The sequence below is a fragment of the Actinokineospora inagensis DSM 44258 genome (assembly GCF_000482865.1).
In the GTDB taxonomy this organism is placed as follows: Bacteria; Actinomycetota; Actinomycetes; order Mycobacteriales; family Pseudonocardiaceae; genus Actinokineospora; species Actinokineospora inagensis.
In genome coordinates, this window is the sequence record NZ_AXWW01000048.1 from 1 (window position 1) to 57,671 (window position 57,671).

Here is a 57,671-nt window from a genome sequence, read left to right on the forward strand (position 1 = left end):
TCAGTAGCGGAAGGCTCTGGGGTGGTCGGTCCACCAGGCGATCAGGGACTCGTTGTCCCGGCCGTTCTTCTTCGCCAGTCGTAGGCGCTGTTCCAGGTCGGCGGTGAGTTCCTTGATGAACTGGAAGGTCTGCTCCATGGTGAGTGCGGTCTCCTCGATCGCGGTCAGTTTGTGGCGGTGTTCGGCGACCGCGTCGGGGTGGTCGCGGTAGAGGATCGCGCCGTCGAGGTCGACGCACACGGCGGCGGTCTTGTCGGCCAGGGTGACGATCCGGTAGGAGGCCGCGTTGTCGGTCAGCACGTCCGGGACCATGCGGATGGTGACGTTGTCCTTGTCCGCGGCGCGGAGCAGGCTGCGGAACTGTCCGATGGTGGTCTGCAGGTCGCGGGCGGAGCGGATGAACGCGACCTCGCCGATCAGGTGCGTGTAGGTCGGTGTCGTCTTGCGGCGCCTGCTGTAGCGGAACTCGTGTCGTCGACTCGCCCGGGTCCGCAACTCCGGCGGAAGGTCCATCGGGGAGAACGTGACCACCTCGTGCGCCTCGGCCTCCAGCACCTGCCACGCCACCCGGTCGACCGGAAGCCGCCCGTACCCGAACAGGGACCCGGCGATCCACTGGTACTGCTCGACCTGTCCCTTGAGCACCACCACCGCCGCGACGTCGTGATCGGCGGTGACTCCACACAACCCGAGCAGCCGAACCACGTCCTCGTCGGCCATCCGCTGATCCCCCCTCAACCACCGCGACAACTTGTCCGCACTGACCCCCAGATCAGACGCCAACCACGCATGGGTATACCCAGCCTCGTCCGCCAGATCCTGCAGAAGCACCGCGAACACCCGCCTACCGATCGAGAACTTCCGTTGAGACGCCATAATCCTTCCTGCTTTGCCGATCGCGATATGACTAACGTGAGCTTGACCCAGAACCGGTGGGGGCGCGGTGGGTCCTCTAGATCTACCTGTATATCCGCTGGGTTTAGTAGGTCTCCGTGGCTTGCCAACGCAGCCAGTGCAGGACGCGGTCGCCGCTGCGGTCGCCGGTGATTCCGTGCAACAGGGTCGGGTCCAGTGGGGCGATGGCCATGATCGGTGTGCCGTCGGCGAGTTCGGCGTAGGCGTGGGCCTGGGGGTTGTCGTCGCAGTGGTGCAGGATCAGTGATGCGGAGGTGAGGGTGTCAAGCCAGACCAGCAGTGCGGCGCAGCTTGTCGGCTGGTCGGTGCTCGGCATGCAGACTTCAACCCGTCCGTGGCCGCTGCCGCCCGCGCGAACACTCACGTTGGCGAGTGGAAGGGCGGGATGGCGGGCCACGTGCGTGCGCAGGGCGGAAATCGCTTCGTCGAGCGAGGCCCAGGCGATCGTGTTGGTGGCGTCCAGCGTGGACGTCATGCTGTGTTTCCTCCATTGGTCGAGATCCTGAGGTAAGCGGTCGTGTCCCAGACTTTGCTCGCCACTGGCGATGTTCGGAACGCCGGACCGTGGGATGTCAAGGGGAGGAATAGGGGACGATGAGCAGGATCGCTCGCGAGCTCGCTAGAGCACACGGTGTGCGACGATGTCTCCCGGTGAGAAGGGAGTCGGCCCGTGTCAGTGCACAATGATCGGCTGCGAGCACTACGGGAGCGGACCGAGTCCGCAGTCACGCCCGGCGAGCACTTGAGCCGGGCCGAGTTGGCCGACCTTGTCAATGCCTGGGTGTACAAGCATCGAGGTCGGGACGTCGAGTTGACCGCCAACTACATCGGCAAACTGGAACGGGGGTTGATCAAGTGGCCGCAGCGGGACTACCGAGAAGGGCTTCGGGCTGTTCTCGGTGCGGGAACCGACGCGGAGTTGGGGTTTACCCGCAACCAGTTGACCACGGCTAACGTCGAAGACGTGAACCGCTCAGAATTCCTTCGCACCTCAGTGGGCGTGGTGGCAGGCGCGTTGGTCACGCCGTTGACCTGGCCGCCGCTGAACTCACGACCGATCCCAGTTCCAGTCGCGGTGGGGCCTGGGGACATCGAAGCTGTGCGGATCGCCGCAAGGCTGTTCGGTGCGTGGGACCACACCTACGGCGGTGGTGTGGTCCGACAGGCTGTGGCTGCCCAACTCCAGCACTCGGCGGGCCTGCTCAACGCACGGTGCGATCCAAGCCTGCGAGAAGAATTGTTCGGCGCGGTCGGGTATCTCGGGCACACCTCGGCCTTCATGGCGTTCGACGCGTATGCCCACGACGATGCCCGGAACATGTTCCGATTCGCGTTGGCGTGCGCTGAGGAGGCAGACAACTGGCACCTGCGCGCCAAGGTGTTGTCCAGCATGGCCCGACAAGAGATCTGGTGCGACAATCCGGACAGCGGTCTCACGTTGATCGAGTTGGCGATGGTTCGATCCGATCGGCTCACCGCGACCGAACGAGCCATGTTGTTGACGGCCAGGGCAAGGGCATTGGCCAAACTGGGGAGGGTGTCAGACACCGTGCGGACCATTGGGTTGGCCGATGAGCAGTTCAGTCAGGCAGAACCCGCCAATGACCCAGCGTGGATGGCCTACTACGACGCCGCCCAACATTACGGAGACACCGGGCACGCCCTGTTCGACCTCGCTGTTCACGGTCGGTTCGGCAACGAAGCGGCCAGCAGACTGGATGCGGCGGTACGCGGGCACACCGAGCCCTACGCACGGTCTCGGGCAATCTCCGGCATCAAACTCGCCTCACTGACCATGCGCATCGGTGACCCTGACCAAGCCGCGCAGATCGGCGCCCGTGCGCTGGCCGAAGCGGACACCATCACCTCACGACGAGCCTCCGACGACCTTCGAGAACTCAGCGGCTTCGCGCAGAGACACGGGCGGCGAGAAGACGTTCAGGAACTCCGCAGCGCGATCCACCACCGGCTGAAGATCGCGCCCCGATGAACGACCTACGAGTCGCCCGCGAGGCACTTGATCGAGCTTGCGCTCAGGCGGGTGTGGCCTCGGCAGGCGCAGTCGCGCTTCGAGTCAGCGAGAATACGATCTTTCGGCTCCATGCCCACCTAGTCGCACGTGTCTCCCGGCCAGGTCATGTGAAATCCGCCCGGCACGAGGTCGCCGCCGCCAGGTGGATGCACAAGACCGGCATCTCGGCAGTCCGCCTGGCAGGCCCGGCCGAGCAGCCCTTCGTTGTCGACGATCGGGCAGTCACGTTCTGGCATGAACTCCCGTCACACCGACACGGCACCCCAGCGGAGATGGCCGAAGCCCTGTCGCGGTTGCACCGCGCGCCACCACCCTGTGGTGGCGCTCTCGGACACATCGAACCGTTCGTCCGAGTTCGGTCACGCATCGACCGCGGGTTGACCCTCACTGCGTCCGACCGCGCTTGGTTGCATTCCCACCTGGCTGAACTGAACCAACAGTGGTCCGACAGGCCGTCAGGTGCCCAGGAGTGTGTGGTGCACGGCGACGCCTGGTCAGGCAACATCGTCGTCACAGCCACCGGCCAGGTCGTCTTCCTCGACCTCGAGCGCACCGCCATCGGCCCACCGGAATGGGACCTGGTGCACACTGCCATCAAACACCACTCCTTCGGCCTCGTCTCCCGCCCGGACTACACCGCCTTCTGCAACGCCTACGGGGCAGACGTCACTGACTGGGTCGGATACCCCCTGTTCCGCGACATCCGCGAACTCCGCATGACCACCATGGCTGCCCAGTTGGCAGCAGAGGACCCCCGCCTCGCCCACCAGGCAGCACACCGCATCGAATGTCTGCGTGGCCTACACGGTCCCCGACCATGGCCAGGGTGGTCAGCCCTGCCGTAACAGAACCCCCACCTACACAGACACAGACACAGCGAACCCGACCAACAACCCACCATGAGACCCAACTTGACTCCACCACAACGGGCAGTTGGTGTCGGCGGGTCCCGAGGCGCGCGGCGCAGGCTGGTGGGCTTCGTCGATATGGGGTGGAGTCTTTTTTTTTGGGGGGGGGCGGTGTGTTGGGTGTGGCGCTTCGTCGATGAGGGGGTGGGTGGGGTTAGAGGTGTTTGAGTGCTTCTCGGCGGGAGAGGGGGGAGAGGGTGGGGTGGTTGTCTACAAAGGACTTTACCCATCCGGGTTCTACTCGCGCGTACTGCCGCAGTGCCCATCCAATGGCTTTTCGGAGGAAGAAGTCCTTGTCCTCCGCATTGGCCTCAATCGCATAAGTCAACAGTTCAAGGTCGGTTTCCGCCTTCGCGCCCAGTTGGCAGATTACTGATACTCGTCGCTTCCACAGGTCTGGGTCGGCGGCCCAGGTGCGGATTTGTGGGGTCATGAAGTCGGCGTCGGCGAGCAGCAGTGGGCCGATGTGGCGGTTGGCGATTTCGTCGACGAAGTCCCACCAAGCTCCTGAGACCACGTAAGAACTGTACGTCGGCAGCAGGCCAACGCCCCGCCAGCCGGCGTGTTTCTTCAGTCCCAATAGGTCCAGTGCGACGTACCGTTCCTCGCGGTACTTGGCTTCCCACCACAACCGGCCGGTGACGTCGAGCCATTCGGAGCGGGTTTCGAGGGCCGGGAGCCCGCGCACGAGTGCGGCGCGCGCGGGCTTGGGGACTCCTCGGAACGGCATGTCCGACTTCATGTACCGCTGCATCTCCGGTGCCCGTTCAGGGTCACCGGCTGAGGCCAGGGCGGCGCGTACCACTGCGGCGATGTCCACAGTGGCACGGTAGCTCAGTCGCCGAGGGGGTTGAGGAGGTCGGCCTTTCCTTCGAAGGCGAACAGCAGGAGGTCGGTCATCCGGAAGGTGGTGGTGTCCGGGCCGAGGGTGGGGCGCCACCACGGTTCGCGGACGATGGAGGTGCGGGAGCCTTCCATGGCGCGGTGGAAGACCTCGGCGACGATGCGGCCGCCGACGGGGCCGAGGCGGCCGCCGGTCAACTCCGCCTCGCGGAGGATGTAGAACCACAGTGGGGTGTTGGCGACGACGGCGTCCCGTGTGGACTCCGGGAGCACCGCTGCGCCGTTGCCCTCGACGATCTGCGTGGCGGTGAGCGGGGTGACGCCGAGGAACCGCGCCATTTGTTGCCCGGTGGCGAGTTCGACCATGCTGGCCCGGGTGAGGTTGCGGAAGGCCAGGTTCCGGTTGATCTCCGGGAACGCGCCGCCGCGACCGGCGAAGGTGCCTGCCGGAAGATCGGCCAAGGGGTCGACCAGCAGCGAGTCGATCCGCTTCGCGGTGTTGCCGCCGCCGGTGGGTGGGGCGAGGTCGGGTCGTCCGGCCTCGGTGAAGTCGTAGAGGCGGCGGAAGTCGGCGATCCAGTTCGTCGGGAGGCGGTCGACGGTGCCGGAGTTCGGGTTGTCCAGGTCGTCGATCGTGCCGCCGGTGAAGTTGCCGCTGGTGCCGGTGAAGGTGAACAGCAACAACAGCGACGCGACCGGACCGGGGCCGCCGGAGTTGAACACCCGGTTCCACTGGTACGCGTCGCGGACCATGCTGTGGCCCAGGCGGTACGCGGCGATGGAGAACTCGATCGGCATGGTCGGGCGGGTGTCGTGCGCGTGCGGGTCGAAGAACCGCCTGCCATTGGTGAACACGTCGGCGACGATCGACGGGTCGACCACCCGCGGTAGGAAATCGGTGCGCAGCAGCCACTGGTAATGGCGCACCACCAGGTCCCTGGCCGCCTCGAACAGCCTGCGGTCGTGGATGCCGGTCAGCGCGAGGTGCTCCACCACCCGGTTGTGGAAGCGGATGAACGCCAGGTGGGTCTGCGCGACCACCAGGTTCTCGTCGTTGCGGGCGTCCGGGATCAGCGGGGCGCGCCGGTCCGCTGGAGTGCCCGAGCCGCCGCCGACCCGGGGCAGGTCGAACCCGGTCAGCTCCACCCGCACCCGGTCGTCCGGGAAGGTGGACGCCGATGTGCTGCCGACCTTCAACCGGACCTGGTCGTCGGCGTAGAACCGGCGGTCCTGCGGGTCGTGCGGGCCGCGGCCGTAGAGCGAGTCCAGGTCCAGCGCGGGTGACCGGCTCTGCACGAGGTCGTCGACGGTGACGTCCGAGCCCAGTTGGGTGGCGGTGCGGTCGATGGTCAGGTCGTGGTCGACGAACTGGCCGAGGTAGGTGTACCCGGCCGGGACGTCCCCGTCCGGCTGCGGCCTCGCCTCGGTGATGGCGGTGGCCAGCGCCACCCGCAGCGCCTCGTCGGTGCGCGGGCCGCGCGGACCGAGCCGGGAGAAGCGGAACCGGCGCAGCTCCTCCTCCGCCGAGGCGGGCCGGACCACCGGCTCGCCGTCGCCACCCGACTGGATGATGCCCTCGCCGACCACGAAGAAACTGTCACGAGCATGGCGTGCTGCCATTGGTGAACCCCCACGGATCGTTGCGGCGCCCGGGAAAAGGACGCCCTGGAATGAGGGACGCGTGTAGTTCGCCGTTTCCCGTTCTCTCCCCAGAGAACCGGCGGAATCCCCCTGGACCCAGGCTACCGGAATTCGCGGAGCGGCCGTCGGCGGAATTCCGGAACCCGGGGTGTGGCCTACGACTCGGCCCGGCCCGTAGGTTCCGGCGGTGGCGGTTTTTCGCGCGGGAAACGGATCAGTGGTGATCGGTAAATGGTCAGCCTGCGGTTTCCGTGCGACCGGTGGGCGGTTTCCGGCGGGCCAGTGCCAACCCCGTGTCGACCAGGTCGGTGCGGTCCAAGGTGGACAGATCGGCCAGGTCGACCCAGGCGGCCATGTCGGTGGAGCCGTTCTCCTCGAAGCGCAGCTCCCCGCCGATGACGGTGGCCGCGTAGACGATCCGCAGGCCGTGCCAGTCGGTCGCGTTGCCCGCCTTGGCCAGCGCGCGGCGCAGGCCGGTGCGGGTGAAGTGGCGGCGCACCGAGTCGATGCCGAGCAGGGCGTCGATCCGCACCGCGTACCCGGTTTCCTCGGTGACCTCGCGGACGGCGGCGTCCTGCGGGTGCTCGCCGTGGTCGATGCCGCCGCCGGGCAGGGTCCACTTCTTGCCCTCCCGGCCCACCCACCGGGCCAACAGGATCTTGTCCGACTCGACGCACACGGCGTAGGCCGCCACCCGCAGGGACCGCTTCACAGCACGTGAACCTACCGAAGTCGTCAGCGGCCTGGGGCACTGTGCGGTAGGGGCGGACGCCGTGGTCAGACTGCTGCGGGGACTCAACTAGCGGCTCGACCCAGGGGGTTGGCCGGGTCTCGACCTGCCCATACCCAACCAACCCCCCCTGGGTCGGCCCACTAGGCTGGTCTCCCGTGTCGCACACGCCGATGATCGCCCCCAGCATCCTGTCCGCCGACTTCGCCCGGCTGGCCGACGAACTCGCCGCCATCGAGGGCTCCGACTGGGTGCACGTCGACGTGATGGACGGGCACTTCGTGCCGAACCTCACCCTGGGCCTCCCGATCGTCGAAGCCCTGCTCAAGGCGACCGACATCCCGATGGACTGCCACCTGATGATCTCCGACCCGGATCGCTGGGCGGTCGGCTACGCGGAGGCGGGCGCGCACAACGTCACCGTGCACGCCGAGGCCGCGGGTGACCCCACCCGCATCGCCCGCGACCTGCGCGCCGCCGGGGCCAAGGCCGGTCTGTCGATCAAACCCGGCACCCCGCTCGACCCGTGGCTCGACGTCCTCCGCGAGTACGACACCCTCCTGATCATGTCCGTCGAACCCGGCTTCGGCGGCCAGAGCTTCATCCCGGACGTCCTCGACAAGGTCCGCACCGCCCGCCGCCTCGTCGACACCGGCCACCTCACCGTCCTGGTCGAGATCGACGGCGGCATCAACCCCGACACGATCACCCAGGCCGCCGAAGCAGGCGTCGACTGCTTCGTCGCAGGCTCCGCCGTCTACGGCGCCGCCGACCCCTCCCGCGCCATCACCGCCCTCCGCGACCAGGCCCGCACCGCCAACCCCCGCTTCACCCCCGCCTGACCGCACCCCACGTGGCTGCACTCCACGTGGCCGCACCCCACCTGGCTGCACCTCGCCCGGCCGCATCCCACTTTGATCACACTCAACCTGACTGCACCCCGCCTGGCTGACGCCCCGCACGTCCGCCCAAGGCCGGCGCCTTCCCCGCGAACGCCCCTGCCACCCACCTGCCCGCGCGCTTCGTGCCCCCACGCCCGGCGAGTTCGCCCGATCCAGCTCACCCGATCAAGCGGTTGACCTCCGCCCGGCACGTGGTCCAGACAGGAGCCCGCCCACCCGGGGCTCGGGGGCCCATTCCTGACGGTAGCGCGACCGCCGACCTGTCAAGAGGGCACAAGCGCGACCTGTGGACAACCGCTGCCCTTGTGGACAGCGGCTGGCCCGGACGACCGCTGGCTTGGGCAATCGTCTGGACAGCGGCTGGCCTGGACGATCGCCGGCCTGAACAGCGGCCAGCCTGGGCAACGGCGACCTGGACGACCGCCAGTCTGGGCGGCCGTCGGGTGGAAGCGGATCCGGCCGGATGACTGGCGGCCAAGGTGACGTGGTGTGGACGGACGCCGCCGGAGCGGACCGGTGGGCACCCCGCAACGCGCCGACAGCCGTCGGCTACCAGTGGATCCCAGCGTCCCCCGCCTGACCGACCGGCAGTATTCGGCCCGGTGCGGTCACCCCGCGGTCGGCTGGGAGACTGGCCGGGTGGAGGACAGCCTGGCCGCGGCGATGCGGTCCGCGGTGGTGTTGGCTGAGCGGGCGCGGGGGACGACCAGCCCCAATCCGCCGGTTGGTTGTGTCGTTCTCGACTCCTCCGGCACCCCCGTCGGTGCAGGCGCGACCCAGCCCCCTGGTGGTCCGCACGCCGAAGTGGTGGCCCTGCGACAAGCGGGCGAGCGGGCGCGCGGTGGCACTGCCGTCGTCACCCTTGAGCCCTGTGCCCACCACGGCCGTACCCCGCCCTGCACCGACGCGTTGATCGCCGCAGGGGTGAAAAGAGTCGTCTACGCCGTCGCCGACCCCAACCCCGTCGCGTCCGGTGGTGCCCGCACCCTGCAAGGCGCCGGGATACAAACCGAAGGCGGCCTGCTCGCCGACGAGGTCACCAAAGGTCCCCTGCGGGCCTGGCTGCACTACGTCCGCCACGCCCGCCCGCACGTGACTTGGAAGTACGCGGCAACCCTGGACGGGCGGGTCGCCGCCGCTGACGGGACCAGCCGGTGGATCAGTTCCGAGGTCTCCCGCGCCGAGGTGCACGAACTCCGCGGGCAGGTCGACGCGATCATCATCGGTACCGGGACCGTTCGGGTGGACGACCCCGCGTTGACCGCTCGTGCCGCCGATGGAACACCTGGGGCCCGGCAGCCGTTGCGGGTTGTCGTGGGCTCAGGTGATCTCCCCGAAACCGCCAGGGTGCTCGACGGCAGCGCCGAGACCGTCCGGGTGCGCAGTCACGACCCGGCCGAGGTGCTGGCCGTGTTGCGCGACCGGGGGGTCGTCGACGTCCTGTTGGAGGGTGGGCCGACGGTGGCGGGGGCGTTCGCGGGGGCCGGGCTGGTCGACCGGGTGCTGGCCTACGTCGCGCCGACCCTGTTGGGGGCCGGGCCTGTGGCGTTGGGCGCATCCGGCGTGTCGACCATCACCGGCGCGCACCGCTACACCGTCGAAGAGGCCACCATGAGTGGACCGGACGTGCGGATCTCCGCGGTCCGGGCGCGGAACTGAGGAGGAACACCGGTGTTCACCGGGATCGTCGAGGAGCGTGGCGCGGTCGTGGCCGTCGCGCAGTTGCCGGACGCGGCGCGGGTCACCATCGCCGGGCCGCTGGTCACCAGCGACGCCCGCCAGGGTGACTCGATCGCGGTCAACGGCGTGTGCCTGACCGTGGTGGAGTTGGCCGACGGCGCGTTCACCGCGGACGTCATGCGCGAGACGCTGGTCCGCAGCAGCCTGGACGGCGTCGCCGCCGGGGACGCGGTCAACCTGGAGCGTGCCGCCGCGGTCGGGCAGCGCCTCGGTGGGCACATCGTCCAAGGGCACGTGGACGGCACCGGCGAACTGGTCTCCCGCGACCCGTCCGAGCACTGGGACGTGGTCCGGATCAGCCTCCCCGCGAACCTGGCGCGGTACGTGGTGGAGAAGGGCTCGATCACCGTGGACGGCGTGTCGCTGACCGTGGTCGACGTCGGTGCGGACTGGTTCACCGTGAGCCTGATCCCGGAGACGCTGCGCGCCACCACGCTGGGCCTGCGGCAGGTCGGCGACCGGGTGAACCTCGAGGTCGACGTGGTCGCGAAGTACGTGGAGAAGCTGGCCGCGCCGCACCTGGCCGGCCTGCCGACCGGGGGAGGGACCGCCGGTGAGTGACGTCGACTTCACCGCCATCGAACGCGCCATCGCCGACATCGCCGAGGGCAAGGCGGTCGTGGTGGTGGACGACGAGGACCGGGAGAACGAGGGCGACCTCATCTTCGCGGCCGAGAAGTGCACGCCGGAGCTGCTGGCGTTCATGGTCCGCTACACCTCCGGCTACATCTGCGTGCCGCTGACCGCCGCCGACTGCGAGCGGCTGGACCTGCCGCCGATGTTCCACACGAACCAGGACGCCCGCGGCACCGCGTACACGGTCACCGTCGACGCCGCCGAGGGCGTGTCCACCGGCATCTCCGCCGCCGACCGGGCGCACACGATCCGGCTGCTGGCCGACGAGAACGCCACCGCCAAGGACTTCAACCGGCCCGGTCACGTGGTGCCGCTGCGCGCCAAGGAGGGCGGGGTGCTGCGCCGCCCCGGGCACACCGAGGCCGCCATCGACCTGGCCAGGATGGCCGGGCTGCGGCCTGCCGGGGTCCTCTGCGAGATCGTGTCGCAGAAGGACGACGGCGAGATGGCCCGCTACGACGAGCTGGTCGTCTTCGCCGCCGAGCACGACCTGACGATCATCACCATCGCCGACCTGATCGCCTACCGGCGGCGCACCGAGAAGCAGGTCGACCGGGTCGCCGAGGCGCGCATCCCGACCGCGCACGGCGCGTTCCGGGCGGTCGGCTACGACAGCCTGCTCGACGGCATCGAGCACGTCGCGCTGGTCTACGGCGACCTCGGTGACGGCGAGAACGTGCTGGTCCGGGTGCACTCCGAGTGCCTCACCGGCGACGTGTTCGGCTCGCTGCGCTGCGACTGCGGTCCGCAGTTGGACGCCGCGCTGGAGGCCGTCGCCGCCGAGGGCCGCGGCGTGGTGCTCTACATGCGCGGGCACGAGGGCCGCGGCATCGGCCTCATGCACAAGCTGCAGGCCTACCAACTGCAGGACGACGGCGCCGACACGGTCGACGCGAACCTCGCCCTCGGCGTCCCCGCCGACGCCCGCGACTACGGCACCGGCGCGCAGATCCTGGTCGACCTGGGGGTCAAGTCGATGCGGCTGCTCACCAACAACCCGGCCAAGCGGGTCGGCCTGGAGGGCTACGGGCTGGCCGTGGTCGACCGGGTGCCGCTGTCGGTGTGGCCGAACCCGGAGAACCTGCGGTACCTGCGCACCAAGCGCGACCGGATGGGCCACGAGCTGGGCAACCTGGAGCAGTACGAGATCGGCACCGTGACGGCGGCGGGGGAGGACGCGTGAGCGGCGAGGGCAGGCCCGCGGCGGGGGTGCCGCGGTGCGAGGGCGTCCGGTTGGGTATCGCGGCGACCCGCTGGCACGGTGAGATCGCCGACCAACTGCTCAAGCGCGCGCTGGTCGCCGCCGAGGAGGCGGGCATCGAGGAGCCGACCGTGGTCCGGGTGCCCGGCGCGGTCGAGTTGCCGGTGGTGTGCCAGGAACTGGCCCGCCACCACGACGCGGTCGTCGCGCTGGGTGTGGTCGTCCGCGGCGGCACCCCGCACTTCGAGTACGTGTGCGACGCGGTGACCGCGGGTCTGACCAGGGTCGCGCTGGACGAGTCGACCCCGGTCGGGAACGGCGTGCTGACCGTCAACACCGAGGACCAGGCACTCGACCGGGCCGGGCTGCCCGGTTCGGCCGAGGACAAGGGCTACGAGGCGTGCGCAGCGGCCCTGGAGACCGCGCTGGTCATCCGCGGCCTGCGCCAGCCGTGGACCGAGCGGGGCTTCCAGTGACCGCGCCGGAGCTCGTGGCCCGGCCGCGCAAGGTGCGGTTCGTGACGGTGCCGGTCGCGGTGGTGTTCGTCGGCGTGTTCGTCGTCGTCGCCATCCTGCTCCGCTCCAGCGGCACCGGCGTGTTCTTCCAGGCGTCCGACCAGCTCGCGATGGTGGGCATCGGGGTGCTGCTCGCCCTCGGCGTGCTGTGGCTGACCTGGCCGAAGGTCACCGCCGACGCCACCGGCGTCACCGTGCGCAACCTGCTCGGCGGCACCCGCTACCCGTGGACCGGGGTGCGGGCCATCAGCTTCGCCGACGGCGCCGCCTGGGCCAGGCTGGAGCTGCCGGACGACGAGTACGTCCCGATCATGGCCGTGCAGGCGGTCGACGGCGACCGGGCCGTCGCCGCCATCCGGCACCTCCGCAGGCTGCACCGCGACGCGCTCGGCGAGTAGCACCGATGGTACGACCCGTGGTAGCATCGCCGGTGTGAAACTGAGTGTGAGCCTGCCCGAGGCGGACGTCCAGTTCATCGACGAGTACCTGACCCGGTTCGACACGGAGAGCCGCTCGTCGGTGATCCAGTTGGCCATCGGCCTGCTGCGCGAGAACGCCCTGCGCGAGGAGTACGCGGCCGCCTTCGCCGAGTGGGACGGCGGCCCCGACGCCGAGCTGTGGGAGTCCACCGTGGTCGACGCCGAACGCCTGCTGGGAGAACCGGCCCATGCGACGCGGTGACATCCACCTGGTGGACCTCGACCCCACCCGCGGCTCGGAGGCCAACAAGGTCCGCCCCGCCGTGATCGTCAGCAACGACGCCGCCAACCAGGCCGCCCAGCGCTTCGGCCGGGGCGTGGTCACCGTCGTCCCGATCACCTCGAACACCGCCCGGGTGTTCCCCTTCCAGGTCTTGCTCCCCGGCGCCGACTGCGGCCTGCTCGCCGACTCGAAGGCCCAGGCCGAACAGGTCCGCTCCATCGCCGCCTCCCGCCTCCACCGCAGACTCGGCCGCGTCCCGGGCCCCCTGCTCAAGGCCCTCGACGACGCGCTGCGAATCCACTTAGGTCTCTGACCGGCGGATGCCCCGCGCGCCGCTGGTGGGTGGCTTGGTCGCCCGTGCGCTCCGCGTCGCCGCACGGCCTGGCCGCGCGATCGGCAGGAAGATGACCGACCAGCCACCACCCCGGTGGTCGGCAGCGCGATTCCCGCCATCCGCCCGTTGCGGTCACTCGGCTTGGTGCGCTCCGCATGGTCGGCCGCGCGACCTGGCAGTGCTGGGCGCTCTCGGCTGACACACGAGTGGACTGTCCGCGCGTTGGTTGTGGCTGTGCGCCTCGACCGCGACCGCTCGCGCGCCGTCCTGACAGGTCGTCCTCGGCTCGTCGCTGTGCTCGTCGCTGTGCTGGTCGTTCGGCGGTCGAGGGTGTGTGGTGTCCACTTGGGGTGTGGTCGGGTGGATCTTGCTGTGCATCGCCGGTGAATCGGGGGCTGAACCTGAGCGTGCGCTGTGAATGACCCGGACCGGTGAACCCGTCACCGGGCGGTCACGTAGGCCCCGGTGTATCCCTGAACTGACACCGAGGAGGCTCAGCGTGACCGTTGTCGACCCCACCACAGTCGACCAGGCGCCCACCCAGCAGGTTGGGGGTGCGGCGGCGAGCAGGCGGCAGGTCCTGTGCGGCTTGATGGTCGCGCTCGTGGCCCCGGGCGTGCTCGCGGCCTGTAGTTCCGGCGGCTCCGGTGGCACCACCACGACCACCACCCCAGCGGCAGGCACCACCGGTGGTGCCACCGGCGGTGCCACCACCGGCGGCTCGAGCGGTGCCAGTGGCGCCCTGAGCACCGTGTCGGCCATCCCGGACGGCGGGGGAGTGCTGGTGGCGAACCCGTCCGGCGGGCAGATCCTGCTCGTCCGCTCGGGCACCACCGTCAAGGCGTTCGACCCGTCCTGCCCGCACCAGGGCGCGACCGTCGACCCGCCGCAGGGTGGGGTGATCACCTGCCCCCGGCACAACAGCACCTTCAACGCGAGCACCGGTGCCCGAACCGGCGGCCCCAGCCCGTCCGGGCTGAAGACGATCAACGTCGCCGTGCAGGGTGACAACGTCGTGCTGGCCTGAACCCCGGCGCACCCCTGGTGACCCGCTGTCCACAGTGGACGCTAGGGGTGCGCCGGACGGTCTCCGGCGGCAGGGCCGTTCGGGTTATGGATTCACCGGATCGGCGGTGGTTGAGTCAAGGTCAACCATCGGCCGACCCGGGAGGCCACCCATGCCAACCACCCGACTGCTCGCGAGCGTCCTGCTCGCCGCGGGCCTGGTCACCATCCCCCAGTTCAGCCCGACCGCCGCGGCCGACGACCGGCCGACCGCCGTCGTGTCCCTCGGTGACAGCGCGATCTCCGGTGAGGGCGCGGGCGACTACGAGGCGGGCACCCGCGGCGAGAACGGCGACTGGTGCCACCGTTCCGCCAACGCCCTGATCCACCAGACCACCGTCGCCCAGCGCACCGTCAACCTCGCCTGCTCCGGCGCCGACTCGGCCGACGTGTCCCTCGCCGACACCACCCACTACGGCGAGGGCTCCCAGGCGCGGCGGCTGATCGACGTCGCCCGGTCCAACCGGGTGCTGGCCGTCGTCCTCCAGGTCGGCGCGAACGACGACCCCGCCTTCGCCGACACCCTGCTCGGCTGTATCAAGCGGTGGATCAACCCGTTCGGCCCCGGCTGCGCGCAGGACCTCCGCACCCAGTGGCCTGCTCGGCTCGCCGCGATGGCGCCGAAGGTCGAGAAGGCCGTCGCCGACATCAAAACCGCCATGCGCCAGGCCGGGTACGCCGACGGCGACTACCGGTTCGTCATCACCTCGTACGCCTCGCCGATCACCGAGAAGATGGACGCGATCAAGCACGGCCCGCAGGGCTGCCCGCTCCGCCTCGACGACGCCGCCTACGGCCGCACCGAGGCCGTCCCGCAGTTCGCCGACGCCTTCCGCGCCATCGCCGCGCGCACCGGACTGTCCTACTTGGACTTCTCGCGAGCCACCGAGGCGCATGAGGCGTGCAGCGGCGGCGACAGCACCGCCACCGAGTGGCAGAACCGCGTCGTCGTCGACCCGTACGCCTGGGTCTACGGCGGCCTCGACTCGGTCGGCATCCACATGGCCCAGCAGTCCTTCCACCCCAACGCCCGCGGTCACGCCCAACTCGGCCGCTGCCTCACCGAGTTCCTCGGCACCCAAGCGCAGGCCGCCCGCTGCCTGACAGGCTCGGATGGCGCCCTCCATGCCGTAGCCTGACCTGCGAAGACCGCCCGCCGAGTGGTGCCGGGTGCGGTGACTGTCGGTCCCCCGCCGTAGTGTTGTCGTCGTGGCCGACCCGTCCACCTACCGACCCTCACCCGGCACCATCCCGGACGCCCCAGGCGTGTACAAGTTCCGGGATCCGACCCGCCGGGTGATCTACGTCGGCAAGGCGAAAAGCCTGCGCGGCAGGCTCAACTCGTACTTCGCCGACGTCGCCTCGCTGCACCCGCGCACCCGGCAGATGGTGACCACCGCCGCGAGCGTGGAGTGGACCGTCGTGTCCACCGAGGTCGAGGCGCTGCAACTGGAGTACAACTGGATCAAGGAGTTCGACCCGCGGTTCAACGTCCGCTACCGCGACGACAAGTCGTACCCGGTGCTGGCGGCGACCCTCGGCGAGGAGTTCCCCCGGCTGCACGTCTACCGCGGCCCGCGCCGCAAGGGCGTGCGCTACTTCGGCCCGTACGCGCACGCCTGGGCGATCCGGGAGACGCTGGACCTGCTGCTGCGCGTGTTCCCGGCCCGCACCTGCTCCACGGGCGTGTTCCGGCGGCACGGCCAGATCGGCCGCCCCTGCCTGCTCGGCTACATCGACAAGTGCTCCGCGCCGTGCGTGAGCCGGGTCAGCGCGGACGAGCACCGCGCCATCGTCGAGGACTTCTGCGACTTCCTCTCCGGCAAGACCGACGCCATGGTCAAGCGGCTGGAGAAGGAGATGGCCGTCGCCGCCGAGGAGTTGGAGTTCGAGCGGGCGGCCCGGCTGCGCGACGACATCGGGGCGCTGCGCCGCGCGCTGGAGAAGCAGGCCGTGGTGCTCGGCGACGGCACCGACGCCGACGTGGTCGCCTTCGCGTTCGACGAGCTGGAGGCCGCGGTCCAGGTCTTCCACGTTCGCGGCGGCCGGGTCCGCGGCCAGCGCGGCTGGGTGATCGACCGGCTCGACGACGGCGACGAGCAGTCCCCGGTGGCGAACCTGGTCGACCGGTTCCTCAGCCAGTTCTACGGCGACCAGGCCGACTTCCAGCAGGCGGGCGGTGAGGAGACCAGCCCGGTCCCGCGCGAGGTGCTGGTCCCGGAGCTGCCCGAGGACGCCGACGCGGTCGCCGACTGGCTCTCCGGCCTGCGTGGCGCCAAGGTCGCCCTGCGGGTCCCGCAGCGCGGCGACAAGCGGGCGCTGATGGAGACCGTCGAGCGCAACGCGAAAGAGGCGTTCACCCAGCACAAGCTGCGCCGCGCGGGTGACCTCACCGCCCGCTCGGCCGCGCTGCAGGAGCTGCAGGACGCCCTGGGCCTGGACTCCGCGCCGCTGCGCATCGAGTGCGTCGACATCAGCCACAACCAGGGCAGCGACGTGGTCGCCTCGCTGGTGGTGTTCGAGGACGGCCTGGCCCGCAAGTCCGAGTACCGCCGCTTCGCCATCCGCGAGGCCGCCACCGAGGGCGACGTCGCCTCCATCGCCGAGGTGGTCCGCCGCCGGTTCAGCAAGGTCGCCCCCACCCAGGACCGACTCGACCAGCGCCGCGCGGACGACCCCACGGCTGTTCAGGGCAGTGCGGATCAGGTCGGCCGACCAGGCGAGCCGTCCGGTCCGGTCGCGGTGCCCGAGCCCCGGCCCGGGATCGACCCGGAGACCGGCAGGCCGCGCCGGTTCGCCTACCCGCCCAACCTGCTGGTGGTCGACGGCGCGGGCCCGCAGGCCAACGCCGCCGCCGACGTCCTCGCCGACCTCGGGGTCACCGATGTCGCCGTGATCGGCCTGGCCAAGCGGCTGGAGGAGGTGTGGCTGCCCGCCGACCCGGAGCCCGCCATCCTGCCGCGCACCAGCGAGGCGCTCTACCTGCTGCAGCGGGTCCGCGACGAGGCGCACCGGTTCGCCATCACCTACCACCGGCAGAAGCGGTCGAAGAAGCTCACCGCGTCCGCGCTGGACGACATCCCCGGCCTGGGGCAGGGCCGCAAATCGGTGCTGATCAAGCACTTCGGCTCGCTCAAGCGGCTGCGGGACGCCAGCATCGACGAGATCAGCGGGGTCCCCGGCATCGGGGTGGCCACCGCGAAGGCAGTGCACAGCGCGCTGGCGGACGAGCCCGCCGCGCCGAAGGCAGGGGAACAGCAGCAGTGAGCAGCGAAACGGGCGGCCCCGGCATCGAGGTCGCCGTCGTCACCGGTCTGTCCGGGGCGGGCCGCAGTACCGCGGCCAAGTGCCTGGAGGACCTCGGCTGGTTCGTCGTGGACAACCTGCCGCCGGAGTTGATCTCCACCATGGTCGAGCTCGGCGCCCAGGCGCGCGGCGTGATCACCAAGGTCGCCGTGGTGATGGACGTGCGCTCGCGCGCCTTCACCGAGGACCTGTCGGCCATCATCAAGGACCTCGACGCGCGCGGCTACCGGCCGAGGGTGCTGTTCCTGGAGGCCACCACCGACGTGCTGGTCCGCCGGTTCGAGCAGGTCCGCCGCGGCCACCCGATGCAGGGCGAGGGCAGGCTCATCGACGGCATCGCCGCCGAGCGCGAATTGCTGCGCCCGCTGCGCGAGGAGGCCGACCTCATCCTGGACACCTCCACGCTGTCGGTGCACCAGTTGCGCGCCAAGATCGAGGACGCGTTCGGCTCGGACGCCTCCGCCACCACCCGGGTCACCGTGCTGTCCTTCGGCTACAAGTACGGCCTGCCGATGGACGCCGACCTGGTGATGGACGTCCGCTTCCTGCCCAACCCGTTCTGGATACCCGAGCTCAAGGACCAGACCGGCCGCGACGCCGACGTCCGCAACTACGTGCTGAGCCAGGAGGGCGCCGACGAGTTCCTGGACCGCTACCACGAGCTCCTGCGCCTCATCGGCGCCGGTTACCGCCGCGAGGGCAAGCGCTACCTGACCCTCGCCGTCGGCTGCACCGGCGGCAAGCACCGCAGCGTCGCCATCTCCGAGGAGCTCGCCCGCAGGCTGGCCGACGAGGACGGCATGGCGGTCAAGGTCGTGCACCGCGACCTGGGGCGCGAGTGACCGCACCAGAACCAGGACCGGTCCACCCAACCGAACCCACCCCCGCCGCCGGTGCGCGGCAGGCGGGGGCGGTGCCGCCGCTGCGCGCGGTCGCCCTCGGTGGTGGGCGGGGCCTGCACGTCACGCTCAGCGCGCTGCGGTTGATCACGCCGGACGTCACCGCCGTGGTCACCGTCGCCGACGACGGGGGTTCGTCCGGCAGGCTGCGCCGCGAGCTCGGGCTGCTGCCGCCCGGTGATCTGCGCAAGGCGCTGGTCGCGCTGGCGGCCGAGGACGGGCCGTGGCGCACCGTGTTCGAGCACCGGTTCGGCGGCACCGGTGCGCTGGCCGGGCACGCCGTCGGCAACCTGGTGCTGGCCGGCCTGCTGGAGGTCGTGGGCGACCCGGTCGAGGTGCTGGCCGAGGCGGCGAGGCTGCTCGGCGTGACCGGTCGGGTGCTGCCCATGTCGACCGACCCGCTGGACATCGAGGCCGAGGTCACCGGGCTGGAGGAGGACCCGGCGACGGTCCGGCGGATACGGGGCCAGGTCGCGGTCGCCACCACCCCCGGTCGGGTCCGGCGCATCCGGCTGCACCACGCCGACCGGGTGGGGGAGACGCCCAAGGCGTGCCCGCAGGCGGTCGACGCGGTGCTCGGCGCGGACGTCGTGCTGCTCGGACCGGGGTCCTGGTTCACCAGCGTGCTGCCGCACCTGCTGGTCCCGGAGCTGCACGAGGCGCTTGTCCGGACCACCGCTGCCCGGGTCGTCGTGCTCAACCTCGTCCCCCAACCGGGGGAAACCGCGGGATTCTCGCCGGAGCGCCACCTGGACGTACTCTGCGAGCACGCGCCCCGGCTGCGGGTCGACGCGGTCATCGCCGACGCCGACTCGGTCGCCACCCCGGACCGGCTCCGACGTGCGGCCGCGGCGCTCGGCGCGGACACCTGGCTGGCCTCGGTGGCGGCGGGCCCGACCCCGGACCGGCACGACCCGGCGGCCCTGGCGGACAGCCTGCGCCGGGCGGTCGCCGCGGTGAGGGCGCGCTGAACCCGCCCCGCGGTCGTGGTGGGATGTACCGGCGCCCGTACCCGGGCCAGGAGAGGAGGACCCTGTGGCGATGACCCCCGCGGTGAAGGACGAGCTGAGCAGGCTCGCGGTGTCCAAGACGTGCTGCCGCCGGGCCGAGGTGTCCTCGCTGCTGCGCTTCGCCGGGGGCCTGCACATCGTCGCGGGCCGGGTCGTGGTCGAGGCCGAACTGGACACCGGGTCCGCCGCCCGCAGGCTGCGCAAGGAGATCCACGAGCTCTACGGCCACCACGCCGACGTGCACGTCATCACCTCCGGCGGCCTGCGCAAGGGCACCCGCTACGTGGTGCGCGTGGTCAAGGACGGCGACGGCCTCGCCCGGCAGACCGGCCTGCTCGACCCGCGCGGCCGCCCCGTCCGCGGCCTGCCCGCCCCCGTCGTCTCCGGCGGTGTCTGCGACGCCGAGGCCGCCTGGCGCGGCGCGTTCCTGGCGCACGGCTCGCTCACCGAGCCCGGCCGCTCGTCCGCCCTGGAGATCACCTGCCCCGGCCCCGAGGCCGCCCTGGCGATCGTCGGCGCCGCCCGCCGGATGGGCATCGCCGCCAAGTCCCGCGAGGTCCGCGGCGCCGACCGCGTGGTCGTCCGCGACGGCGACGCCATCGGCGCCCTGCTCACCCGCCTCGGCGCCCACTCCAGCGTGCTCGCCTGGGAAGAACGCCGGATGCGCCGCGAGGTCCGCGCCACCGCCAACCGCCTGGCCAACTTCGACGACGCCAACCTCCGCCGCTCCGCCCGCGCCGCCGTCGCCGCCGCCGCCCGCGTCCAGCGCGCCATGGAGATCCTCGGCCCCGAAGCCCCCGATCACCTGACCGCCGCGGGCGAACTGAGGCTCAAGAACAAACAGGCCTCCCTCGAAGAACTCGGCCAACTCTCCGACCCCCCGATGACCAAGGACGCCGTCGCGGGCCGCATCCGCCGACTCCTGGCCATGGCCGACAAGAGAGCCAAAGACCTCGGCCTCCCCGACACCGAGTCCGCCGTCACCCCCGACATGCTCGAAGCCGACGCCTGACCCCGACCGCCCACACCGGACAACCCACCAACGAGTGTTGTGATCTGGGTCTCGCCCGGTATCTGCGCCCACACCCCGCCCCTCCTGACTACCGGGAGCGCGGGTGCCGCTTGGGGGAGGGGCACCCGTAGGGGGAGTGAAGTGGGGTCCGCCCGGCGTGGGGGCTGGCGGACTCCACTTCGCTGTCTCCAGGAGGTGTTCGCTGCTTCCGCCCTGCCCGCCGACCAACCCCGGCGTGCGACGAGACCCCGCGAAACTGCCCTTGACCTCACCGGACCTGGTCCCGGGCGGCCCCCACCCTTCCCGGGGGGCGTCCCCGAGGCCAGTCTACCGGCGGCGCAAGATCGATAGGGGTGTGTGCCGTTGCCTGTGGACAACTCGGTGGCCTGTGGGCGGTCCGGATGTACCGGTGGGCGGTCCGGACGTTGTTGAGGGCGGCTCCGTGGGGGCGTCGTGATCGTGTTCCTGGCTGAGTCACCAGGGTGTTGTGTTGTCGGGGTGTCGAGTTGACGGTGGTCGGGTAGCGGAGCGTCGAGCCGGTAGTGGGCCGGGTTGGCGCAGGGGGCAGATTGGTGGAGGGCCGAATCGGCAGGGCGTCGGGCTGGCGGGGGCGGATTGGCAGGGCGTCGGTTGGCAGGTCGTCAAGTTGGCAGCGGGCCGGGTTGGCAGGACGTCGGGTTGGCGGGCCGGGTTGGCGGGGCGGTCGGGTTGGCAGTGGGCCGGGTCGGCGGGGCGTCGGGTTGGCGGGGGCCGGGCTGGCGGGGCGGTCGGGTTGGCAGGGCGTCGAGTTGGCGCAGTGTCGAGTCGCCGGAGGAGCGAGTCGCCAGTGGGGTGGGTTGGCGGTGGGGCACGTCGCCAGTGGGGTGGATTGGGCCGTGGGGCGGGTTGGGGAGGGCCGGCGGAGCTTCGGGTTGGGAGTGGACAAGCCGACAGATGGGCAGCTTGATCCGTGGGTGGGTTTGCGGAGGGTTTGCACAGTGCTGAGTCGCCCAAGGGGTGGGTCGGCAGCGGGGTGAGTTGGCAGCGGGGCAGGTTGACCGGGTGGGCAGCGGGGGAGTTCGTGGGGGCGGGTACGGGTGGGGGTCCGACTGCGTGGTCGTCGAACAGTTGTCCCGGTGACCCCGGGTCTGATTCGATAAAGAGAGACCGCTGACCTCTTGACCTGCGCGCGGTGGCGTGAACGCTAGGGTTCCGGGGAAAGGGCGGGTGCAGCGCCGGGCCAGGACGGTTCGGCTCAATACTGTCGCAGACGAGGAGACCCAGGTGACGGTTCGCGTAGGTGTCAACGGTTTCGGTCGGATCGGTCGCAACTTCTGGCGTGCCGTGCAGGCCAGTGACCACGACATCGAGATCGTGGCCTTCAACGACCTCGGTGACGTGGCGACCATGGCCCACCTGCTGAAGTACGACAGCATCCTGGGCCGGTTGCCGCAGGACGTGTCGGTGACCGCCGAGGGGATCAAGGTCGGCGACACCACCATCAAGGCGCTGGCCGAGCGCGACCCGGGCAAGCTGCCCTGGAAGGACCTCGGCGTCGACGTCGTGGTCGAGTCGACCGGGTTCTTCACCAACGCGGCCGACGCGCGCAAGCACGTGGACGAGGGTGGCGCGAAGAAGGTCATCATCTCCGCCCCGGCCAAGGGTGAGGACCTGACCGTGGTGCTCGGCGCGAACGAGGACAAGTACGACGGGTCGCAGACCGTCATCTCGAACGCCTCCTGCACCACCAACTGCCTGGCGCCGCTGGCGAAGGTGCTGCACGACTCGTTCACCATCGAGCGCGGTCTGATGACCACCATCCACGCGTACACCCAGGACCAGAACCTGCAGGACGCCCCGCACAAGGACCTGCGTCGGGCGCGGGCGGCCGCGTTGAACATCGTGCCGACGTCGACCGGTGCGGCGAAGGCGATCGGGCTGGTGCTGCCGGAGCTCAACGGCAAGTTGGACGGTTACGCGCTGCGCGTCCCGGTGCCGACCGGCTCGGCCACCGACCTGACCGTGAACCTGGGGCGCGATGTGACCCTGGACGAGGTCAACGCCGCCTACCAGGCCGCCGCGGAGGGCGCGCTCAAGGGCATCCTGCGCTACAACACCGACCCGATCGTGTCGGCGGACATCGTGACCGACCCGGCGTCGTGCATCTACGACTCGCCGCTGACCAAGGTCAACGGCAACCAGGTCAAGGTCGTCGGCTGGTACGACAACGAGTGGGGCTACTCCAACCGCCTCGCCGACCTGACCGCGCTCGTCGCCTCGAAGCTCTGAGGACCCGGTTTTGAAGACTCTCGACGACCTGCTCGCCGAGGGCGTTGCCGGTCGGCGCGTGCTGGTGCGCGCCGACCTGAACGTCCCGCTGGACGGCGACAAGATCACCGACGACGGCCGGGTGCGCGCGTCGCTGCCGACCATCTCCCGGCTCGCCGACGCGGGGGCCCGGGTCGTGGTGGCCGCCCACCTCGGTCGCCCCAAGGGCGCCCCGGAGGCCAAGTACTCGCTGGCGCCGGTCGCCGCCCGGCTGGGTGAGCTGCTGGGCCGCCCGGTGGCACTGGCCACCGACGTCGTCGGCCCGTCCGCTCGGTCCACTGTGGACGCACTGGTCGACGGTGGCGTCGCGCTGCTGGAGAACGTGCGCTTCGACCCGAGGGAAACCAGCAAGGACGCCGGTGAGCGGGCCGTGCTGGCCGACGAGTTCGCCGCGCTGGCCGACGCGTTCGTGTCCGACGGTTTCGGTGTCGTGCACCGCAAGCAGGCCTCGGTCTACGACGTGGCGGGCAAGCTCCCCGCGTACGCCGGTGGCCTGGTCCTCGCCGAGGTCGACGTGCTCAAGCGGCTCACCGGTGACCCGGCCCGGCCGTACGTGGTCGTGCTCGGCGGGTCCAAGGTGTCGGACAAGCTCGCCGTCATCGAGTCGCTGCTGCCGAAGGTGGACCGGATCCTCGTCGGCGGCGGCATGTGCTTCACCTTCCTCGCCGCCGAGGGACTGGGGGTCGGTGACTCGCTGCTGGAAGCCGACATGATCGACACCTGCAAGCGGCTGCTGGCCGAGCACCCGGACAAGATCGTGCTGCCCGCGGACATCGTCATCGCCGACGACTTCTCCGCCGAGGCGAACACGCACACCGTGCTCGCCGCCAACATCCGCGAGGGCTGGAAGGGCCTGGACGTCGGCCCGATCACCGTGGAGCGCTACGCGGAGGTCGTCGCGGACGCGGGCACCGTGTTCTGGAACGGCCCGATGGGCGTGTTCGAGTTGGCACCGTTCGCCGAGGGCACCCGTGGTGTGGCTCAGGCGATCGTCGACTCGTCGGCGTTCTCCGTGGTCGGCGGCGGCGACTCGGCGGCCGCGGTGCGGCTGTTGGGCCTGCCCGAGGACGGGTTCTCGCACATCTCCACCGGCGGCGGCGCGTCGCTGGAGTACCTGGAGGGCAAGGACCTTCCTGGCGTCTCCGTCTTGGAGGGCTGATGGCCAGGCAGGTATTGATCGCCGGTAACTGGAAGATGAACCTCAACCACCTCGAGGCCATCGCCCTGGTGCAGAAGATCGCGTTCTCGCTGCCGGAGAAGTACTTCGCCAAGGTCGAGGTGGCGGTGCTGCCGCCGTTCACCGACATCCGGTCGATCCAGACCATGGTCGACGGCGACAAGCTGCTCATCCGGTACGGCGCGCAGGACGTCTCCCGCTACGACTCCGGCGCCTACACCGGCGAGATCTCCGGCCTGATGCTGGCCAAGCTGGGCTGCAGCTACGTCACCGTCGGGCACTCCGAGCGGCGCGAGTACCACGGCGAGACCGACGAACTGGTCAACGCGAAGGTCAAGGCGGCGCTCAAGCACGGCATCACCCCGATCCTCTGCCTCGGCGAGAAGGTCGAGGTCCGCGAGTCGGGCGGGCACGTCGAGCACTGCGTCGAGCAGCTCATCGCCGGTCTCAAGGGGCTGAAGGCGGAGCAGGCGGGCAAGGTCGTCGTCGCCTACGAGCCGGTCTGGGCCATCGGCACCGGCAAGGTCGCCACGGCCGCCGACGCGCAAGAGGTGTGCAAGGCGTTGCGCGGCGCCCTGGCCGAGAAGTACGGCGACGAGGTGGCCGGGGGCGTGCGTGTCCTCTACGGCGGCTCGGTGAAATCCGGCAACATCGGTGAACTGGTCGCCCAGGAGGACGTCGACGGCGCGTTGGTCGGCGGCGCCAGCCTGCAGGCCGACGAGTTCACCAAGCTGTGCGCGATGGCGGCGGGCGGACCGCTGCCGTAACCCGTTCACGCAGGTCGGAGCGCCGGGGAGTGATCAGCCCCGGCGCTTTTCGGCTATTCGGGGGGTGTGCGGATGCACGTGCCGATGAATTCTCGGGCCGGATCGGGGAAATCCGGTAATCGGATCGGCACGCCGGGTCGGGGCGGTGGTCGAACACGGCGAGGTCACCAGGTAATCTGGGGCCTCAACCGAACGACCGCGAGGACCCGATGATTCTGACGCTGCAGATCGCTCTGATCGTTTCCAGCCTTCTGCTCATCCTGCTGGTGCTGCTGCACCGGGGTCGGGGTGGCGGTTTGTCCTCGCTGTTCGGCGGCGGCATGCAGTCCAGCCTCTCCGGGTCCAGCGTGGTCGAGAAGAACCTCGACCGGGTCACGCTGTTCGTCGGCGCGGTCTGGGTCATCTGCGTCGTCGGCCTCGGCCTGCTGGTCAAGATCAGCTGAGTCGGCGCGTGCGGCTGGTTGGAGATCCGACGCGGGCATCCGCGTCGAACCACGTGGTGGGGGTGTGAACATCAATGGCCGGTGGTAACGCGATCCGGGGTACCCGGGTCGGTGCTGGTCCCATGGGAGAGTCCGAGCGCGGCGAGTCGGCGCCCCGGCAGCGGGTGTCCTACTGGTGCGCCAACGGACACGAATCCCGTCCGTCCTTCGCGCTGGACGCGGAGAAGCCCGAGTCCTGGGACTGCCCGCGCTGCGGCCTGCCCGCGGGCCTCGACGAACAGGCGCCGCCGAAGGCCCCGCGCAACGAGCCCTACAAGACGCACCTCGCCTACGTGAAGGAGCGCCGCTCCGACGCCGACGGCGAGGCCATCCTGGCCGAGGCACTGGCCAAACTCCGCGCCAAGCGCGAGGGCTGAGCTCGGGTGGCAACCGGTCGACGGGCCCGTACCCCCGGTTGGGGGCGCGGACCCGTCGGCTGTTCGGGGTGCGGGTCAGGTGGGTGGCGGGGGCGGTTGCTGCGGGTCAGTTGGGCGGCCTGTGGATCGGGGGCGTTGTAGCCGCGGCAGGTGCCAGCCGTTGGCTGTTTAGTCGCGGACCGCGGGGCCGTTGCCGTGCCAAGCGTCGTAGGTCGGTGGGCAGTCTGCGGATCGCGGGGTGGTTGCCACGGTCGGCGCTGCCCGCTGGTTGTGGGGCCTGGGGATGGTGGGGGCGGTTGCCGCGGCAGGCGCTGCTCGTCGGCTGTTGAACCTGCGGATCGCGGGGGTCGTTGCCGCGCCAAGCGCAGGTTGGGCGGGCCGGTTGTCCACAGGGTGCTGGGTTGTCCACAGCGGGGCGTTGGGTGCTCTTGACAGGTCGGCCGGTGCGCTACGTTCAGGAATGGGCCCCCGAACCCCGGGTGGGTGGGCTCTGGGTGGCGGATGGTGGGGTGGATCGGCAAGTGCTCGATCGGGGGGGGCTTGCGGGATCTGGCGGGGTCTTGCGGGATCCGGCAGGGGTGTGCGGCGAGCGTGTGGGGAGCGTGCGAAGGGCCCGCGACCCCGGGGTGGGGTGCGGGCCCTTCGCTGGGCGGGACTAGTACTGGAACTCGCTGATGAGGGTGCGGAGGTCGGCTGAGGCGTCGTTGAGGGTGCGGGCGGTGCGTTGGGCGGCGCCCGCGGCGGAGCTGGTGTCCTCGGTGGCGCGGGCCAGGCCGCCGATGCCGTCGCCGATCTGGACGACGGCGGTGGCGGTTTCGTGGACGTTGCGGCTCATCTCGGCCGTGGTGGCGGTCTGCTCCTCGACGGCGGCGGCGATGACGGTTTGGGTGTCGCAGATGGAGCTGACGACCTGGCCGATCTGGTGGATGGCCGAGGTGGCTTCCGCGGAGCCCTGTTCGATGGCCTTGATCCGGCGGGTGATGTCCTCCGTCGCGGTGGCGGTCTGCTGGGCCAGTTCCTTGACCTCACCGGCCACGACCGCGAAGCCCTTGCCGGACTCGCCCGCGCGGGCGGCCTCGATGGTCGCGTTCAGGGCCAGCAGGTTGGTCTGCTCGGCGATGGAGCTGATCAGCTTGACCACGGTGCCGATCTCGGCGGTGGCGTCACCCAGGGCGGCGACGGCCTGGTTGGCGGTCTCGGTGTCGCGGACGCCCTCGTTGGCGACGTCGGCGGCGCGGCTGGCGTTCTGGGTGATCTCGTCGATCGCGGCGCGCATCTGCTCGGAGGCACCGGCCATGGCGGTGACCATGGAGGACACCTGGGTGGCGGTGGCGTTGATCGAGCTGGCCTCGATGCTGGTCGCGCCCGCGGTGTCGGCGAGCTTGCCGCTGACCGTGGTGAGCTCGTGGGAGGCCCCGGCGACCTCGTCGGCGCGGGCGGCGACCCGGCTGATCAGGCCCTGGGTGCGCTCGGCGACCTGGTTGAACCCGGTGGCCACCTCGCCGAGCTCGTCGGACCGGTCGGCCTCGATGCGCTTGGTGAGGTCACCGCCCGCGATGGCGGCGAGCCCGGCCCGCAGGTTGCCCAGCGGGCGGGTGATCGAGCGGACCAGCAGCACGGTCATCACCAGACCGGCCAGGAACGCGGCGCAGGCCAGCAGGATGGTGGTCAGCTTGCTGCTCGCGGCCAGGTCCTGGGCGTCGGTCGCGGTCTGCGCCGACTCGTTGTCGACGTCGCTGAGCAGCGTGTCGATGCCCGTGGCGATCTTGTTGTAGATCTGGATCTCGGTGACCGCGACCTGGTCGTTGGCCTTCACGTAGTTGGCCCACACGCCGGTGCGGTACTCGGCGACGATCTGGTTGTCGAGCGCCATGAACTGGTCGAACAGGTCGCCGACGGCCTTGGCGTCCTTCTCCTGGTCCGAGTCGAGGCCGAAGGCGATGAGCGCGGCCAGCTCGGTTTTGAACGCGGCGGCCGACTTGAGGAAGGACGCCCGGGAGTCGCCGATGTCGGCGCTGGCGTTGGCGACGCCGCGCAGCACGTCGAAGGCGTAGGCGGTCTGCCAGCCGTTGAAGTCGCCGGAGCGGAACTTCACCTGCATGGCCAGTTGGGTCAGGTCCCGCGACCGGGCTATCTTGGCCGCCGCGTCCCGCTCGCGGTCGATACCGGACACCGCGACCGTGGCCAAGGCGGCCAACAGCACCAGCAGGACCGCCATCGACGCCCCCACCCGGACCCCGACCCGCAGGTTTCTGATTCGCTTCAGCATGTGGCACCAGTTCCCACTCGCGCGGTCTCCCGCGGGTCCAGAGACGAAGGTGCCCGGCCGTTCGGCGAAGGTCAGCGGTGACTGAGGCGATGCACCCGAGATACCCCGATCGCGCTACCGGGATCACCCGGCCGGTCATCCCGCGAGTGGGTACCGGGCTCGCACCTCGAATCCACCCTCGGCCGTCGGGCCCGCGTCGAGGCTGCCGCCGAGCAGGCCCGCGCGCTCGCGCAACCCGAGCAGACCGTGCCCGCCGGAGGGCAGCGTGCCGGGGTGGTGGCGGCGCGGCGCCTCGTTCGTGATGGCGACGACCAGAGCGTCCGACTCGGCCCGCACCCGCACCGAGGTGCGCGACCCGGCGGCGTGCTTGCGCACGTTGGTCAGCGCCTCCTGGACCGTCCGGTACGCGGCGCGGGACACCGGGCCGGGCACGTCCGCCGGGCAGGCCTCCATGTAGAGCCGGACATCGGTGTCGCGGACCAGGTCGGCGATGTCGTCGACACCGGGCTGGGCCTCGTCGTCGTCCACCCCGGACCGCAGCACGCCGACCAGTTCGCGCAGCTCCTCCAGGGTGCGGGTGCTCAGCGCGCGGATGGTCTCGGCGGCCTCCCTGGTGGCCGGGTCGGGCAGGTCGACCTGCATGGCGCCCGCCTGCATCGCGATCAGCGTCACCTGGTGCGACACGACGTCGTGCATCTCGCGGGCCAGCTTCGCCCGTTCCGCGGAGCGGACGGTGGCCGCGTGCAGCCGCTTCTCCCGCTCCCGGCTGCGCGCCAGCTCCCGGATCCGGGTGGACAGCTCCTGGCGGACCGCGATGAGCAGCCCGATGGCCACCGGCATCCCGGCGACCAGGATGCCGTAGATCGCGTCCGAGATGTGCTCGCGCCAGGTCAGCGCCAGGAAGTCCGACCACGGCCAGAGCACGAACCGGCACAGCGCGACCAGCACCGCGCCCGCCACCGTGCGCCAACCGACCAGCGACCGCTTGGCCAGCGTGCCCAGCGCGATCATCGCCGCCAACTGCGACCAGCCGAAGAAGAACCCGGGGATGGTGATCAGGACCGCGGTGAACGGCAGGTGCCTGCGGGTCAGCATCGCGGGCAGCGCCAGCCAGGACAGCCAGATCGAGTACATCGGCACGTCGTGCGGCGGGACCAGCCACACGTCCAGGGTGGCCACCAGCAGCGCGAGCGCGTCCGAGGACAGGTCGCGCACCCGTTTGCGCTCCCGCCAGAGCGCCAGCCGCGGGGGTAACCGGAACCGGCCGAGCAGCCCGGTCGGCAGCCGCACGGCGGTGCGCGCCACCCGGTCCAGCACGGCCGTGGGGGCCTCGGAACCGACGCTGTCCGGCGTCAGCATGGGGGCGACCAGCGCGCCACCTCCTCCTGGGTCCTGGCTTGCCTGGTCGGCGCCGCCCGCGGCCGCCGGTGGGGTTTCCCGCAGGTCGGCGCGGTCGTGCGCACCCGCTCGCGGGGAAGGGACGGCTTCCGGGGCGTTACCATTCTCCCGGTCCCGGGCCTTCCGGCGCTGGCGCTGTGGCATGGAACGCCCTTCCTGCGACGACGTGCTGCGGCCAGGTGTCGTCACCCATCAAGACAGACAACCCCGGCCACGGGACGGCACCCGCACAACAACTGTGCGGGAGCAAACGCACGGTGCCCGTTCGGAGCAAGAGGGGAGGGAGCCCACCCGTGGTGCGCACGCTCGTCGTCGACAACCACGACTCCTTCACCTACAACCTCGTCCAGGCCCTCGCCGCGATCAGCGGCAGGCGACCGGAGGTGGTCCGCAACGACGCGGACCTCGACCCGGCCACGCTGCGCGGGTACGACGGCGTGGTGATCTCCCCGGGTCCCGGACATCCTGGCGTGCCTGGCGATCTGGGCCTCAGCCGGGCCGTGCTCGCCGCCGCCGACCAGCCGGTGCTCGGGGTGTGCCTCGGTCACCAGGGACTCTGCCTGCTCGGGGGTGCCCGCGTCGAGCACGCGCCGCAGGTTCGGCACGGCAGGCTTTCCCAGATTTCCCACGACGGGCGCGACCTGTTCGCCGGGCTGCCGTCGCCGATGTCCGTTGTGCGGTACCACTCCCTGCACGTGGTCGACCTGCCGCCCGCGTTGGCGGCGACCGCGTGGAGCGACGACGGCGTGCTGATGGGCGTGCGGCACAAGGAACGCCCGGCCTGGGGCGTGCAGTTCCACCCGGAGTCCGTCGCGACCGAGCACGGCACCGCGCTGCTGGCCAACTTCATCGATATGGTCCATCGGTGGCGCGAAGGCCGCCCCAGGGAACGGATTTCCGTCCCGCCGCCGGTGTGTCCGGTCGAGCCCGTCCCGGAACCGGTGGCGCGGGTGCTGGTCGAGAAGATCACCGTGCCGGTCACCGCGGAGGAGGCTTACGCCGCGCTGTACCGGGATTCCCAGCACGCGTTCTGGTTGGACAGCGCGGCGGACGGCCGGTTCTCCTTCCTCGGCGACGCGGGCGGTCCGCTGGCGCGGGTCGCCACCGCGGACGTCGCGGCGCGGACGGTGACGATCACGTCGGCCACCGGGGTGGAGGTCGTCGACGGCGAGTTCCTGGCGTGGCTGGACGCCGACCTCGCCGCGCACCCGGTTTCCGCGCCGGACCTGCCGTTCGACTTCGCCCTCGGCTGGGTCGGCTACCTCGGCTACGAGCTCAAGGCCGAGTGCGGCGGCGAGCAGGCGCACCGGTCCGCCGATCCGGACGCGCAGCTCGTGTTCGCCGATCGGGCACTCGCCTTCGACCACGCCACCGGCGAGGTGTACCTGCTCGCCTTGGCGGGCACCGACAGCACCGACTGGCTGACCGCCACCGCGGCGGCATTGGCGTCGGCTCCCCGGTTGTCCCCGCCCGGTCCGGCCGACATCAGCGTCGGACCGGTGCGCGCCCGGCACGATCGCGACGGCTACCTGGCGATGATCGCCGAGAGCCAGTCCGCCATCCACGACGGCGAGACCTACGAGGTCTGCCTCACCAATGAGATCACCGCCCGCGCCGAACTGGACGTGTGGCCCGCCTACCGGTCGCTGCGCCGCGCCAACCCCGCCCGGCACGGCGCCCTGCTGCGGTTCGGCGGTCTGTCGGTGCTCAGCACGTCGCCGGAGCGGTTCCTGTCGGTCAGCGCCGACGGTGTGGCGGAATCCCGGCCGATCAAGGGCACCCGGCCGCGCGGGCGCACCCCCGCCGAGGACGAGTGGCTGCGCGCGGACCTGGCCACCGGGGAGAAGGACCGCGCGGAGAACCTGATGATCGTCGACTTGGTCCGCAACGACCTCGGCGTGCACGCGGAGACGGGCTCGGTGGCGGTAACCGGGTTGTTCGAGGTCGAGACCCACCCGACGGTGCACCAGTTGGTCAGCACGGTCCGCGCGCGGCTCGCCCCGGGGGTCTCCGCGGTCCGGTGCGTCCGCGCGGCGTTCCCGCCCGGGTCGATGACCGGGGCGCCCAAGGAACGCACCATGCGGATCATCGACCGGCTCGAACGCGGCCCGCGCGGGGTCTACTCCGGGGTCATCGGCTACTTCTCGCTCACCGGGGCCGCCGACCTGAGCGTGGTCATCCGGACCCTCGTCGCCCGACCGGGCCAGGTGTCCTTCGGTGTCGGTGGGGCGGTGATCGCCCTGTCCGACCCGGCCGACGAGTACACCGAGACCGTGGTGAAGGCCCGCACGATGCTGGATCTGCTCGGCGTCGACTTCCCGGACCGGGCCGCCGCGCGAGGGTTTGACTGAGGGAAACCGTCCCGTCACGGCCCGTCCCCTTACGGTTGCCACCATCCCGACATGAGCCCATCCCTCTTGTCACGGGCAGGCACCGCCGCACTGGCCTGCTTGACCGCGCTTACCGCGTTCCCCGCGTTGGCCGCCGCGCACCCGCGGCCGCGCGACTTCGACCTCGAGGCCCACCGCGGCGGCATCGGTCTGCGCGTGGAGAGCACGCTCGCGTCCTTCGGCAACGCCATCCAACTCGGCGTCAGCACCCTCGAACTCGACGTCCAGATCACCGTGGACGACAAGGCCGTCGTCGGCCACGACCGCAAGATCGACGGCGGCAAGTGCCGCGACACGGCACCCGTTGTGCCCGGTGACCCCCAGTTCCCGTACGTGGGCAAGTACGTCAACACGCTCACCCTCGCGCAGGTCCGCAGCCTGGACTGCGGGTCGAAGCGGCTGCCGGACTTCCCGGGGCAGGAACTCGTGCCGGGCGCCAAGATGCCGCTGCTGAGCGAGGTGTTCGACCTCGCCCACCGCTACCACTCCGACGTCCACTTCAACGTGGAGACCAAGGTCGAGGCCGGGTCGCCGTCCGAGACCGCGCCGCGGGAGAAGTTCGTCGCGATCACCGCCCGTGAGATCAGGGACGCGGGCGTGGCGAGCCAGGTGACCATCCAGAGCTTCGACTGGGGCTCGCTGATGCTCATGCACCGGGTCAACCCCCGGCTGCCGCTGGTCGCCCTCACCAACTACGACTTCCTGGAGACCGGCAAGCCCGGCAAGTCACCATGGCTCGGCGGCATCGACATCGACGACTTCGGCGGCGACCCGATCGCGGCCATCAAGTCCTTCGGTGCCAGCGCTTTCTCACCCGTGCACGGGTTCCCGCAGGGCGGCACGGTGAACGACCCAGGCTACAAGCCTTATGTGACCGCCGAGATGGTCCGGCACGCGCACGACAACGGCATCAAGGTCATTCCGTGGACCGTGGACGACGTGCCCACGATGTCCAAACTGATCGATGACGGCGTGGACGGGCTGATCACCGATTACCCGGACCGGTTGCGCGCTTTGCTGGCGCGGCGCGGGTTCCGGCTGCCACGGGCCTACCCGTCGCCGTTCGACATCCAGGGCCACCGGGGCGCTCGCGCGGTCCGACCCGAGAACACCCTCGCCGCGTTCAAGTACTCGCTGGCGAACCCCGCTGTGTCCACTTTGGAGCTCGATACCGGCATCACCGCCGACGGCGCCGTCGTCGTCATGCACGACCGCGTGATCCCCGGCGCCCACTGCGTCGACACCGCCCCGGTCCGCCCCGGCGACCCGGCCTTCCCCTATGTCGGCAAGCTGATCCACTCGCTGACCCTGGCGCAGGTCAAGACGGTCGACTGCGGTTCCAAGACGCTGCCCGAGTTCCCGCGCCAGGTCGCGGTGCCGGGTGAGCGGATCCCGACCCTGGCCGAGGTGTTCGCCGCCGTCCGCGCGAGCGGCCGCCAGGACATCCGGCTCAACATCGAGACCAAGACCAGCCCGCTGGCCCCCGCCGACACGGCGCCGTACGACGTCTTCACCCGCAAGGTCGTCGGCGAGATCGCCCGCGCGGGTTTCGTCGACCGGTCCACCCTGCAGTCCTTCGACTGGCGCACCATCGAACTCTCCCGCTTCCTCCAGCCCCGCCTGGCCACCGTCGCGTTGGTGTGGCAGTACGGCCCCGCCGAGTGCGCCACCCTCGCCGACGAGTGCTCGCTGGAAGCCGTCTACGGCAACCGTTCCGTGAAGTCCCCGTGGACCGGTGGCCTGGACTGGTGGAAGGTCCGCGACCTCGGCAAGCTCACCCGCCTGGCCGGTGCCACCACCGTCTCCGCCAACTGGCAGGTCCACGACCCCCACCAGCAGCCGGTGGTCAACCCGGACTGGTACCTCCGCCAGGACCCGTCCTACTTCCACGGCCCCGACATCGCCGGCCTCCACCGCCAGGGCCTCAAGGTCGTCCCCTACACCGTCGACGACGCCCCCACCATGCAACACGTCATCGCCCTCGGCGTCGACGGCCTCATCACCGACGACCCGGACCTCTTGGTCGCCGTGGCCAAGCTGAACGGTCTTCGTTAGCCGACAACGGAAACGGGGTGGGCACCAGAAGTGCCCACCCCGTTTCGCGTGTTCGCGGCTAGCGGCCCGCCGCCGCTTTGTCGAGCAGCCACAGGGTCAGGTCCTGGCCGGTGGCGCCCGCGGCCGGGAGGTCCACTTCGGACGCGCCGGACAGTGCGGTGGTGACGGCCTCGGCCTTGCCCGCGCCGGTGGTCATCAGCCAGACCTCGCGGGCCTGGCGGGCCAGCGGGAGGGTCAGCGTGATGCGGGTGGGCGGCGGCTTGGGGCAGTCGCGGACCGCGACGACGGTGGCTTCCGACTCGTGGACGGCGGGGGAGTCCGGGAACACCGACAGGGTGTGCCCCTCCTCGCCGACCCCGGCCAGCAGGATGTCCAGCGTCACCTCGGCCAGTTCCTTGGCGTACGCCGCGGCCGCGAGGTCGGGGTCGTCGCCGTAGGGGCCGTCGGAGGGGGCGATGGGGTGGATGCGGTTGGGCGGGATGGGGACGTGGTCGAGCAGGGCCGCCCGCGCCTGGGTCTCGTTGCGGTCGCGGTGGCGGGCGGGCAGGAAGCGCTCGTCGCCCCAGTAGATGTCGACGGCGTCCCAGTCGATCGCGGTCATCGCGTTGTTCACCCGGAGGTGCTCCAGGACCGCGATGCCGGTGCGGCCGCCGGTCAGCGCCAGGGTGACCTTGGTCTGGCTGGCCTGCAGGTCGGTGATGGCGGTGACCAGCCGCGCCGCGGTGGCGGCGGCCAGCAGCGGCGGGTCGGTGTAGATGATGGTCCGCAGGCTCATGACTTGCCGCCCTTGCCCGCCCGCGCGGTCGACCTGGTGGAACTCGCCGCGCGCGGCTTTTTCGCTGGAGTGGAGTTCTTCTTGGCCGGTGGCTGCTCGTCCGCGGCCGCGGACTTGCGGGCCAACGTGGCCTCGGCATCGGCGGCCGACACCACGGGGGACTCGTCGGAGGTCGCGGGGGGTTTGGTCGGGGTCTTGACCGGGGTGCGGCCGCGCACGATCTTGCCGAGACCCTTGAGGGTCTCCTCGAACGGCTCGTCCGGGTCGAGCCTGCGCAGCTCCTCGGCCAGGCAGTCGCGGACCTCGCGCCGCTGCAGCGCGACCCGGCGGGCGGGCTGCCCCGGCTGGGTCAGCGTGCCGACCTTGCCGTCCGGGCGGACCAGTTCGACCGAACCGGACTTCCGTTCCAGCACGACGGACACTATCCCCTGCCCGTTCACCGCCTTGGTCCGGCGCACCGGGATCCGCAGCCGCGCGGCCAGCCACCCGGCCAGCAGGTCGGTCGACGGGGAGTCGCCCTCACCGGTGACCGTGGCGTCGGTGATCTTCTCGTACGGCGGCAGGTCCAGCGCGGCGGCCAGCACGGCCCGCCACAGGGTGAGCCGGGTCCAGGCCAGGTCGCTGTCGCCCTCGGTGTAGTTCTTCTGCCGGACCTCCAGCGCCTTGATCGGGTTGCGCTCGGCGGCGGCGTCGGTGATCCGGCGCTGCGCCAGCCGCCCGATCGGGTCGTCGGCGGGCCGGGCGGGCGCCTCGAACGGCCACCACGCCACGACCGGCGCGTCCGGCAGCAGCAGCGGGATGACGCAACTGGCGCCCTCGTCGGCGAGCGCGCCGTAGAGCCGCAGCACCACGACTTCACTGGCACCGGCGTCGCCGCCGACCCGGATCTGCGCGTCCAGCCGGGCGGCGGCCTTGCGGGCGCCGCGGGCCAGCACGATCACCCGGCAGGGGTGCTCCCGGCTGGCGTCGTTGGCCGCGTCTATCGCGTCCTCGGTCTTGGTCCCGTCGTCGGTGACGATGACCAGGGTCAGCACCCGGCCCAGGGCGGTCGCGCCGCCCTGTTCCCGCAGGTGCACCAGTTTCGTGTTGACCTGCGACGTGGTGGTCGAGGGCAGGTCGATGATCACGGTCGCCTCCTGCGCCGTTGCGGGACACCCGCACCCGGTCGTCGCCCATGATCAGCGGACGCATGGTGGATCACGGTCGCCTCCAATGACGGCCGGTACGCGACAACATCTTCTCAGCGGACTCCGGCCCCCAGGTACCGGACTGGTATCCCTCCGGCTTGCCCGCGGTCTTCCAGTACCGCAGCACCGGCTCCAGGATCTCCCAGGACAGCTCGACCTCCTGGTTGACCGGGAACAGCGACGGTTCGCCGAGCAGCACGTCGAGCAGCAGCCGCTCGTAGGCCTCCGGGGAGGACTCGGTGAACGCGTGCCCGTAGGAGAAGTCCATGGACACGTCCCGGACCTCCATCGAGTTGCCGGGCACCTTCGAGCCGAACCGCATGGTCACGCCCTCGTCCGGCTGCACCCGCACCACCAGGGCGTTCTGCCCCAGTTCCTCGGTGGCGGTGTCGTCGAAGGGCAGGTGCGGCGCGCGTTTGAACACGACCGCGATCTCGGTGACCCGCCGCCCCAGCCGCTTGCCGGTGCGCAGGTAGAACGGCACCCCGGCCCAGCGCCGGGTGTTCACCTCCAGGGTGATCGCCGCGTAGGTCTCGGTGGTGGAGGTCTTCGCGAAGCCCTCTTCCTCCAGCAGGCCGGGCACCTTCTGCCCGCCCTGCCAGCCGCCGAGGTACTGGCCCCTGGCGGTGGTCTCGGCGAACGGGCCGACCGCCTTGGTCGCCTCCAGCACCTTGATCTTCTCGGTGCGCAGCGCCTTGGGCCGGAACGACACCGGCTCCTCCATGGCGGTGAGCGCGAGCAGTTGCAGCAGGTGGTTCTGGATGACGTCGCGGGCGGCGCCGATGCCGTCGTAGTAGCCCGCGCGACCACCGAGGCCGATGTCCTCGGCCATGGTGATCTGCACGTGGTCGACGTAGTTGGCGTTCCAGATGGGCTCGAACAACTGGTTGGCGAACCGCAGCGCCAACAGGTTCTGCACCGTCTCCTTGCCGAGGTAGTGGTCGATGCGGAACACCGAGTCCTCGGGGAACACGTCGTTGACGATCTTGTTGAGCTGCTTGGCGCTGGCCAGGTCGTGCCCGAACGGCTTCTCGATCACCACCCGGCGCCACTTGTCCGGGCCGTCCGGCTTGGCCAGGCCGGACCGGGCCAACTGCTTGGTCACCACCGGGAACGCGCCCGGCGGGATGGACAGGTAGAACGCGTGGTTGCCCGCCGTGCCGCGCAGGTCGTCCAACTCGGCGACGGTCTCGGCGAGGTTGTCGAACGCGGCGTCGTCGTCGAAGGTGCCCTGCACGAACCGGAAGCCCTCGGCCAGCCGGTCCCACACCGCTTCCCGGAACGGGGTGCGCGCGTGCTGCTTGACCGCCTCGTAGACGACCTGCCCGAAGTCCTGGTCCGCCCACTCCCGGCGGGCGAACCCGACCAGTGAGAAGCCCGGCGGCAGCAGCCCCCGGTTGGCCAGGTCGTAGATCGCGGGCATCAGCTTCTTGCGGGAGAGGTCACCGGTGACACCGAAGATCACCAGGCCGCACGGCCCGGCGATCCGCGGCATCCGCTTGTCGCGCTCGTCGCGCAGCGGGTTCACCCAGGCGCGGGTCACCGCCCCACCTCCGCGAGCGCCTCGACCAGCCGGGCCAGCCCGGCCGCACGGTCGGTGAAGTGCAGCCGCAGCACCGGTCGGCCGTGCTCGACGAGGACCTGACCGTCGCCCAGTGCCTGCGCGTGCTGCAGCACCCCCAGCGTGTACGGGCGGTCCGGCACCTCGACGTCCCGCTCGACCGCGCCGGTCACCTGCAGGAAGACCCCGTTCTGGTGCCCGCCCTTGTGGTACTGGCCGGTGGAGTGCAGGAACCGCGGGCCCCAGCCGAAAGTGGTCTGCAGCCCGGAGACCCGGGCCAACTGCGGGCGCAGCAGCGCGGCGGACGCGTCGTCGAGGCGGTCCAGGTACACCTGGACCGACAGGTACCCGGCCTCCGGCGCGGCGGCCAGCAACGCGTGCACCGCGGCGGCGAGCGAGTCGGTCCCGTCCGGCAGCAGACCCTCGGACGGGTGAACCTCGACCGGTCCGTCGGTGAACGCGGGCGCGGACTCGGTGGAGCTGGGGGAGTCCAGCAGCGCGCGCGCCGCCTTCTTCGCCGCCTCCACGTCCGGCTGGTCGAACGGGTTGATCCCGAGCAGCCTGCCCGCCACCGCGGTCGCGTACTCCCACAGCAGGATGAGCCCGCCGAGGGTGCCCGCGGTGCCGATCTTCGCCCCGTCCGACGCCCGCCCGACGGCCACGGCCGTGGCGTCGTCACCGGCGTTGGCGAACCCGGGCGCGTCCGGGCGCTCCACGACCACCGGCAGCAGACCGGTGCCCTCCTTGCCGGTGGACTCGGCCACCAACTGCTCGGCCCAGTCGCCGAAGCCCTTGATGCCGGACCCGGTGTCGGCCAGCACGACCTTCTCCGCGCCCCGCGCGTGCGCCGCGCCCAACGCGGCCGCCAGCACCAGGGCCGGGTTCTCGGCGCTGTCCCGCGACAGCACCGGGACGGCGGCCTCCGCCTCGTCGAGCAGCGCGGCGACGTCGGCCCCGGCCAGCCCGGCGGGCACCAGGCCGAACGCGGTCAGCGCCGAGTAGCGGCCGCCCACGTTCGGGTCGGCCTGGAAGACCCGGCGGTAGCCCGCCTCGGTCGCGGACCGCTCCAGCGGTGACCCCGGGTCGGTGACCACGACGATCCGCGACGCCGGGTCGACGCCCTCGGCCGCGAACGCCGCCGCGAAGACCCGCCGGTGGCTGTCGGTCTCCACTGTGGACCCTGACTTCGAGGACACCACCAGCACGGTACGGGCAAGGTCGCCCGCCAGCGCGTCGGCGACCTGACCGGGGTCGGTCGTGTCCAGCACCACCAGCGGCACACCCGCCGTGTTGGTGATGACTTCCGGGGCGAGCGACGACCCGCCCATGCCCGCGAGGACCACCCGATCGATGCCCTCGGCGCGCAGCTCCGCGCGCAGCCCGTCGATCTCGGCCAACAGGGGGCGCGACGTGCTCGCCAGCGACGTCCAGGACAGCCGGATGGCCGCCTCGGACTCCGCCGCAGGACCCCACAGCGTGGGGTCCTGCGCGGTGAGCTTCGACGCCACCTGTTCGGCCACCAGTTGGTGGACGAGCGGAGCGGCCTCCTCGGCGAGCCGCTCGTCAACGATGGTTACTGCGACTTCTCCGGGGTGCTCTGCCATCTGCGGCGTCAGCCTCTCCTGGTTCGTCCTAGCTCTGGCTGCCTTACTTGGCTGCGTCGAGTTGTCCCTGGACCGTGTCCAGCAGCTCGGCCCAGGACTTCTCGAACTTCTCGACGCCCTCGGTCTCCAGGACGCGGTACACGTCGTCGACGTCGATGCCGACCGAGCTGAGCTCGTCGTAGACCTGTTGGGCGGCCTCGGCGGTGCCGGTCACCGCGTCACCGGTGATCTTCCCCTGTTCCGCCACGGCGTGCAGGGTTTTCTCCGGCATCGTGTTGACCGTCTCGGCGACCACCAGCTCGTCGACGTACAGCGTGGGGGAGTAGTCCGGGTTCTTCACCCCGGTCGACGCCCACAGTGGACGCTGCCGGTGCGCGCCGTCGGCGGCCAGCGCGTCCCAGCGCGGGCCCTGGAAGGTCTCCAGGAACGCGCCGTAGGCCAGCCGCGCGTTGGCCACGGCCGCCTTGCCGCGCAACGCCTTGGCCTCGTCGGTGCCGATCGCGTCCAGCCGCTTGTCCACCTCGGTGTCCACCCTGGACACGAAGAAGGACGCGACCGAGTGGATCGACCGCAGGTCGTGCCCGTTGGCCTTGGCCTGCTCCAGGCCCGCGAGGTAGGCGTCCATCACCGCGCGGTAGCGCTCGACCGAGAAGATCAGCGTGACGTTGACGCTGACCCCCTCGGCCAGGGTGCGGGTGATCGCGGGCAGGCCCTCGACGGTGGCCGGGATCTTGACCAGCAGGTTGGGCCGGTCGACGGTCTTCCACAGGTCCAGCGCCTCGGCCGTGGTGGCCTCGGTGTCGGCCGCCAGCCGCGGGTCGACCTCGATCGAGACGCGCCCGTCGACCTGGCCGGTGTTCTGGAAGGTCTCCCGGAACACGTCGCACGCGTTGCGCACGTCGGTGGTGGTCAGCTCGCGCACCACCGCGCTCAGGTCGGCGCCGCGCGCCGCCAGCTCCCGCACCTGCGCGTCATAGGCCTCGCCGTCGGACAGCGCGGCCGCGAAGATCGTCGGGTTGGTGGTGACGCCGACCACGTGCTGGTCGCGGATGAGCGCGGCCAGGTTGCCGGAGGTGAGCCGCTCGCGGGACAGGTCGTCCAGCCAGATGGACACGCCCGCGTCGGAAAGCTGCTTGAGGTTGTCGGTCACTGTTGCCTCCGTGTCTGGTGGCTCGTGTGCGTCCGGTTCGGACGGTTGCTCAGGACCCGGCCTTCGCCAGGGAAGCGCGCGCCGCGGCCACGACGGCCTCGGTGGTGATGCCGAACTCGCGGTAGAGGGTCTGGTAGTCCGCCGAGGCGCCGAAGTGCTCCAGCGACACGATCTCGCCCGCGTCGCCCGCGAACCGGTGCCACGGCTGGGCGATGGCGGCCTCCACGACCACCCGCGCCCTGACCGACGGCGGCAGCACCGAGTCCCGGTAGGACTGGTCCTGCGCGTCGAACAGCTCGATCGAGGGCACCGACACGACCCGGGCGGCGATGCCGTCCTCGGCCAGCTTGGCCCGCGCCTCGACCGCGATCTGCAGCTCGGAGCCGGTGCCGATCAGGATGACCTGCGGCTCGCCCTCGGTGTCGGCCAGCACGTAGCCGCCCTTGGCGACACCCTCGCGGGCCAACTCCTTGGTGCCTTCCAGCACGGGCAGGTTCTGCCGGGTCAGCGCGAGGCCGACCGGGTGCTTGTGCTGCGACAGGGTGGTCCGCCACGCCGCCGCGGTCTCGTTCGCGTCGCCGGGGCGCAGCACGATCAGGCCGGGGATGGCGCGCAGCGCCGCCAGGTGCTCCACCGGCTGGTGGGTCGGGCCGTCCTCGCCGAGGCCGATCGAGTCGTGCGTCCACACGTAGGTGACCGGGAGCCCGCTCAGCGCGGCGAGCCGGACGGCGGGCCGCATGTAGTCGCTGAACACGAGGAACGTGCCACCGTACGGACGGGTCGGGCCGTGCAGCACGATGCCGTTGAGGATCGAGCCCATCGCGTGCTCGCGCACCCCGAAGTGCAGCGTGCGGCCGTACGGCCGGGTGTCCCAGTGCGCGGTCTTCGCCGACGGCGGCCCGAACGAGTCGGCGCCCTTGATGGTGGTGTTGTTGCTCTCCGCCAGGTCGGCCGAGCCGCCCCACAGCTCGGGCAGCAGCCCGGCGATGGCGTTGAGCGTGTCACCGGACGCCTTGCGGGTGGCCACGCCCTTCGGGTCCGGGTCCCAACTCGGCAGCGCCTCGTCGAAGCCCTCCGGCAGCCGGTACGCCTGCGCCCGCTCCAGCAGCGCGTTGCGCTCCGGGTTGGCGGCCTTCCAGGCGTCGAACCGCGGCTGCCACTCGGCGTGCGCCGCCTCACCGCGCTTGACCACCTCGCGGGTGTGCGCCAGCACCTCCGGGGCGACCTCGAAGGTCTGCTCGGGGTCGAAACCGAGGATCTTCTTGACCGCGGCCACCTCGTCGGTGCCCAGCGCGGCGCCGTGCGCCTTGCCGGTGTTCATCAGGTTCGGCGCCGGGTAGCCGATCACGGTGCGCAGCAGGATGAACGACGGGCGGGAGGTCTCCGCCTTCGCCGCCGCCAGCGCGTCCAGGATGCCGACGACGTTCTCGCCGCCCTCGACCACCTGCACGTGCCAGCCGTACGCCTCGTACCGCTTCGCGGTGTCCTCCGACAGGGCGACGGTGGTGTCGTCCTCGATGGAGATCTTGTTGTCGTCGTAGACGACCGTGAGGTTGCCCAATTCCTGCCGCCCGGCCAGCGACGACGCCTCCGAGGTGACGCCCTCCTCGATGTCGCCGTCCGAGGCGATCACGAAGACGTGGTGGTCGAACACGCTCTCGCCGGGCGCGGCCTCCGGGTCGAACAGGCCGCGCTCGCGGCGGGCCGCCATCGCCATGCCGACCGCCGAGGCCAGACCCTGGCCGAGCGGACCGGTGGTGATCTCCACGCCCTTGGTGTGGTTGACCTCGGGGTGGCCCGGGGTCTTCGAGCCCCAGGTGCGCAGCGCCTTGATGTCGTCGAGCTCCAGGCCGTAGCCGGAGAGGAACAACTGCAGGTACTGGGTGAGGCTCGAGTGCCCGGCGGAGAGCACGAACCGGTCGCGGCCGATCCAGTGCGGGTCGCTCGGGTCGTGCCGGATGACCCGCTGGTAGAGGGCGTAGGCCAGCGGGGCCAGGCTCATCGCGGTGCCCGGGTGGCCGTTGCCGACCTTCTGCACCGCGTCGGCGGCCAGCACCCGGATGGTGTCCACGGCCCGGCGGTCCAGGTCGGTCCAGTCCTCCGGCAGCCTCGCGCGGATGAGTTCGGTCAGTTCGGCGGGCAGTTCACTACTGACGGACACGGACTTGTGCTCCCACTTCCACGTTTGGCGGAACCGTCGCGCACAGTCTTCCCCACCCGGGCTGGATCGATCCCGGAGCGGGGCCTGTGGCTGTCCCGCGGCTCATCCCTGGTCCGGTGACCAGCCTAGTCGCCGGGTCACGACCGTGTGATCTCCGACCGTCCCCTGGCGACACCGGGCCACCCGATACGGGTACCCGCGTACCGCGCGGTTAACATTTCCCGGTGCCGCGACCACCGATTCGCGGTCGCCCGCGCGTCGAGCGCGGGGCGATCCCGGGGTGGGCGGCCGACGAACGGCGAGTGGCTGAACAGCGAATGACCTGGACGCGAGGAGTGCGATGTCGTCGGTGACCCCCGTGCCCGTCGACACCCCCGCCGCGCCGGGCCGGGCGGGTACCCGGGCCGTGCTGGGCGCGTACGTGGCGCTCACCAAGCCGCGGATCATCGAACTGCTGCTGGTCACCACCGTCCCGGCGATGCTGCTGGCCGCGCGCGGCATCCCGTCGCCGTGGCTGGTGCTCAACACGCTGGTCGGCGGCACCATGGCGGCGGGCAGCGCGAACGCGCTCAACTGCGTGGTCGACGCCGACATCGACGCGGTGATGAAGCGCACGTCGGCCCGGCCGCTGGCCCGGCACGCGGTGCCCACCCGCAACGCGCTGGTCTTCGGCCTGCTGCTCGGGCTGCTCGCCTTCGGCTGGCTCTGGGCGTCGACGAACCTGCTGGCCGCGGCGATGGCCGTCGGCGCGATCCTGTTCTACGTCCTCGTCTACACGATGCTCCTCAAGCGACGGACGTCGCAGAACATCGTGTGGGGCGGCGCGGCGGGCTGCATGCCGGTGGTGATCGGCTGGTCGGCGGTGACCGGCGACGTCGGCTGGCCCGCGCTGGTGATGTTCGGCGTGATCTTCTTCTGGACCCCGCCGCACTTCTGGGCGCTGGCGATGAAGTTCCGCGACGACTACGCGAAGGCCGGTGTGCCGATGCTGCCGGTGGTGGCCACGCCCCGGCACGTGGCCAAGCAGATCGTCGTCTACTCCTGGGTGATGGTCGCGTGGACGCTGCTGCTCGTCCCGGCCACCGGCTGGGTGTACGCGTTGTTCGCCGTCCTGGCGGGCGGCTGGTTCCTGGTGTTCGCGCACCGGTTGTACGCGGCGGTGCGCCGGGACAAGCCGAGCAACCCGATGAAGCTGTTCCACCTGTCGAACACGTACCTGACGGCGGTGTTCGTGGCGCTGGCGGTGGACTCGGCGCTGTCGCTGCCGGTCACCGGCTGGCCGTTCTGACCGGTTTCCCGCTCAGACCACCCGTCAGGCCACCGCGGTGAGCAGCCGTTCCACGGTCGGGTCGTCCAGGGACTCCTTGATGCACCGCCACAGCTCCAGGTTGGCCGTGGCCCACCGGGAGTACGCGGCCGCGGCGGCGGGGGAGTAGAAGTAGAAGCCCTCGTCGAGCGGGGCCCGCTGCTCCCCGACGATCTTGTCGGCCAGTTCGCGCAGGCTCACCCCGTTCTCGCTGAGGTAGCGGTGCGCCAGCACGACCGGGGTCACCGGCAGCGCCTTGAACAGCGTGTCCGCGTCGCTGAGGGCCTGGGCCTCCAGCGAGATGTCCCGGTCCCTGGTGCGCATCTCGGCCTCGTCGACCAGCGCGTCGACCCACTCGGCGACGGCGGGCCGGATACCCGCTTCGGCCAGGATGGCCATCCGCAGGCCGCTGCCCGCCGCCGCGGTCGAGTTGCGCCGGACCAGGTAGTTCACGTCGTGCACCAGGGCCGCGGTTTCCACCACCGGCACGTCGGAACCGTTGAGGGTGGCGAACTCCACAGCCTTGTCGCGCACGAAGCTCACGTGGTGCCAGCCGTGGAACGGCAGCCGCCGCGCGTACCGCAGGCACAGGGCGTGCACCCGCCGCTCGACGTGGCCGACCGCCGCCGGTGGGACGGAGACCAGGCCCGGAGCCGTGGCCGGTGCGGTGATCGATGTGGTGGTCGGTGTCGTGGTCGAGGTCTCAGTGGGTGTGGACATGCCGGACTTCCCCTTCCGTTGGACAAACGGGTGGGGCGATGGTAGAGGCCACCGTGCGCGCGCACGGTGGCCTTCGGCGTGTTGGCCGGTCGGGGCGGTGCCGGTCAGGTCACACCGGGGGTCACAACCGCCGGGACAGGTCCGCCAACCGCGACTCCACCGGGACGTGCCGGTGCGCGGTGCCGGTCGCCGGGTCCCAGGACAGGCTCCACCGGTGCACCGGGCGGGACTTCACCAGGAACGTCATGGTGCCGTCCTCGGCGCGCGGGATGCGGTGGAAGTCGCCGGTGGTGAGGAAGCCGGAGTCGCCCGCGACACACTCGGTGCGCCGGGTCATCCTGGCCGCGCTGATCAGGCCGGTGCCGGGGTCGATGGTGGTCTCGTAGCGCTCGTGCCGGTAGCCGCCGCGCAGGATCACCGTGCAGAAGTCGTACCGGTGGTTGTGCACGGAGTCGGCGTAGCCGGGGCGCCACTCGTGCCGGGGTTTGTACTCGTGCAGCCAGAAGGTGAACGGTTCGTCCGGGTTGTCCCGCAGGCACCAGGCGAAGTGCGTTGTGGTTTCCCGGGAACGGGCGGCCAGCGCGTCCGCGTCGCCGGGGTCGAGGGTGGCGAGGTGCTGGCGCAGCAGCGCGCGCAGCACCGGACCGTCCACCCAGGACGCCACACCGCGGTGCACGGCCGACCAGGACGGGGCGGGGCCGACGGGGCCACTGGGTCTGCGTGGGGTGAGATCGATCTCGCGCATGCGCTGCGCCAGGTGGGACAGCGCGGGCACCGGGGCGGACACGGGCATCAGCTCTCAAGCTCGGCTTTGGCGGTGAACTCGTGGCGGAACCGGTGGAACTGCGCCTCCAGGTCGCGGAACTCGACCTCGGACAGCGGGGTCCCGGTGATCTTGGCGAAGTGCGCCAGGAACTCGGCGCGGCCGGTGTCGGGGGTGAGGGTGAACCGGTGCGCGTCGCGGGCGGCGTGCACCCTGGCGAACTCGCTGCGCTGCATGTCGTAGATGAAGGAGCCCTCGGAGAAGCGCAGTGTGCGCGGGTAGAGCGACGGCGCGCCCGCCACCGCGCTGTAGAGGGTGATCCACACGCAGTCGTCGAACAGTTCGACCCGGTCCAGCGGCGGGTCGGGGACCGCGGTGACCTCGATCGCGGTGCACTTGGCGCGCGCCAGGTACAGCCCGACCAGGCCGATCCGGATCTCCTGGTGCAGCGTGTCGGAGATCTTCTCGTAGTCCGCGTCCGGCCCGCCCTGCCGCGCCAGGTGCCGGGCCCGGCCGCTGATCGAGCCCCGCTCGCGCGGGTCGGCCAGCACCGCGCGGACCTCCCACTGGGCCGGGGAGAGCAGCATCCTGGCGGCGGCGTACCGGCCGGAGAAGCCGCGGAACCACAGTTGCCGGGTCTCCCGCAGGTCGGACATGATCAGCGCGTTGAACGCCGGATCGGGCTCGGTGCTCGCCTCGAACACGTGGGTGGGGAAGAACTCCTGGTTCAGTGACCGGTACTCGGCGGACAGCTCGCGCAGCGCCTTGCGGCTCTCCTCGATCACCGGGGTGACCATGGCCCGCTGCGCGGCGCTGGCGGTGATCAGCGTCTGGCCGAAGCCGACCACGGCGGAGACCAGGGTGCCGGTGCCCAGCGCGGTGAGCAGGTTCTTGGCCAGACCTGGGTCGAGCCCACCGGCCAGCCACATCGCGGTTCCGGCGACCACGACCAAGACCAGCAGCAACAGCCCGGTGCGGGTCCAGAAGAGGTCTTGGATGGGGCGGGTGCGGAGGCCCTTGGCGTCCGCGGACAAGGCGGTTCACCTCCCTGGCGGACGCCCGCACCGCAGCAAGGGGTGATGGAACGGGCGCTCACCGTCACTTTACGCCGCCCACCCCGCCCGTGGATTGCGAACATCGGGTGAGGAATGGCAAATAACCACCGGTGGGGCAACAGGTGGTCCCTCGTCAGTGTTCCCCCTGCGACACCTAAGCTGCCGGGCATGCGCAACGTCGGCAAACTCATGATCGTGATCGCGGTGGGTGTGGGCCTCGCCGCGTGCTCGAACTCCGAGCAGGCATCCTCCCAGCCGCCCGGAGATCCCGTCATCACCGCCAAGAAGGCGACCAGCAGCGCCCCCGCGTCCACCACCGCGCCCGCGAGCGACGACGCTTCCGCCTCCAGTGGACCGTCCACCGCCGGTGGCCCGCAGTGCACCGCGGACAAGGTGAAGGTGGCGGGCGCGGCGGGCGCCAAGCCGACGATCACCATCCCGACCGACTGCGCGCCGCCGACGACGCTGCTGAGCAAGGACCTGGTCGAGGGCACCGGCGCGGTTGTCAAGACGGGCTCCAACGTCACCGTCAACTACGACCTGGTCACCTGGTCGGACCACGCCGAGCAGGACTCGTCGTTCGGCCGCAACGAGCCGTTCACCGTGCAGAACGTCGGGCAGGCCAGCGTGATCGAGGGCTGGAACGAGGGCCTCGACGGGCTGCGCCAGGGCGGCCGCAGGCTGCTGATCGTGCCGCCGGACAAGGGTTACGGCGCCCAGGGCCAGGGGAAGGTCAAGCCGAACGAGACCCTGGTGTTCGTCATCGACGCCGTCGCGGTGTCCTAGTCCGCCACCAGTCGACCACGCTGTCCAGGGGCGCGTCCGGGTTCCGGACGCGCCCCTTCGTCCGTCAGTCGACCTTGCCCGGCCACCAGACCCGGCGTCCGATGTCGACGGTCAGCGCGGGCACCAGCAGCGACCGGACGAGCAGCGTGTCGAGCAGCACGCCGAAGGCGACCAGGAACGCGATCTGCGCCAGGAACAGGATCGGCAGCACCGACAGCGACGCGAACGTGGCCGCCAGCACCACCCCGGCCGACGTGATCACCCCGCCGGTGACCCGCAGCCCGCGCAGCGCGCCCTCTCGGGTGCCGTGCCGCAGCGCCTCCTCGCGCACCCGGGTCATCAGGAAGATGTTGTAGTCGATGCCCAGCGCCACCAGGAACACGAACGCGAACAGCGGCACGCTGGGGTCGGCGCCGGGGAACTCGAAGAGGTGGTTGAACACCAGCGCGCTCACCCCGAGCGTCGCGGCGAACGAGAGCACCACGGTCGCGATCAGCAGCAGCGGCGCCAGCAGCGCGCGCAGCAGCAGCGCCAGGATGACGAAGATCACCGCCAGCACGATCGGGATGATCACCTTCCGGTCGTGCAGCGAGTTGGTCCGCACGTCGAGCTGGTTCGCCGACGGGCCGCCGACCAGGGTCCCGCCGAGCTCGTGGGTGCGGTCGCGCAGCCGCTGCACCGTGTCGAGGGCCCGCGGGCTGTCCGGCGCGTCGGCGAGCAGCGCGGTGATCTCGACCTTCCCGCCGACGACCTTGGCCGTGCGCAGGGCCGCGTCGGCGACGCCCGGGGTGGTCTTGGCCAGCTTCAGCACGTCCTGGGCCTTGGTCGCGTCGGTGATCAGCACGGCGGGGGAGCCGGTGCCGCCGGGGAAGTGCCTGGCCAGCACGTCCTGCCCGGTGACCGCGTCGACCTGGGTGAGGAACAGCTCGCTCTGCGAGACCCCGTCCGCCTTCAACTGCGGCAGGAACGCCACCCCGATCGCGAGCAACACCGTGCTCAGCAGCCACACCGCGCGCGGCCTGCGCCCGACCAGTCCGGCCACCCTCGGCCAGATCCCGCGCTGCTCCGGGGTTTCGCCGTCTGTGACGACTTCGGGGCGGAACGGCCAGAACGCGGCCCGGCCGAACAGTGCCAGTACCGCGGGCAGGAAGGTCAGCGCGGCCACCAGCGACGCCGCGATGCCGATCGCGGCGACCGGGCCGAGGCTGGAGTTGGACCGCAGGTCCGAGAGCAGCAGGCAGAGCAACCCGGCGATCACCGTCCCCGCCGACGCCCCGATCGGGCCGCTCGCCGCGCGCAGCGCCGCCCGCATGGCCGCGCCCTTCTCGGCGTGCGCGCGCAGTTCCTCCCGCAACCGGGCGATCAGCAGCAGCGCGTAGTCGGTCGCGGCGCCGAACACGAGGATGAACAGGATGCCCTGGCTCTGCCCGTTGAGCGTCAGCACGTTGTGCTTGGCCAGCAGGTAGACCACGCTGACCGCCAGGCACAACGCGAGCCCCGCGGTCAGCAGCACCAACAGCGGCAGGATCGGACTGCGGTAGACCGCGACCAGGATCAACGCGACCACCGCCGCCGTCACGCCGAGCAGCAGACCGTCGATCCCGCCGAACGCCGCGGTGAAGTCCGCGATCAGCCCGCCCGGCCCGGTCACGTGCGCGGAGAGCCCGGCGGGCAGCGCCCCGAACTGGTCCCGGATGTCGGTGACCAGCGCGCGCAACTTCTTGCTGTCATTGGGCAACAGGGCGACCGACTGCACCGCCTCGGTGTCCTTGGTGGACATTCGTGGCGGGCTGACCTGCCCCATCTCCGGCAGCTTGCCGACCTTCGCCAACACGGCATCGATGGCCGTCTGGTCGCCGCCGGTCAACCCACCGGGCCGCTCGAACACGATGACGGCGGGCAGCGCCGTGCTGTCGGCGAACCCCTTCTGCAACTCGGCCACCCTGGTCGACTCGGCCGACGCGGGCAGGAAGGAGGCGTTGTCGTTGCGCTGCACGGAGCTCAACTCGCCTTGTAGTGGCCCGCCGATCCCACCGATCACCAACCAGGCGACGATGAGCAGGGCGGGCAGGAGCCAACGCGCGGCACGCGCGCCGGTACGGTTGTCTGTCATCGCGTCCCTTCGGCGGGGGTCGCGCACATAATTGTTCAGTAGGCTGAACAATGCAACTCGACCCGCAGGAGGTGCTCCCCGGTGGACCCCGACCCGATCGCGTCCTGGCCGACCGGCAGGCTCCTGTCCGTCGCCGCGCGCCTGGTGGAACACTCCTGGCAGCGCTTCCTCGCCGCCCGCGGGCTCACCCACGCCGGCCTGATCACGCTGCACCTGCTGGTCGACGGGCCCCGGCCGCAACGATCCCTGGCACGCGGGGTCAAGGTGACCGACCAGACGATGAGCCGGACCATCGACCGGCTGTTCCGGTCCGGACTGGTCGAACGCGGGACCGACCCGACCGACCGCCGCCGCACGGTGATCACCATGACCCCGGCGGGCCGGAACGCGCACGCCGAGGCCCTGCGGGCCGAACGCGAGGCGCCCGAGGTCCTCGGCGCGGTCCGGGACTACGACGCCTTCCGCGGCCAGTTGGTCGAGTTGATCACAGCGCTGGGTGTGGAGCGGGCCACCGCCGTCCGCGCCGACGAGGTCATGGAGTAGCGCGGGTGGGAGCGGTGTTCACCGCTCCCACCCGGCCGCGCTCACGGGATCAGCAGTAGCTTCCCGGTCGTGCGTCGCCCTTCCAGGTCCTCGTGCGCCGTTCGCGCGTCCGCCAACGGGTACTGGCCGCCGATGCGGAGCTTGAGGGCGCCCGCGACGATGGCGTCGAAGATCTCGCCGATGCGCCAGGCGTTCTCCTCCGGGGTGGCCAGGTAGTGGGCGAGGGTCGGGCGGGTCAGGAAGACCGACCCGGCGGCGTTGAGCCGTTGCGGGTCGAACGGGCCGACCGGACCGCTGGACGCGCCGAACAGGGCCAGCACACCCCGCTGCCGGAGCACCTGGAGGTCACCGTCGAAGGTGGACGCGCCGACGCCGTCGTACACCGCCGCCACGCCCGCCCCGTCGGTGATCTCCTTGGTGCGGGCGACGAAGTCCTCCGAGGTGTACCGGATCACCTCGTCCGCGCCCGCCTCGCGGGCCAACTGCTCCTTCTCCCCCGTCGACACCGTGCCGATCACCCGCGCGCCACGGGCCTTCGCCAGTTGGACCAGCAGCAGACCGACCCCACCCGCGGCCGCGTGCACCAGCACCGTGTCGCCCTCCTGGACCGGGTAGGTCGAGGCGACGAGGTAGTGCGCGGTGAGGCCCTGCAGGAGCGCCGCGGCGGCGTCGTGGTCGTTGACACCCGCGGGGACCGGGGCCGCCCACGCGGCCGGGAGGACGACCTGCTCGGCGTAGCTGTCGTTGCCCTGGGCCCACGCGACCCGGTCGCCGACCGCGATGCCGGTGACCGAGGACCCGACGGCCTCGACCGTGCCCGCGCCCTCCTTGCCGGGGACGAAGGGCAGCGGCACCTTGTAGGCGCCGGAGCGCTGGTAGGTGTCGATGTAGTTCACGCCCGCGGCGGCGACTCGGACGAGCACCTCGTCGGGGCCGGGGGTCTTGGCGTCCACTTCGGCGAGGGCGAGTACTTCCGGTCCGCCGTTCTCCGTGACAACGATCGCCTTGGGCACTGCCCACTCCTTAGCTCAATTCGTCGCTTGACGTTCGGGTGCAACGCCGGAACGCGGGGGCCGCGTCCCTTCTCCCACAGTGTGGGAGACACGTCCACTCGACAGCGCATAGGCTGCACGTCATGGCGAACACCAGTGACTCCGTACGCTCCGCAGAGGCGTTCGTGGCGGCACACGGCAAGCCGTCGCGGGCCGTGGTCGAGAACATCGGACGGGCGGGGGCTCGGGTCGTGCTCGTCGGTGCCGACGGCGCGATGGGCGACCTGATCGTGTCCGACGTCGAGGCCGGGGCCGCATTGGTGGCGGGGATCGACGGTCTTGAGGCCGCCGAGTGGGACCGCGAGACCGTGGCCGCCACCCGGATCGGCGCCCAGCACCGCGCCAAGATGGCCGCCCGCGTCCGCGGCTAGCCCGCCTGGACGCTGACCTTCGCGGGCGACGGGGCGACAGCGCGGTCACGGGTCGCGCACCACATCGCGGCGGTCGCGACGATGACCCCGGTCGCGCCGAGGACGTGCAGCGACACCAGCAGCTCCGGCACCCCGGTCCAGTACTGCACGAACCCGAGCGCGCCCTGACCGAGGACCACCGCCACCAGGATGGTGTACCGGCGCCACAGCGCCTTGTCGGCGTCACCCGTGCGCAGCAGGACACCCGCGGCCAGCAGAATGCCCAGGTAGACGAACAGGAACGCGGCGTGCACGTGGGCCAACGTGTCCACCGGGACGTCCAGCCGCTCGGTCCCCGGGTCGCCCGCGTGCGGGCCTGCGCCGGTCACCATGGTGCCCGCGACCAGTAACCCCACCAGCACCACGACCGACCCGGTGAGCAGGCCGGGCAGCGCGGCGGGCACCCGCCCCACCGGAGCGCGCTCCGGGTCGGGGACGGCGTTGGCGAACACCACCGACAGCCAGATCATGATGGTCGACACGAGGAAGTGCACCGCCACGGTCCACCACAGCAGGTCCATCCGCACGGTGATCCCGCCGAGGACCGCCTGTACGACCACCCCGACCGGCATGACCAGGCCCAGTCGCACGTACTCGCGGCGGCGCGGGCGGTGCAGGTAGGCGAGGGCGAACGCGGCGAACGCCACGAACCCGACGATCCCGGTGAACATGCGGTTGCCGAACTCGATCCACTGGTGCAGCGCCGCGAACTCGGGGTGGTTGACCGGCACCAGGCTGCCCGGCTGGCACTCCGGCCAGGTGCGGCACCCCAACCCGGACCCGGTCACCCGGACCACCGACCCGGTGACCGCGATCAGCGCCTGCGTCACCACCACCGCGACCGCCACCGCCCGCTGCAGGCGGGGACTGGGGGAGGGGAGCGCGTCGACGCGGGCCTTCAGGTTTTCCAACGGCACCAACCGATGGTAAGCCGGGTTCACTGAGGGCCGCGGCGCGGGAGTCACTAGCGTGCGTTGGCTCTCACCGCGCGCCGATCCGGGAAAGTGTGGGCATGCTCGCGAAAGGACCCCACGCGGTGATCACGGCGAACTACACTCTGTCGCGGAAGGCGGACTCCCCCACCGCCTTCCCGGCTGTCGTCGGGCCGGTTCATCCCCCACGACCCGTCCGACGGCAGCCCCATCCAGCGCTCAGGTGGGCTCAGGTGAGCCTGGTCGTCCGCGTCGCGGCCAACCCGGCCAGCGCGCCCCAGCCCACCAGCGTGACCACAGTGGACAACGCGGGCGCCGCGTGGTGCGCGAGCACGTCGGTCAGCGCCTGGGTCAGCGCCGCCGAGGGCAACAACCGGACCACATCGGCCATCCCGGACGGCAACGTGTCGGTGGTGAGCACGACCCCGCCCGCGAGCAGCAGCACCAGCCACACGACGTTCGCCAGCGCCAACACCACCTCGGCCTTGAGCGCCCCACCGAGCAACACCCCGAGCGCCCCGAAGGTGAGCGTGCCCAACACCACCAGCACGACCGTCCACACCAGACCGGCGGCGGACGGCGCCCACCCGAGCAGCGCGCCGACCACCCCCAACACGACCAGTTGGATGGCCACGACCGCCAGGCACCCCACGACCCGCCCGGCCACCAGCAACCACCGGGGCAACGCCGTGGCCGCCAACCGCTTCAACACCCCGTACCGCCGGTCGAACCCGAGCGCGATCGCCTGCCCGGTGAACGCCGTGGACATGACGGCCAGCGCGAACACCCGGGGAACCAGGTTGTCGACCCTCGGCTCGGGCAGCTTGACCACGTGCACCAAGTCCAACCCGATGAGCAGGGCGAGCGGGATGAGCAGGGTGAGCAGCACCTGCTCGCCGTTGCGCAGGGTGAGCGCGGCCTCGGTGCGCGCGTGGGTGAACAGCATCCGCGCCACCCGCCCCCGACCGGGGGCCGGGGCGAAGGTGCCGGGGGCGAACCTGGTGCTCACGAGCCCGACTCCAGCCAGGTCACGCGGGTGACTAGTTCCTGCGCCGTGCGGCGCGGGTCGGGGGCCGGGTTGAGCCTGGTGGTCACGAGCGCAGCTCCCGTCCGGTCAGGTCGAGGAAGACGTCCTCGAGGCTGCGCCGACCGACCCGCAGTTCCTCGGCGAGCACGCCCTGCTGGGCGCACCACGCGGTGACCGTCGACACGACCTGGGGGTCGACCGAACCGGTGACCAGGTAGCCGCCGGGGGAGGGTTCGGACACCCGGCAGTCCTCCGGGAGCGCCGCCACCAGCAGGCCGGTGTCCATCCCGGACTTGGCCCGGAACCGCAGTGCCTGCTCCTCGGGGCGTTCCTCGGTCAGCTCGGCCGGGGTGCCCGCGGCGACCACCCGGCCACCGTCGATGATCACGACGTGGTCGGCGAGCGCCTCGGCCTCCTCCATCAGGTGGGTGGTCAGCAGCACCGCAACCCCGTCCGCGCGCAGCGCCGCCACCAGGTCCCACACCAGCCGCCTGGCCTGCGGGTCCATCCCGGCGGTCGGTTCGTCCAGGAACACCAGTTCCGGGCGGCCGACCAGCGCGCAGGCCAGCGAGAGCCGCTGCTGCTGACCGCCGGAGAGCCGCTTGTACGGGGTCCGCGAGCACGACGCCAACCCCAGCGTGTCGATCAGCCATGCGGGGTCGAGCGGGTTCGCCGCGCACGCGGCCACCAGCCGCAGCATCTCCGCCGCCCGCACCCCCGGGTACGCGCCGCCGCCCTGCGGCATCACACCGATCCGGGGCCGCAGCCGCGCGCCGTCGACGACCGGGTCGAGGCCGAGCACCCGGACCGTGCCGGAGTCGGCCCGGCGGAACCCCTCGCACACCTCGACGGTGGAGGTCTTGCCCGCGCCGTTGGGGCCGAGCAGGGCCATGACCTCGCCGGGCGCCAACCGGAACCCGACCCCGTCCACGGCCGTGGTCGATCCGTACGTCTTGACCAGGTCGGACACCTCGACGGCTGCCGTGCTCACAGCGGCCAAGCCTAGGGCGTGGGCGCCGTCACGCCCTAGGCGGGCGCCGGGTCCCGGCGCGGGATGTGCCCGCGCACCACGAGAACGGCCACTGTGGTCACCACGATCGCGCCGATGTAGGCGTACGGCAGGACGAACACGCGACCGTCGAAGGTGGACCCGGTGGGGCCGAGCGCCACCGCCAACCCGGTGCTGACCGCGGTCGCCGCCACCCGGAACCGGGTGTTGCCCGCGCCCGCCGCCAACGGGACCGCCGCCCACAGCAGGTACCACGGCTGCACGGTCGCCCCGAACACCAGCACCGCGCCCAGCGCCACGCCGAGCCCGGTCAGCGGCCGCAGCTTCCAGCGGAACCCGTCCAGCAGCAGCTTCGCCGCGATCAGCGGCCCGATCACCGCGCCGAGCAGGCGGCTGACGGTGATCGCCGCCTCGATGTGGTTGCCGAGGCCGAGCACGATCCCCAACCAGCCCGCGCCGAACCCGAGCGCGTTCATCGGCGCCATCCAGCTCTTGATGGTCGACGCGGTGTTCAACGTCGCCACCCAGCCGTAGCCGAGACCGCTGCCCAGCGACGTCGCCGTCAGCACCACCGCGAACACGACACCGAGCCCACCCGCGACCTGGAACAGGTGCTTCCACCGCCCACCCATCCGCCGGGCGATGATCACCCCGAGGAACCCGAGCGCCAACGCGGCCGGGATCTTCACCGCCGCGCCCAACGTGATCACCGCGGCGCCGATCGCGTACCAGTACAGCTCGCCCGGCTGCCACGGCGGGAACGGCCCGTCCGGCGTCACCCTGGGCGTCCCGCGCAGCGCCAACTCGAACCCGACCAGCATCAACCCGATCGCCAGCGCCTCGTTGTGCACGCCGACGACCAGGTGGAACAGCACCAGCGGGTTCGCCGCGCCCAGCCACAGCGCGCTCACCGGGCTCACCCCGAACCGCCGGGCCAGCCGCGGCAGCGCCCACACGATCATCATCAGCCCGCCGAGCGCGACCAGCCGGTGCATCGCCACCCCGGCCACCACGTGGTCCCCGGTCAGCCAGTTGATCGCCTTGCCCACGGTCAGGAACAACGGCCCGTACGGCGACGGCGTGTCCCGCCACATCGTCGGCACGCCCTGGGTCAGCGGGTGGTTCACGCCGAGCGCCTGCGCGGGCCCGACCGTGTACGGGTCCTGCCCCATCGCCACGATCTCGCTCTGCGCCAGGTAGCTGTACACGTCCCGGCTGAAACTGGGCACCGTGAACACCAGCGGCGCGATCCACATGATGAGCGTCCGCGCCATCTGCGGCACCGACACGGCCCGCGCCCGCCCCGGCCGCGACAGCCGCCCCAGCGCCAACCAGGCCAACACGATCATGAACACCCCGGTGAACGCGAACGCCAACGCCACCGTGGTCATCCGGCTGAACAACCCCAGCACCGGTATCCGGAACACCGGGTTGAACACCGGCGCCGCCCCCGCCCCCAACGACCCGACCGTCAGCAACAACGAGCCAACCGTGCCGAACCGCCGAATCACGTCCAACTGCCGCCGCTCGCGCTCGTCCAGCGGACCGGACCCGGTCGGCTGCCGGTCCTCCGCGCGCACCAGTCGGTCCGTGTCTCCCGCCACCACATCCGGAAGGGTAGCGGCTCCCTTTGCACCACTTTGCGCAAAGCGCGCCTTCCGCCGCCCCGACCTGAGCAGCCCCCGAATCCACCCTCCCACCACCCCCACCCACCCGTCACCCAACGCCGCACCCCAGGGGACACCCCCAACAGTTGTGGACGAGCTGTCCCCACACCCACGGCCCACGGTTGAGGACAGCTCGCCCACACCCGCCCCCGTTGCCTGGGGACAAGTTGCCCACATCCGCGCCCGGCCAAGTGGGGATGATGTGCCCACACCCGGCCCCGTTGCCTGGGGACGGTTCACCTTCATTCGCGCCCGCCGAGTGGGGATTGCCTGCCCACATCCCGCCCCCGTTTGGCTGTGGGCGAGTCGCCCACAGGCGCGCCTGGTCGGGTGGGGACAGCTCGCCCACACTCGTGCCCGCTGAATGGGGACAGCTCGCCCTGCGCGTCTGTCGAGTGGGGATGATTTGCCCGAGTTCATCCCCGTTGAGTGGGGGCGGTTCGCCCACACGCGGATCGGTTGGTTGGGGGCCGGTTGTCCACATTCGTGCGCCGTTGGGGCGGGTTATCTGCACGAGTGGCTCGTTGAACGGGGACGGGTGCCCCACACTCGTGGCCCTGGTTTGGGGGCGGATTGTCCACACCCGTGCCCTGGCGGTGGGGGACTGGTTGTCCGCACCTGGGGCCGTTGGTTGGGGGCGGGTTGCCCACATTGTGCGCCCCTCGAATAGGGGTGGGTTGTCCACACTTGCGCTCGTTGTGTTGGGGGTGGGTTGTCCGCATGCATCTCCGGAGCGGTGGGGGCGGGTTGTCCACATCGGCCGTGGTCATCCACGGGTCGAGCTTGCGGGTCGGGTTTCCACCGTCTGCGCGACTACGCTTGACTCGGGGGCTGCTCAGGTCGGGTGTGCCGGTCGTTTGTCATCCGGTGCAGGTGGGCATGGGGCGCCCCAGCTCGCCACACCCGCCGGCCTGCGACTTGGTCAAAAGCCGTTTCCCCTGGTAGCGGCTGCGCCAACCGGACTGCATGTGGCCTGGGCCACACCGGGGGACCCCCACCTTTGCCGTTCGCCGGGAAATAAGACACACTTGTGTTGTGAAAAAGACCGCCCCGGCTCCGCGGACCGCGACGGAGGCAACTGCCCCCGCCGTGGCCGGGCAGCAGGCTGATGGGCGCACCCGCGAGGGTGTGGCCCGGCTGCTGCTGGAGCGGGGGCCGGTCACGGCGGTCGCGATCGCCGAGGCGTTGGGGTTGAGTCCGACCGCTGTCCGCAGGCACTTGGACGCACTGGTCGCCGACGGGGAGGCGTACACGCGTGACGCCCCGCGTCGGGAGGTCAGGGGCCGTGGGCGACCGGCGCGGCTTTTCCTGCTCACCGAGGCCGGGCGGTCCCGGTTCGGGCACGCCTACGACGACCTCGCGATCTCCGCGCTGCGCTTCCTCGCCGAGAGCGGGGGGGAGCAGGCGGTCCGCGCCTTCGCGGAGCGCCGGGTGGCCACGCTGGTCGACCGGCACCGCGACGCCGTGGCCGCGCTCGCCGACCCTGTGGACCGCGCCGAGGCCTTGGCCACGGCGCTGACCAGGGAGGGCTACGCCGCATCGACGCGCAGTGTCGGCGCGGGGGAACAGCTGTGCCAGCACCACTGTCCGGTGGCGCACGTGGCGGCCGAGTTCCCCCAGCTGTGCGAGGTCGAGACGGCGGCGTTCGCCGACCTGTTGGGCACGCACGTCCAGCGGTTGGCGACGATCGCCCGGGGCGACGCCGCGTGTACCACCCACGTGCCGCACCTCGCCGGGGAACCCGGCGGGCGGGCACGTCAGATCCCGGATGGAGGGAAGTCCCCATGACTGCCGCTGCGCAGCAGCGCACCACCACACCCCAGCCGCTCACCCAGGACGAGACCCTGGCGACGCTCGGGCGGTACGAGTACGGCTGGGCCGACTCCGACACCGCGGGCGCGATAGCGCAACGCGGTCTCTCGGAGGCCGTGGTCCGGGACATCTCGGCCAAGAAGGGCGAGCCGGAGTGGATGCTGGAGTCCCGGCTCAAGGCGCTGCGCCTGTTCGACCGGAAGCCGATGCCCTCGTGGGGCGCGGACCTGTCCGGCATCGACTTCGACAACATCAAGTACTTCGTGCGGTCCACCGAGAAGCAGGCCCAGTCCTGGGAGGACCTGCCGGAGGACATCAAGAACACCTACGACAGGCTGGGCATCCCGGAGGCGGAGAAGGCCCGCCTCGTCGCCGGGGTCGCCGCCCAGTACGAGTCCGAAGTGGTCTATCACAAGATCAACGAG

51 protein-coding genes and 1 pseudogene (1 of these 52 running past the window's edge) are annotated in these 57,671 nt (G+C 71.1%); 30 read left to right on the forward strand and 22 right to left on the reverse strand.

Annotation, left to right across the window (positions count from 1 at the left end):
• Window positions 1–876: a Scr1 family TA system antitoxin-like transcriptional regulator gene (locus H504_RS0118175; protein ID WP_084467855.1), complete on the reverse strand. Its 876-nt coding sequence runs from the start codon at window positions 874–876 to the stop codon at window positions 1–3.
• Between the two features lie 103 nt (window positions 877–979).
• Window positions 980–1,390 carry a hypothetical protein gene (locus tag H504_RS0118180; protein ID WP_026423933.1) on the reverse strand — a complete coding sequence of 137 codons (411 nt, stop codon included), beginning with the start codon at window positions 1,388–1,390 and terminating at the stop codon, window positions 980–982.
• 201 nt (window positions 1,391–1,591) lie between these two features.
• On the opposite strand from H504_RS0118180, the gene H504_RS0118185 reads away from it, so the two are divergent.
• On the forward strand, window positions 1,592–2,905 hold the full coding sequence (locus H504_RS0118185) for an NsdA family TPR-like regulatory protein (protein WP_026423934.1): 1,314 nt from the start codon (window positions 1,592–1,594) through the stop codon (window positions 2,903–2,905).
• The gene (locus H504_RS35785) at window positions 2,902–3,792 is read left to right on the forward strand and encodes a phosphotransferase family protein (RefSeq protein ID WP_026423935.1); all 891 of its coding nucleotides are present in this window, start codon (window positions 2,902–2,904) and stop codon (window positions 3,790–3,792) included. Before H504_RS0118185 ends, H504_RS35785 begins: the two co-directional genes overlap by 4 nt.
• Before the next feature lie 217 nt (window positions 3,793–4,009).
• Here H504_RS35785 and H504_RS0118195 read toward each other — a convergent pair whose 3' ends face one another.
• From H504_RS0118195 to H504_RS0118205, 3 genes are all read right to left on the reverse strand, one after another.
• On the reverse strand, window positions 4,010–4,675 hold the full coding sequence (locus H504_RS0118195) for a DNA alkylation repair protein (RefSeq protein WP_026423936.1): 666 nt from the start codon (window positions 4,673–4,675) through the stop codon (window positions 4,010–4,012).
• A gap of 14 nt (window positions 4,676–4,689) precedes the next feature.
• Complete coding sequence (locus tag H504_RS0118200) at window positions 4,690–6,318, reverse strand: peroxidase family protein (protein WP_026423937.1); 1,629 nt, start codon at window positions 6,316–6,318, stop codon at window positions 4,690–4,692.
• Between the two features lie 256 nt (window positions 6,319–6,574).
• On the reverse strand, window positions 6,575–7,051 hold the full coding sequence (locus H504_RS0118205) for an NUDIX hydrolase (protein ID WP_026423938.1): 477 nt from the start codon (window positions 7,049–7,051) through the stop codon (window positions 6,575–6,577).
• 191 nt (window positions 7,052–7,242) lie between these two features.
• On the opposite strand from H504_RS0118205, the gene rpe reads away from it, so the two are divergent.
• The 19 genes from rpe to H504_RS0118300 all read left to right on the forward strand — a co-directional run bounded on the left by rpe (window position 7,243) and on the right by H504_RS0118300 (window position 25,501).
• A complete protein-coding gene (gene rpe / locus H504_RS0118210) occupies window positions 7,243–7,911 on the forward strand; it encodes a ribulose-phosphate 3-epimerase (protein ID WP_084467860.1) in 669 nt (222 codons plus the stop codon).
• 723 nt (window positions 7,912–8,634) lie between these two features.
• Window positions 8,635–9,630 (forward strand): bifunctional diaminohydroxyphosphoribosylaminopyrimidine deaminase/5-amino-6-(5-phosphoribosylamino)uracil reductase RibD, encoded by a 996-nt coding sequence (gene ribD, locus H504_RS0118215; RefSeq protein ID WP_051386014.1) that lies wholly within the window; start codon window positions 8,635–8,637, stop codon window positions 9,628–9,630.
• 12 nt (window positions 9,631–9,642) lie between these two features.
• A complete protein-coding gene (locus H504_RS0118220; protein WP_026423941.1) occupies window positions 9,643–10,272 on the forward strand; it encodes a riboflavin synthase in 630 nt (209 codons plus the stop codon).
• Window positions 10,265–11,530: a bifunctional 3,4-dihydroxy-2-butanone-4-phosphate synthase/GTP cyclohydrolase II gene (locus H504_RS0118225; protein WP_026423942.1), complete on the forward strand. Its 1,266-nt coding sequence runs from the start codon at window positions 10,265–10,267 to the stop codon at window positions 11,528–11,530. Before H504_RS0118220 ends, H504_RS0118225 begins: the two co-directional genes overlap by 8 nt.
• Window positions 11,527–12,024, forward strand: a complete 498-nt coding sequence (gene ribH / locus H504_RS0118230; RefSeq protein WP_026423943.1) for a 6,7-dimethyl-8-ribityllumazine synthase — start codon at window positions 11,527–11,529, stop codon at window positions 12,022–12,024. Before H504_RS0118225 ends, ribH begins: the two co-directional genes overlap by 4 nt.
• Window positions 12,021–12,461, forward strand: coding sequence for a PH domain-containing protein (locus H504_RS0118235; protein WP_026423944.1), 441 nt, complete (start codon window positions 12,021–12,023; stop codon window positions 12,459–12,461). The genes ribH and H504_RS0118235 overlap by 4 nt, the downstream gene beginning before the upstream one ends.
• A gap of 34 nt (window positions 12,462–12,495) precedes the next feature.
• Entirely contained in the window at window positions 12,496–12,744 is a 249-nt protein-coding gene (locus H504_RS35790) for a hypothetical protein (RefSeq protein ID WP_035304822.1), read from the forward strand.
• Complete coding sequence (locus tag H504_RS0118245) at window positions 12,731–13,078, forward strand: type II toxin-antitoxin system PemK/MazF family toxin (protein ID WP_026423945.1); 348 nt, start codon at window positions 12,731–12,733, stop codon at window positions 13,076–13,078. Before H504_RS35790 ends, H504_RS0118245 begins: the two co-directional genes overlap by 14 nt.
• Window positions 13,079–13,598: 520 nt before the next feature.
• Window positions 13,599–14,126, forward strand: a complete 528-nt coding sequence (locus tag H504_RS0118250; protein WP_245614332.1) for a Rieske (2Fe-2S) protein — start codon at window positions 13,599–13,601, stop codon at window positions 14,124–14,126.
• A gap of 151 nt (window positions 14,127–14,277) precedes the next feature.
• Window positions 14,278–15,303: a GDSL-type esterase/lipase family protein gene (locus tag H504_RS0118255; protein WP_026423947.1), complete on the forward strand. Its 1,026-nt coding sequence runs from the start codon at window positions 14,278–14,280 to the stop codon at window positions 15,301–15,303.
• Window positions 15,304–15,373: 70 nt separating this feature from the next.
• On the forward strand, window positions 15,374–17,431 hold the full coding sequence (gene uvrC, locus H504_RS35795) for an excinuclease ABC subunit UvrC (RefSeq protein WP_035304825.1): 2,058 nt from the start codon (window positions 15,374–15,376) through the stop codon (window positions 17,429–17,431).
• Complete coding sequence (gene rapZ, locus H504_RS0118265; RefSeq protein ID WP_026423948.1) at window positions 17,428–18,312, forward strand: RNase adapter RapZ; 885 nt, start codon at window positions 17,428–17,430, stop codon at window positions 18,310–18,312. Before uvrC ends, rapZ begins: the two co-directional genes overlap by 4 nt.
• Window positions 18,313–18,392: 80 nt before the next feature.
• Window positions 18,393–19,340, forward strand: a complete 948-nt coding sequence (locus H504_RS0118270) for a gluconeogenesis factor YvcK family protein (RefSeq protein WP_026423949.1) — start codon at window positions 18,393–18,395, stop codon at window positions 19,338–19,340.
• 64 nt (window positions 19,341–19,404) lie between these two features.
• Window positions 19,405–20,391 carry a DNA-binding protein WhiA gene (whiA, locus tag H504_RS0118275; protein ID WP_026423950.1) on the forward strand — a complete coding sequence of 329 codons (987 nt, stop codon included), beginning with the start codon at window positions 19,405–19,407 and terminating at the stop codon, window positions 20,389–20,391.
• Between the two features lie 1,263 nt (window positions 20,392–21,654).
• Complete coding sequence (gap, locus tag H504_RS0118280) at window positions 21,655–22,659, forward strand: type I glyceraldehyde-3-phosphate dehydrogenase (protein WP_026423951.1); 1,005 nt, start codon at window positions 21,655–21,657, stop codon at window positions 22,657–22,659.
• A 10-nt stretch (window positions 22,660–22,669) separates the two neighbouring features.
• Window positions 22,670–23,857 (forward strand): phosphoglycerate kinase, encoded by a 1,188-nt coding sequence (locus H504_RS0118285; RefSeq protein WP_026423952.1) that lies wholly within the window; start codon window positions 22,670–22,672, stop codon window positions 23,855–23,857.
• Window positions 23,857–24,642 carry a triose-phosphate isomerase gene (tpiA, locus tag H504_RS0118290; protein ID WP_026423953.1) on the forward strand — a complete coding sequence of 262 codons (786 nt, stop codon included), beginning with the start codon at window positions 23,857–23,859 and terminating at the stop codon, window positions 24,640–24,642. Before H504_RS0118285 ends, tpiA begins: the two co-directional genes overlap by 1 nt.
• A 209-nt stretch (window positions 24,643–24,851) precedes the next feature.
• A complete protein-coding gene (gene secG, locus H504_RS0118295) occupies window positions 24,852–25,085 on the forward strand; it encodes a preprotein translocase subunit SecG (RefSeq protein WP_026423954.1) in 234 nt (77 codons plus the stop codon).
• Window positions 25,086–25,159: 74 nt separating this feature from the next.
• Window positions 25,160–25,501 (forward strand): RNA polymerase-binding protein RbpA, encoded by a 342-nt coding sequence (locus H504_RS0118300; protein ID WP_026316873.1) that lies wholly within the window; start codon window positions 25,160–25,162, stop codon window positions 25,499–25,501.
• Between the two features lie 655 nt (window positions 25,502–26,156).
• On the opposite strand, the gene H504_RS0118305 is transcribed toward H504_RS0118300, so the two are convergent.
• Both H504_RS0118305 and H504_RS0118310 read right to left on the reverse strand, forming a co-directional pair.
• Window positions 26,157–27,770: a methyl-accepting chemotaxis protein gene (locus H504_RS0118305; RefSeq protein WP_026423955.1), complete on the reverse strand. Its 1,614-nt coding sequence runs from the start codon at window positions 27,768–27,770 to the stop codon at window positions 26,157–26,159.
• Between the two features lie 135 nt (window positions 27,771–27,905).
• Window positions 27,906–29,312, reverse strand: a complete 1,407-nt coding sequence (locus H504_RS0118310; protein ID WP_245614334.1) for a sensor histidine kinase — start codon at window positions 29,310–29,312, stop codon at window positions 27,906–27,908.
• Window positions 29,313–29,464: 152 nt separating this feature from the next.
• Between H504_RS0118310 and pabB the strand changes: the two genes are divergently transcribed.
• From pabB to H504_RS43205, 3 genes and pseudogenes are all read left to right on the forward strand, one after another.
• Window positions 29,465–31,519 (forward strand): aminodeoxychorismate synthase component I, encoded by a 2,055-nt coding sequence (gene pabB, locus H504_RS0118315; protein ID WP_026423957.1) that lies wholly within the window; start codon window positions 29,465–29,467, stop codon window positions 31,517–31,519.
• A gap of 51 nt (window positions 31,520–31,570) precedes the next feature.
• A pseudogene (locus tag H504_RS43200) lies at window positions 31,571–32,614 on the forward strand (glycerophosphodiester phosphodiesterase family protein); the annotation flags it as partial.
• 12 nt (window positions 32,615–32,626) lie between these two features.
• On the forward strand, window positions 32,627–33,613 hold the full coding sequence (locus H504_RS43205) for a glycerophosphodiester phosphodiesterase family protein (RefSeq protein WP_281173641.1): 987 nt from the start codon (window positions 32,627–32,629) through the stop codon (window positions 33,611–33,613).
• Between the two features lie 58 nt (window positions 33,614–33,671).
• On the opposite strand, the gene pgl is transcribed toward H504_RS43205, so the two are convergent.
• From pgl to tkt, 6 genes are all read right to left on the reverse strand, one after another.
• Window positions 33,672–34,388 carry a 6-phosphogluconolactonase gene (gene pgl / locus H504_RS0118325; protein WP_035304828.1) on the reverse strand — a complete coding sequence of 239 codons (717 nt, stop codon included), beginning with the start codon at window positions 34,386–34,388 and terminating at the stop codon, window positions 33,672–33,674.
• Window positions 34,385–35,515 carry a glucose-6-phosphate dehydrogenase assembly protein OpcA gene (opcA, locus tag H504_RS0118330; protein ID WP_026423959.1) on the reverse strand — a complete coding sequence of 377 codons (1,131 nt, stop codon included), beginning with the start codon at window positions 35,513–35,515 and terminating at the stop codon, window positions 34,385–34,387. The genes pgl and opcA overlap by 4 nt, the downstream gene beginning before the upstream one ends.
• 70 nt (window positions 35,516–35,585) lie before the next feature.
• Window positions 35,586–37,070 carry a glucose-6-phosphate dehydrogenase gene (gene zwf / locus H504_RS0118335; RefSeq protein WP_425394065.1) on the reverse strand — a complete coding sequence of 495 codons (1,485 nt, stop codon included), beginning with the start codon at window positions 37,068–37,070 and terminating at the stop codon, window positions 35,586–35,588.
• A gap of 44 nt (window positions 37,071–37,114) precedes the next feature.
• Complete coding sequence (locus H504_RS0118340; protein ID WP_026423961.1) at window positions 37,115–38,740, reverse strand: glucose-6-phosphate isomerase; 1,626 nt, start codon at window positions 38,738–38,740, stop codon at window positions 37,115–37,117.
• Between the two features lie 43 nt (window positions 38,741–38,783).
• On the reverse strand, window positions 38,784–39,890 hold the full coding sequence (gene tal / locus H504_RS0118345) for a transaldolase (protein WP_026423962.1): 1,107 nt from the start codon (window positions 39,888–39,890) through the stop codon (window positions 38,784–38,786).
• A 49-nt stretch (window positions 39,891–39,939) separates the two neighbouring features.
• A complete protein-coding gene (gene tkt / locus H504_RS0118350) occupies window positions 39,940–42,051 on the reverse strand; it encodes a transketolase (protein WP_026423963.1) in 2,112 nt (703 codons plus the stop codon).
• A 340-nt stretch (window positions 42,052–42,391) separates the two neighbouring features.
• Here tkt and H504_RS0118355 point away from each other — a divergent pair, with 340 nt between their 5' ends.
• Window positions 42,392–43,339, forward strand: a complete 948-nt coding sequence (locus H504_RS0118355) for a heme o synthase (RefSeq protein WP_026423964.1) — start codon at window positions 42,392–42,394, stop codon at window positions 43,337–43,339.
• A 24-nt stretch (window positions 43,340–43,363) separates the two neighbouring features.
• Here H504_RS0118355 and H504_RS0118360 read toward each other — a convergent pair whose 3' ends face one another.
• The 3 genes from H504_RS0118360 to H504_RS0118370 all read right to left on the reverse strand — a co-directional run bounded on the left by H504_RS0118360 (window position 43,364) and on the right by H504_RS0118370 (window position 45,874).
• Complete coding sequence (locus H504_RS0118360) at window positions 43,364–44,077, reverse strand: HD family phosphohydrolase (protein WP_245614336.1); 714 nt, start codon at window positions 44,075–44,077, stop codon at window positions 43,364–43,366.
• A 121-nt stretch (window positions 44,078–44,198) separates the two neighbouring features.
• Window positions 44,199–44,870: a hypothetical protein gene (locus tag H504_RS0118365; RefSeq protein WP_026423966.1), complete on the reverse strand. Its 672-nt coding sequence runs from the start codon at window positions 44,868–44,870 to the stop codon at window positions 44,199–44,201.
• Complete coding sequence (locus tag H504_RS0118370) at window positions 44,870–45,874, reverse strand: hypothetical protein (protein ID WP_026423967.1); 1,005 nt, start codon at window positions 45,872–45,874, stop codon at window positions 44,870–44,872. Before H504_RS0118370 ends, H504_RS0118365 begins: the two co-directional genes overlap by 1 nt.
• Before the next feature lie 189 nt (window positions 45,875–46,063).
• On the opposite strand from H504_RS0118370, the gene H504_RS0118375 reads away from it, so the two are divergent.
• Window positions 46,064–46,681 (forward strand): FKBP-type peptidyl-prolyl cis-trans isomerase, encoded by a 618-nt coding sequence (locus H504_RS0118375; protein ID WP_026423968.1) that lies wholly within the window; start codon window positions 46,064–46,066, stop codon window positions 46,679–46,681.
• Window positions 46,682–46,745: 64 nt separating this feature from the next.
• Here the strand turns inward: H504_RS0118375 and H504_RS0118380 are convergent, their stop codons facing one another.
• Window positions 46,746–48,794, reverse strand: coding sequence for an MMPL family transporter (locus tag H504_RS0118380; protein ID WP_026423969.1), 2,049 nt, complete (start codon window positions 48,792–48,794; stop codon window positions 46,746–46,748).
• 81 nt (window positions 48,795–48,875) lie between these two features.
• Here H504_RS0118380 and H504_RS0118385 point away from each other — a divergent pair, with 81 nt between their 5' ends.
• Window positions 48,876–49,337 carry a MarR family winged helix-turn-helix transcriptional regulator gene (locus H504_RS0118385; protein ID WP_026423970.1) on the forward strand — a complete coding sequence of 154 codons (462 nt, stop codon included), beginning with the start codon at window positions 48,876–48,878 and terminating at the stop codon, window positions 49,335–49,337.
• A 41-nt stretch (window positions 49,338–49,378) separates the two neighbouring features.
• Here the strand turns inward: H504_RS0118385 and H504_RS0118390 are convergent, their stop codons facing one another.
• A complete protein-coding gene (locus H504_RS0118390) occupies window positions 49,379–50,350 on the reverse strand; it encodes a quinone oxidoreductase family protein (protein WP_026423971.1) in 972 nt (323 codons plus the stop codon).
• Window positions 50,351–50,472: 122 nt separating this feature from the next.
• On the opposite strand from H504_RS0118390, the gene H504_RS0118395 reads away from it, so the two are divergent.
• Complete coding sequence (locus tag H504_RS0118395; protein WP_026423972.1) at window positions 50,473–50,760, forward strand: hypothetical protein; 288 nt, start codon at window positions 50,473–50,475, stop codon at window positions 50,758–50,760.
• Here the strand turns inward: H504_RS0118395 and H504_RS0118400 are convergent.
• From H504_RS0118400 to mptB, 4 genes are all read right to left on the reverse strand, one after another.
• The gene (locus H504_RS0118400; protein WP_026423973.1) at window positions 50,757–51,716 is read right to left on the reverse strand and encodes a COX15/CtaA family protein; all 960 of its coding nucleotides are present in this window, start codon (window positions 51,714–51,716) and stop codon (window positions 50,757–50,759) included. The genes H504_RS0118395 and H504_RS0118400 overlap by 4 nt on opposite strands.
• 244 nt (window positions 51,717–51,960) lie before the next feature.
• A complete protein-coding gene (locus H504_RS0118405; RefSeq protein ID WP_084467864.1) occupies window positions 51,961–52,677 on the reverse strand; it encodes an ABC transporter permease in 717 nt (238 codons plus the stop codon).
• Window positions 52,678–52,822: 145 nt separating this feature from the next.
• Window positions 52,823–53,749 carry an ABC transporter ATP-binding protein gene (locus H504_RS0118415; RefSeq protein ID WP_026423975.1) on the reverse strand — a complete coding sequence of 309 codons (927 nt, stop codon included), beginning with the start codon at window positions 53,747–53,749 and terminating at the stop codon, window positions 52,823–52,825.
• A 35-nt stretch (window positions 53,750–53,784) separates the two neighbouring features.
• Window positions 53,785–55,371 (reverse strand): polyprenol phosphomannose-dependent alpha 1,6 mannosyltransferase MptB, encoded by a 1,587-nt coding sequence (gene mptB / locus H504_RS0118420; RefSeq protein WP_245614337.1) that lies wholly within the window; start codon window positions 55,369–55,371, stop codon window positions 53,785–53,787.
• Window positions 55,372–56,469: 1,098 nt separating this feature from the next.
• On the opposite strand from mptB, the gene H504_RS35805 reads away from it, so the two are divergent.
• Both H504_RS35805 and sufB read left to right on the forward strand, forming a co-directional pair.
• On the forward strand, window positions 56,470–57,222 hold the full coding sequence (locus H504_RS35805; RefSeq protein ID WP_035304830.1) for a helix-turn-helix transcriptional regulator: 753 nt from the start codon (window positions 56,470–56,472) through the stop codon (window positions 57,220–57,222).
• On the forward strand, window positions 57,219–57,671 hold the beginning of the coding sequence (sufB, locus tag H504_RS0118430) for a Fe-S cluster assembly protein SufB (protein WP_026423977.1). It continues 996 nt past the right edge of the window; the window shows 453 of its 1,449 coding nt (coding positions 1–453); its start codon is at window positions 57,219–57,221; its stop codon lies off the right edge, out of view. Before H504_RS35805 ends, sufB begins: the two co-directional genes overlap by 4 nt.

What these genes read in the sequence shown, in the direction of transcription:
- H504_RS0118305 (WP_026423955.1), bottom strand. Translation starts at nt 27,770, where the DNA reads ATGCTGAAGCGAATCAGAAACCTGCGGGTCGGGGTCCGGGTGGGGGCG.
- H504_RS0118175 (WP_084467855.1), bottom strand. Translation starts at nt 876, where the DNA reads ATGGCGTCTCAACGGAAGTTCTCGATCGGTAGGCGGGTGTTCGCGGTG.
- H504_RS0118255 (WP_026423947.1), top strand. Translation starts at nt 14,278, where the DNA reads ATGCCAACCACCCGACTGCTCGCGAGCGTCCTGCTCGCCGCGGGCCTG.
- zwf (WP_425394065.1), bottom strand. Translation starts at nt 37,070, where the DNA reads ATGCCGCGGATCGCCGGGCCGTGCGGCCTGGTGATCTTCGGTGTCACC.
- H504_RS0118405 (WP_084467864.1), bottom strand. Translation starts at nt 52,677, where the DNA reads ATGCTGTTCACCCACGCGCGCACCGAGGCCGCGCTCACCCTGCGCAAC.
- H504_RS0118365 (WP_026423966.1), bottom strand. Translation starts at nt 44,870, where the DNA reads ATGCCCGTGTCCGCCCCGGTGCCCGCGCTGTCCCACCTGGCGCAGCGC.
- H504_RS35785 (WP_026423935.1), top strand. Translation starts at nt 2,902, where the DNA reads ATGAACGACCTACGAGTCGCCCGCGAGGCACTTGATCGAGCTTGCGCT.
- H504_RS0118180 (WP_026423933.1), bottom strand. Translation starts at nt 1,390, where the DNA reads ATGACGTCCACGCTGGACGCCACCAACACGATCGCCTGGGCCTCGCTC.
- H504_RS0118380 (WP_026423969.1), bottom strand. Translation starts at nt 48,794, where the DNA reads ATGACAGACAACCGTACCGGCGCGCGTGCCGCGCGTTGGCTCCTGCCC.
- H504_RS0118300 (WP_026316873.1), top strand. Translation starts at nt 25,160, where the DNA reads ATGGCCGGTGGTAACGCGATCCGGGGTACCCGGGTCGGTGCTGGTCCC.
- H504_RS0118245 (WP_026423945.1), top strand. Translation starts at nt 12,731, where the DNA reads ATGCGACGCGGTGACATCCACCTGGTGGACCTCGACCCCACCCGCGGC.
- H504_RS0118355 (WP_026423964.1), top strand. Translation starts at nt 42,392, where the DNA reads ATGTCGTCGGTGACCCCCGTGCCCGTCGACACCCCCGCCGCGCCGGGC.
- rpe (WP_084467860.1), top strand. Translation starts at nt 7,243, where the DNA reads ATGATCGCCCCCAGCATCCTGTCCGCCGACTTCGCCCGGCTGGCCGAC.
- tpiA (WP_026423953.1), top strand. Translation starts at nt 23,857, where the DNA reads ATGGCCAGGCAGGTATTGATCGCCGGTAACTGGAAGATGAACCTCAAC.
- H504_RS0118360 (WP_245614336.1), bottom strand. Translation starts at nt 44,077, where the DNA reads ATGTCCACACCCACTGAGACCTCGACCACGACACCGACCACCACATCG.
- H504_RS0118310 (WP_245614334.1), bottom strand. Translation starts at nt 29,312, where the DNA reads ATGCCACAGCGCCAGCGCCGGAAGGCCCGGGACCGGGAGAATGGTAAC.
- H504_RS0118395 (WP_026423972.1), top strand. Translation starts at nt 50,473, where the DNA reads ATGGCGAACACCAGTGACTCCGTACGCTCCGCAGAGGCGTTCGTGGCG.
- pgl (WP_035304828.1), bottom strand. Translation starts at nt 34,388, where the DNA reads ATGAGCCTGCGGACCATCATCTACACCGACCCGCCGCTGCTGGCCGCC.
- H504_RS0118340 (WP_026423961.1), bottom strand. Translation starts at nt 38,740, where the DNA reads ATGGCAGAGCACCCCGGAGAAGTCGCAGTAACCATCGTTGACGAGCGG.
- H504_RS0118200 (WP_026423937.1), bottom strand. Translation starts at nt 6,318, where the DNA reads ATGGCAGCACGCCATGCTCGTGACAGTTTCTTCGTGGTCGGCGAGGGC.
- ribD (WP_051386014.1), top strand. Translation starts at nt 8,635, where the DNA reads ATGCGGTCCGCGGTGGTGTTGGCTGAGCGGGCGCGGGGGACGACCAGC.
- secG (WP_026423954.1), top strand. Translation starts at nt 24,852, where the DNA reads ATGATTCTGACGCTGCAGATCGCTCTGATCGTTTCCAGCCTTCTGCTC.
- H504_RS0118375 (WP_026423968.1), top strand. Translation starts at nt 46,064, where the DNA reads ATGCGCAACGTCGGCAAACTCATGATCGTGATCGCGGTGGGTGTGGGC.